Annotated in this window: 58 protein-coding genes and 1 pseudogene (1 of these 59 cut by a window edge); 47 read left to right on the plus strand and 12 right to left on the minus strand. The window is 34.4% G+C overall.

All coding sequences use genetic code 11. The annotated features are described in order from the left end of the window. Positions 1–355, minus strand: partial view of a hypothetical protein gene (locus ABH960_RS23700; RefSeq protein ID WP_404448773.1) — the 5' portion only. 59 nt of this gene lie to the left of the window's left edge; only the first 355 of its 414 coding nucleotides appear in the window; its start codon is at positions 353–355; the stop codon falls past the left edge of the window. Between the two features lie 82 nt (positions 356–437). On the opposite strand from ABH960_RS23700, the gene ABH960_RS23705 reads away from it, so the two are divergent. The 16 genes and pseudogenes from ABH960_RS23705 to ABH960_RS23780 all read left to right on the plus strand — a co-directional run bounded on the left by ABH960_RS23705 (position 438) and on the right by ABH960_RS23780 (position 11,059). After that, positions 438–770 (plus strand): DUF952 domain-containing protein, encoded by a 333-nt coding sequence (locus ABH960_RS23705; protein WP_404448775.1) that lies wholly within the window; start codon positions 438–440, stop codon positions 768–770. A gap of 184 nt (positions 771–954) precedes the next feature. Continuing rightward, the gene (locus ABH960_RS23710) at positions 955–1,302 is read left to right on the plus strand and encodes a PadR family transcriptional regulator (protein WP_016091534.1); all 348 of its coding nucleotides are present in this window, start codon (positions 955–957) and stop codon (positions 1,300–1,302) included. Further along, positions 1,289–2,296, plus strand: coding sequence for an HAAS signaling domain-containing protein (locus ABH960_RS23715; RefSeq protein WP_404448777.1), 1,008 nt, complete (start codon positions 1,289–1,291; stop codon positions 2,294–2,296). The genes ABH960_RS23710 and ABH960_RS23715 overlap by 14 nt, the downstream gene beginning before the upstream one ends. 61 nt (positions 2,297–2,357) lie before the next feature. Beyond that, the gene (locus ABH960_RS23720) at positions 2,358–2,870 is read left to right on the plus strand and encodes a GNAT family N-acetyltransferase (protein ID WP_002147366.1); all 513 of its coding nucleotides are present in this window, start codon (positions 2,358–2,360) and stop codon (positions 2,868–2,870) included. A gap of 179 nt (positions 2,871–3,049) precedes the next feature. Continuing rightward, positions 3,050–3,250: pseudogene (locus tag ABH960_RS23725) on the plus strand (serine hydrolase); the annotation flags it as partial. Further along, entirely contained in the window at positions 3,247–3,618 is a 372-nt protein-coding gene (locus ABH960_RS23730) for a hypothetical protein (protein WP_033734048.1), read from the plus strand. The pseudogene ABH960_RS23725 and the gene ABH960_RS23730, both read left to right, overlap by 4 nt. 34 nt (positions 3,619–3,652) lie before the next feature. Further along, positions 3,653–4,069, plus strand: coding sequence for a GNAT family N-acetyltransferase (locus tag ABH960_RS23735; protein WP_033734050.1), 417 nt, complete (start codon positions 3,653–3,655; stop codon positions 4,067–4,069). Between the two features lie 35 nt (positions 4,070–4,104). After that, positions 4,105–4,509, plus strand: a complete 405-nt coding sequence (locus ABH960_RS23740; protein ID WP_003189822.1) for a GNAT family N-acetyltransferase — start codon at positions 4,105–4,107, stop codon at positions 4,507–4,509. A 14-nt stretch (positions 4,510–4,523) separates the two neighbouring features. Continuing rightward, complete coding sequence (locus ABH960_RS23745) at positions 4,524–4,877, plus strand: MmcQ/YjbR family DNA-binding protein (protein ID WP_070143336.1); 354 nt, start codon at positions 4,524–4,526, stop codon at positions 4,875–4,877. A 21-nt stretch (positions 4,878–4,898) separates the two neighbouring features. Further along, positions 4,899–5,609, plus strand: coding sequence for a class I SAM-dependent methyltransferase (locus tag ABH960_RS23750; protein WP_033734052.1), 711 nt, complete (start codon positions 4,899–4,901; stop codon positions 5,607–5,609). Positions 5,610–5,690: 81 nt separating this feature from the next. Next, positions 5,691–6,077: a ribosomal maturation YjgA family protein gene (locus ABH960_RS23755; RefSeq protein WP_404448781.1), complete on the plus strand. Its 387-nt coding sequence runs from the start codon at positions 5,691–5,693 to the stop codon at positions 6,075–6,077. Between the two features lie 21 nt (positions 6,078–6,098). Continuing rightward, positions 6,099–6,617 carry a DNA topology modulation protein gene (locus ABH960_RS23760; RefSeq protein ID WP_404448783.1) on the plus strand — a complete coding sequence of 173 codons (519 nt, stop codon included), beginning with the start codon at positions 6,099–6,101 and terminating at the stop codon, positions 6,615–6,617. A 32-nt stretch (positions 6,618–6,649) separates the two neighbouring features. Further along, positions 6,650–7,327, plus strand: coding sequence for a formylglycine-generating enzyme family protein (locus ABH960_RS23765; protein ID WP_404448785.1), 678 nt, complete (start codon positions 6,650–6,652; stop codon positions 7,325–7,327). Between the two features lie 92 nt (positions 7,328–7,419). Then, on the plus strand, positions 7,420–8,616 hold the full coding sequence (locus ABH960_RS23770) for a macrolide family glycosyltransferase (protein ID WP_340952557.1): 1,197 nt from the start codon (positions 7,420–7,422) through the stop codon (positions 8,614–8,616). 76 nt (positions 8,617–8,692) lie between these two features. Further along, a complete protein-coding gene (locus ABH960_RS23775; RefSeq protein WP_340953931.1) occupies positions 8,693–9,253 on the plus strand; it encodes a phosphatase in 561 nt (186 codons plus the stop codon). A gap of 438 nt (positions 9,254–9,691) precedes the next feature. After that, positions 9,692–11,059 (plus strand): lytic polysaccharide monooxygenase, encoded by a 1,368-nt coding sequence (locus tag ABH960_RS23780; protein ID WP_340952556.1) that lies wholly within the window; start codon positions 9,692–9,694, stop codon positions 11,057–11,059. Between the two features lie 212 nt (positions 11,060–11,271). On the opposite strand, the gene ABH960_RS23785 is transcribed toward ABH960_RS23780, so the two are convergent. The 3 genes from ABH960_RS23785 to ABH960_RS23795 form a co-directional block, all read right to left on the minus strand. Continuing rightward, positions 11,272–11,706, minus strand: a complete 435-nt coding sequence (locus ABH960_RS23785) for a GNAT family N-acetyltransferase (protein WP_404448788.1) — start codon at positions 11,704–11,706, stop codon at positions 11,272–11,274. Positions 11,707–11,811: 105 nt separating this feature from the next. Next, a complete protein-coding gene (gene rpiA, locus ABH960_RS23790; protein ID WP_404448790.1) occupies positions 11,812–12,474 on the minus strand; it encodes a ribose 5-phosphate isomerase A in 663 nt (220 codons plus the stop codon). Between the two features lie 4 nt (positions 12,475–12,478). Then, entirely contained in the window at positions 12,479–12,799 is a 321-nt protein-coding gene (locus tag ABH960_RS23795) for a 2Fe-2S iron-sulfur cluster-binding protein (RefSeq protein ID WP_404448792.1), read from the minus strand. Between the two features lie 143 nt (positions 12,800–12,942). Between ABH960_RS23795 and ABH960_RS23800 the strand changes: the two genes are divergently transcribed. Then, complete coding sequence (locus tag ABH960_RS23800) at positions 12,943–13,629, plus strand: RNA polymerase subunit sigma-70 (RefSeq protein ID WP_340952548.1); 687 nt, start codon at positions 12,943–12,945, stop codon at positions 13,627–13,629. Between the two features lie 20 nt (positions 13,630–13,649). Further along, on the plus strand, positions 13,650–14,231 hold the full coding sequence (clpP, locus tag ABH960_RS23805) for an ATP-dependent Clp endopeptidase proteolytic subunit ClpP (protein WP_404448794.1): 582 nt from the start codon (positions 13,650–13,652) through the stop codon (positions 14,229–14,231). Positions 14,232–14,277: 46 nt separating this feature from the next. On the opposite strand, the gene ABH960_RS23810 is transcribed toward clpP, so the two are convergent. Next, entirely contained in the window at positions 14,278–15,135 is an 858-nt protein-coding gene (locus ABH960_RS23810) for a glycine betaine ABC transporter substrate-binding protein (RefSeq protein ID WP_215583671.1), read from the minus strand. A 173-nt stretch (positions 15,136–15,308) separates the two neighbouring features. Between ABH960_RS23810 and ABH960_RS23815 the strand changes: the two genes are divergently transcribed. After that, positions 15,309–16,514 (plus strand): quaternary amine ABC transporter ATP-binding protein, encoded by a 1,206-nt coding sequence (locus tag ABH960_RS23815; RefSeq protein WP_000370622.1) that lies wholly within the window; start codon positions 15,309–15,311, stop codon positions 16,512–16,514. After that, on the plus strand, positions 16,507–17,343 hold the full coding sequence (locus tag ABH960_RS23820) for an ABC transporter permease (protein ID WP_002127727.1): 837 nt from the start codon (positions 16,507–16,509) through the stop codon (positions 17,341–17,343). The genes ABH960_RS23815 and ABH960_RS23820 overlap by 8 nt, the downstream gene beginning before the upstream one ends. 47 nt (positions 17,344–17,390) lie before the next feature. Here the strand turns inward: ABH960_RS23820 and ABH960_RS23825 are convergent, their stop codons facing one another. After that, the gene (locus ABH960_RS23825) at positions 17,391–17,627 is read right to left on the minus strand and encodes a hypothetical protein (protein ID WP_404448797.1); all 237 of its coding nucleotides are present in this window, start codon (positions 17,625–17,627) and stop codon (positions 17,391–17,393) included. 215 nt (positions 17,628–17,842) lie between these two features. On the opposite strand from ABH960_RS23825, the gene ABH960_RS23830 reads away from it, so the two are divergent. From ABH960_RS23830 to ABH960_RS23850, 5 genes are all read left to right on the plus strand, one after another. Beyond that, positions 17,843–18,016: a glycine zipper domain-containing protein gene (locus ABH960_RS23830; protein WP_016095574.1), complete on the plus strand. Its 174-nt coding sequence runs from the start codon at positions 17,843–17,845 to the stop codon at positions 18,014–18,016. 104 nt (positions 18,017–18,120) lie between these two features. Further along, entirely contained in the window at positions 18,121–18,612 is a 492-nt protein-coding gene (locus ABH960_RS23835; protein WP_003189859.1) for an HIT family protein, read from the plus strand. Continuing rightward, on the plus strand, positions 18,590–19,432 hold the full coding sequence (locus ABH960_RS23840; RefSeq protein WP_404448799.1) for a PP2C family serine/threonine-protein phosphatase: 843 nt from the start codon (positions 18,590–18,592) through the stop codon (positions 19,430–19,432). The genes ABH960_RS23835 and ABH960_RS23840 overlap by 23 nt, the downstream gene beginning before the upstream one ends. 63 nt (positions 19,433–19,495) lie before the next feature. After that, entirely contained in the window at positions 19,496–19,813 is a 318-nt protein-coding gene (locus ABH960_RS23845; protein WP_082180372.1) for a DUF4181 domain-containing protein, read from the plus strand. Between the two features lie 165 nt (positions 19,814–19,978). Beyond that, a complete protein-coding gene (locus ABH960_RS23850; RefSeq protein WP_404448801.1) occupies positions 19,979–20,362 on the plus strand; it encodes a DUF4181 domain-containing protein in 384 nt (127 codons plus the stop codon). A 108-nt stretch (positions 20,363–20,470) separates the two neighbouring features. On the opposite strand, the gene ABH960_RS23855 is transcribed toward ABH960_RS23850, so the two are convergent. Together ABH960_RS23855 and ABH960_RS23860 are read right to left on the minus strand one after the other, a co-directional pair. Further along, positions 20,471–20,980: a GrpB family protein gene (locus tag ABH960_RS23855; protein WP_404448803.1), complete on the minus strand. Its 510-nt coding sequence runs from the start codon at positions 20,978–20,980 to the stop codon at positions 20,471–20,473. Between the two features lie 39 nt (positions 20,981–21,019). Further along, positions 21,020–21,865, minus strand: a complete 846-nt coding sequence (locus ABH960_RS23860; protein WP_404448805.1) for an oxidoreductase — start codon at positions 21,863–21,865, stop codon at positions 21,020–21,022. 135 nt (positions 21,866–22,000) lie between these two features. Here ABH960_RS23860 and ABH960_RS23865 point away from each other — a divergent pair, with 135 nt between their 5' ends. From ABH960_RS23865 to lpdA, 7 genes are all read left to right on the plus strand, one after another. After that, positions 22,001–22,960, plus strand: coding sequence for a helix-turn-helix domain-containing protein (locus tag ABH960_RS23865; protein WP_404448807.1), 960 nt, complete (start codon positions 22,001–22,003; stop codon positions 22,958–22,960). A 123-nt stretch (positions 22,961–23,083) separates the two neighbouring features. Then, complete coding sequence (locus tag ABH960_RS23870) at positions 23,084–24,280, plus strand: MFS transporter (RefSeq protein WP_404448809.1); 1,197 nt, start codon at positions 23,084–23,086, stop codon at positions 24,278–24,280. 41 nt (positions 24,281–24,321) lie between these two features. Next, positions 24,322–24,801 (plus strand): DinB family protein, encoded by a 480-nt coding sequence (locus ABH960_RS23875; protein ID WP_404448811.1) that lies wholly within the window; start codon positions 24,322–24,324, stop codon positions 24,799–24,801. Positions 24,802–24,970: 169 nt separating this feature from the next. After that, positions 24,971–25,969, plus strand: a complete 999-nt coding sequence (gene acoA / locus ABH960_RS23880) for an acetoin:2,6-dichlorophenolindophenol oxidoreductase subunit alpha (protein WP_000921285.1) — start codon at positions 24,971–24,973, stop codon at positions 25,967–25,969. 17 nt (positions 25,970–25,986) lie between these two features. Then, entirely contained in the window at positions 25,987–27,021 is a 1,035-nt protein-coding gene (acoB, locus tag ABH960_RS23885; protein WP_074608677.1) for an acetoin:2,6-dichlorophenolindophenol oxidoreductase subunit beta, read from the plus strand. A 27-nt stretch (positions 27,022–27,048) separates the two neighbouring features. Beyond that, positions 27,049–28,248, plus strand: a complete 1,200-nt coding sequence (locus ABH960_RS23890) for a dihydrolipoamide acetyltransferase family protein (protein WP_404448813.1) — start codon at positions 27,049–27,051, stop codon at positions 28,246–28,248. A 15-nt stretch (positions 28,249–28,263) separates the two neighbouring features. After that, positions 28,264–29,643, plus strand: a complete 1,380-nt coding sequence (gene lpdA / locus ABH960_RS23895) for a dihydrolipoyl dehydrogenase (RefSeq protein WP_404448815.1) — start codon at positions 28,264–28,266, stop codon at positions 29,641–29,643. A gap of 168 nt (positions 29,644–29,811) precedes the next feature. On the opposite strand, the gene ABH960_RS23900 is transcribed toward lpdA, so the two are convergent. Beyond that, on the minus strand, positions 29,812–30,405 hold the full coding sequence (locus tag ABH960_RS23900; protein WP_000914462.1) for a hypothetical protein: 594 nt from the start codon (positions 30,403–30,405) through the stop codon (positions 29,812–29,814). A gap of 220 nt (positions 30,406–30,625) precedes the next feature. Between ABH960_RS23900 and ABH960_RS23905 the strand changes: the two genes are divergently transcribed. Further along, positions 30,626–31,282 carry a DUF4085 family protein gene (locus tag ABH960_RS23905; protein WP_404448817.1) on the plus strand — a complete coding sequence of 219 codons (657 nt, stop codon included), beginning with the start codon at positions 30,626–30,628 and terminating at the stop codon, positions 31,280–31,282. A gap of 49 nt (positions 31,283–31,331) precedes the next feature. Here the strand turns inward: ABH960_RS23905 and ABH960_RS23910 are convergent, their stop codons facing one another. Further along, positions 31,332–31,823 carry a hypothetical protein gene (locus tag ABH960_RS23910; protein WP_060751402.1) on the minus strand — a complete coding sequence of 164 codons (492 nt, stop codon included), beginning with the start codon at positions 31,821–31,823 and terminating at the stop codon, positions 31,332–31,334. Between the two features lie 253 nt (positions 31,824–32,076). On the opposite strand from ABH960_RS23910, the gene ABH960_RS23915 reads away from it, so the two are divergent. The 6 genes from ABH960_RS23915 (at position 32,077) to ABH960_RS23940 (ending at position 36,554) form a co-directional block, all read left to right on the plus strand. After that, complete coding sequence (locus tag ABH960_RS23915) at positions 32,077–32,847, plus strand: DeoR/GlpR family DNA-binding transcription regulator (protein ID WP_404448820.1); 771 nt, start codon at positions 32,077–32,079, stop codon at positions 32,845–32,847. 12 nt (positions 32,848–32,859) lie between these two features. Continuing rightward, complete coding sequence (locus tag ABH960_RS23920) at positions 32,860–33,456, plus strand: GNAT family N-acetyltransferase (protein ID WP_113936324.1); 597 nt, start codon at positions 32,860–32,862, stop codon at positions 33,454–33,456. Next, positions 33,429–33,767 carry an NIPSNAP family protein gene (locus ABH960_RS23925; protein WP_002127705.1) on the plus strand — a complete coding sequence of 113 codons (339 nt, stop codon included), beginning with the start codon at positions 33,429–33,431 and terminating at the stop codon, positions 33,765–33,767. The genes ABH960_RS23920 and ABH960_RS23925 overlap by 28 nt, the downstream gene beginning before the upstream one ends. A 314-nt stretch (positions 33,768–34,081) precedes the next feature. Beyond that, positions 34,082–35,932, plus strand: a complete 1,851-nt coding sequence (locus tag ABH960_RS23930) for a sigma-54-dependent Fis family transcriptional regulator (RefSeq protein ID WP_113936325.1) — start codon at positions 34,082–34,084, stop codon at positions 35,930–35,932. Between the two features lie 115 nt (positions 35,933–36,047). Continuing rightward, positions 36,048–36,293 carry a DUF3977 family protein gene (locus ABH960_RS23935; RefSeq protein ID WP_000873838.1) on the plus strand — a complete coding sequence of 82 codons (246 nt, stop codon included), beginning with the start codon at positions 36,048–36,050 and terminating at the stop codon, positions 36,291–36,293. 21 nt (positions 36,294–36,314) lie between these two features. Then, the gene (locus ABH960_RS23940) at positions 36,315–36,554 is read left to right on the plus strand and encodes a DUF3953 domain-containing protein (RefSeq protein WP_002136675.1); all 240 of its coding nucleotides are present in this window, start codon (positions 36,315–36,317) and stop codon (positions 36,552–36,554) included. Positions 36,555–36,601: 47 nt separating this feature from the next. Here the strand turns inward: ABH960_RS23940 and ABH960_RS23945 are convergent, their stop codons facing one another. Beyond that, entirely contained in the window at positions 36,602–37,213 is a 612-nt protein-coding gene (locus ABH960_RS23945) for a TetR/AcrR family transcriptional regulator (protein ID WP_404448823.1), read from the minus strand. 159 nt (positions 37,214–37,372) lie between these two features. Between ABH960_RS23945 and kynU the strand changes: the two genes are divergently transcribed. The 5 genes from kynU (at position 37,373) to ABH960_RS23970 (ending at position 41,852) form a co-directional block, all read left to right on the plus strand. Beyond that, positions 37,373–38,659, plus strand: coding sequence for a kynureninase (gene kynU / locus ABH960_RS23950; RefSeq protein ID WP_404448825.1), 1,287 nt, complete (start codon positions 37,373–37,375; stop codon positions 38,657–38,659). 2 nt (positions 38,660–38,661) lie between these two features. Further along, positions 38,662–39,291, plus strand: a complete 630-nt coding sequence (gene kynB / locus ABH960_RS23955) for an arylformamidase (protein WP_377865478.1) — start codon at positions 38,662–38,664, stop codon at positions 39,289–39,291. A gap of 33 nt (positions 39,292–39,324) precedes the next feature. Next, a complete protein-coding gene (gene kynA / locus ABH960_RS23960) occupies positions 39,325–40,164 on the plus strand; it encodes a tryptophan 2,3-dioxygenase (RefSeq protein WP_000661975.1) in 840 nt (279 codons plus the stop codon). A gap of 126 nt (positions 40,165–40,290) precedes the next feature. Beyond that, positions 40,291–41,208 carry a serine hydrolase domain-containing protein gene (locus ABH960_RS23965; protein WP_404448828.1) on the plus strand — a complete coding sequence of 306 codons (918 nt, stop codon included), beginning with the start codon at positions 40,291–40,293 and terminating at the stop codon, positions 41,206–41,208. A 20-nt stretch (positions 41,209–41,228) separates the two neighbouring features. Next, positions 41,229–41,852 carry a Pr6Pr family membrane protein gene (locus tag ABH960_RS23970; protein WP_404448830.1) on the plus strand — a complete coding sequence of 208 codons (624 nt, stop codon included), beginning with the start codon at positions 41,229–41,231 and terminating at the stop codon, positions 41,850–41,852. Between the two features lie 66 nt (positions 41,853–41,918). On the opposite strand, the gene ABH960_RS23975 is transcribed toward ABH960_RS23970, so the two are convergent. Next, a complete protein-coding gene (locus tag ABH960_RS23975; protein WP_404448832.1) occupies positions 41,919–42,251 on the minus strand; it encodes a DUF3889 domain-containing protein in 333 nt (110 codons plus the stop codon). A 144-nt stretch (positions 42,252–42,395) separates the two neighbouring features. Between ABH960_RS23975 and sleB the strand changes: the two genes are divergently transcribed. The 3 genes from sleB to ABH960_RS23990 are packed head-to-tail and all read left to right on the plus strand — an operon-like array spanning position 42,396 to position 45,154. Further along, the gene (sleB, locus tag ABH960_RS23980; RefSeq protein WP_002013086.1) at positions 42,396–43,175 is read left to right on the plus strand and encodes a spore cortex-lytic enzyme; all 780 of its coding nucleotides are present in this window, start codon (positions 42,396–42,398) and stop codon (positions 43,173–43,175) included. A 15-nt stretch (positions 43,176–43,190) separates the two neighbouring features. Beyond that, on the plus strand, positions 43,191–44,531 hold the full coding sequence (gene ypeB, locus ABH960_RS23985) for a germination protein YpeB (protein WP_113936331.1): 1,341 nt from the start codon (positions 43,191–43,193) through the stop codon (positions 44,529–44,531). A 26-nt stretch (positions 44,532–44,557) separates the two neighbouring features. Further along, positions 44,558–45,154, plus strand: a complete 597-nt coding sequence (locus tag ABH960_RS23990) for a YhcN/YlaJ family sporulation lipoprotein (protein ID WP_002085166.1) — start codon at positions 44,558–44,560, stop codon at positions 45,152–45,154. Positions 45,155–45,264: the final 110 nt, after the last annotated feature.

Here is a 45,264-nt window from a genome sequence, read left to right on the forward strand (position 1 = left end):
ACGCAACTTGATTTGTAATTGAGTATAGAATAGAAGGCATTCCCATTCCAACAGCAACCTCTAATGCGTCTAGCAAAGGGAGGGTTTTCCCATCAATTTTTCTGTCCCATGATATGGCGTAGCAAGAATCATCGGCCCCATGTTTTTTTAACAGACGACCTATATCAATTGGACACGAATTAGGTTTAGGAATTTCAATCATATATTCTTCACGTAACGTAGTTCTGTAATTATGGCAAAGTCGACCTATCGCATCTTTACGTTTCTTAGTAGAAGAAAGCTCAAACATGATTCTACCTTGAAGTCGTTTAGTAAAAAATGATTTTACAATGATCTCTTCTAATTTTTTATCCATTATAAGTCTCCAATCTATTAATCATGTGTTGAAAATTTTAGTATTATTATATCATTACATATATTAAAAAAGGAGAGTAACTATGATTACAAAAGTAATAACAAAAAGAAATTGGAGAATCACGAAAAACATTGGAGAGATTAATGAAGCTTCACTTAAAGAAGAGGGATTTATTCATTGTTCATTATTAGACCAAGCTTTAAAAGTTGCTCAAAAACATTTCAATCATGAAAAAGATGTTTTATTACTTACAATAGATCCATCTCTTGTAAAAGCAGAAATAAAATATGAACTTGCTTCAAACGGTCAAGAATACCCGCATGTATATGGAGTAATTAATGTTGAGGCGATTGTAGAAGTTGTCCCATTTTCTAAAGAAAAAGGAGTGTTTATATTACCAGAGGTACATCGTTAAAAGTATTAATGGTATTTAAGTTTGTTAGTAAGCTGCAAGAAAATAAGAACACAAATTATATAGTTTGTGTTCTTATTTTCTGATTTTTATAAAAAAAAGATTGTTTTTGTCACAACTATACTGTACGATACATAGTATAAAACATATACTGTATGACATATAGTAATGCAAATGAGGTGGGTAAATGGATACTTTATTAAATTCATTAATTACTGAGCTAAGAAGAGGGACGTTGACATTAGCAGTTTTAAGCCAATTAAGAACACCGCAGTATGGTTATTCACTTGTCCAATTATTGGAGCAATCAGGAATCATGATAGATCAAAGTACTTTATATCCACTACTTCGCCGATTAGAAAAGCAGGAGCTAGTGACGAGTAGTTGGGATAAAACGGAGAGTAGACCTCGTAAGTATTATATTTTAAGTGAATATGGATTAGAGATATTTTTACAATTGAAAAAGGAGTGGATAAAGGATTCGAAAGAACTTTATAACTTATTAAAGGAGGAGGACGAGAATGAATTTAATTGAGGTTTATATTCAGGAGGTTGCGAAGAGATTACCTGAAAAAAATCGTGAAGATATTACACTAGAACTTCGGTCAACTATAGAGGATATGTTACCTGATGAATACAATGAGGAAGATGTAAAGAGTGTCCTTGAAAAATTGGGGAGCCCAGTTTCATTGGCTAATGGGTATTTGGATAGACCGATGCATTTAATTGGACCACGCTATTTTGATGTATATACGACGTTATTAAAAATGATTATACCAATTGCAGCTGTTATCGCACTCATTGCAATGATTGCAGAAAATTTTATAGGCTATACTGGTGATCAAGCAGTATTAAATGTTATTTTACAATTGATAGGTAAAGGCATTGGGGAAATTATCGAAGTAGGCCTCCATGTATTTTTCTGGTTGACACTTGTATTTGCTATTTTAGAAAGAACAGATAAAGACAAAGGTACCCAACCGTTGACGACAAGTTTAAAAAAATGGACTCCTGATGATTTGAAAAATATCTCGTATGTTCCAAAGAAAAAGTCAATCTCAAAGTTTGAAGTTTTTGGAGGTTTGATGTGGACAGCAATATGGGCGACATTTTATTTTTATGCAAATCACCTTGTTGGTGTATATGAAGGTACTGAAAATGGCCTGAAATTTGTAGTGCCAACGTTTAATCAAGATGTTTTACTTCAATACTGGCCAATCGTTGTGGTTATGATCGTTTTCGAAGTAGCTATATCTCTTTATAAGTTAGTACAGGGACAATGGACGACAAGATTGGCAATTGGAAATACAATTCTTCAAATAACCGGAACAATAGTATTCATTATAATTGTAGTAAATCCTCATTTATTTAACGAAGGATTCATTACGTATGTGGCAAATGTGTTTACGATTTCCCCAGAGGGATTTAAAACGTGGTTAGTTGGTGGTGGAATTATCATTTATACGTTGTCCGCTGCGATTAATATATTTGATGGTTTCCGAAAAGCTAGTATTCGTATGTGGAAATGAATCAGAAATTCCGATAATATGAAACCATTTAGAAGATAACCATTATGAAAGGAAGAAAACAATGATAAGGGAAGCAACAAAAAAAGATTTAGCATGTATTTTAGATATTTATAATGATGCGATAGTTTATACAACAGCTGTATATGCGTATAAACCTGTAACCCTTGAAAATAGAATAGATTGGTATGAACAAAAAAAGGCTGATGGCTATCCAATTTTCGTATACGAACTAGATAATAAAGTAGTAGGATTTGCGACATTCGGCCCATTTAGAGCGTGGCCTGCCTACAAATATTCAATTGAACATTCTGTGTATGTTGATAAGGAATATAGAAAAAATGGTATTGGGTCCTCTTTGATGGAAGAATTAATCACATTTGCAAAAGAAAGAGAATATATGACCTTAATTGCTGGAATTGATGCGGAAAATGAGAAAAGTATTGCCTTGCATCAAAATTATGGATTTGTTCATGCCGGAACAATACAAAAAGCTGGTTATAAGTTTAATAGATGGCTGGATTTAGCCTTTTATCAATTGGAGCTTAACGGGCCTGAGAATCCTATAGAAGAATAGAGATATTTATTACGGTACAAATAAATTTAAAAAGAAATTGTATATATTTCAAAAGATAGTATGAAGAAATCTCATGCTATCTTTTTATATTCACCAACATAATTAAACAAAAAAAGGTTTTTTACATTTTATATCGAATTTTCAGAGGTGATAAAACAATATAGAAATAGAGATGAATATATATGACAGGTGGATTGCCCACAGCTACAATAAATATTGGTATAATGGGAATGTTTAATGAACTCCCGTTTCTTTATGTAATTGGAGGAGAAGATTTACCCGAGCGAGTTCATAATATAGAGGTTGATGAAACTATTACAACAGCTTTGAAATACATATACAAAGAATATAGTGAAAGCATGCTAGGAGTGAGCGATTGAAACGAAACTTAAAGACTTCAACAATTATTATTCTAATTGTAACGATTATTGCTCTTGAAGTTGGAATTGCACTATACGATCACACTTTGTCATTAGATACAATTTACTTTGCAGCGATTCTTATTTGTATTGTATTGCTTTTTGGCACACGTGTTTCTGAAGAGAAAGAAAGTACATCGAAACAGAGACGAAGAAAAACGGCTCTTATATTTTGGCCATCTATTTTAATATTAATTACTAGTTTTGCAGTTATAAGTTATGTAAGAATAGGCTATGTCTCTGTACCTGGGATAATTGGTTTTTCGTGCTTTGTTACATATGGTGGATTTGTGTTCATTAGTATTTTAAAGAGACGAAATAAAAATTAAATGTAACTTACTAAGTTGAAAGGAAGCAATGTATATGAAACATATAGAGAACGGTACACGCACTGAAGGAGAATACATTAAAAATAAAGTAATTCAATATAATATGTCCATCTTAACAGATGAAGTAAAACAGCCGATGGAACAAGTAAGCTTTGTAGTGAAAGATGAGGAAGGGAAAATCTTTGGCGGCGTTACAGGAACGATGTATTTTTATCATCTTCATATCGATTTTTTATGGGTTGATGAATCGGTTCGTCATGATGGTTATGGAAGTCAACTGATACATAAAATCGAAGACATTGCGAAGGAAAAAGGATGTAGACTCATATTACTAGATTCATTTAGTTTCCAAGCACCAGAATTTTATAAAAAGCACGGCTACCGAGAGTATGGTGTCGTTGAAGATCACCCGAAAGGGCATAGTCAGCACTTTTTAGAAAAGAGATTATAATAATGTTATGTAAACTGTTTGACAGGAGAAAGAAAATGTACACGTATAAATTACAACATGAACAACCAATCTGTGCAGAGAAAATAAAGAAGCTTTATGATTCAGTCGGCTGGTGGCCGGAAAGAAAAGAAATTGATATTGAAAAAATGTTAAAGAATAGTATAGCAATTGGAGTATGGGAAGAAAATGAATTAATTGGATTTGCTAGAGTCGTTTCAGATGGTGTTTTTCGAGCGTACATAGAAGATGTTGTCGTACATGAAAGTGTAAGAAATAAAGGTATTGGAGAGAATATGCTTACAATATTACTGGAAGAGATATCTCATATTGATATTGTTAGTCTATTTTGCGGAGAGAAACTAATAAAGTTTTATGGTGAACAGCAATTTAAAGCGACGAAGCAAATTGTGATGCATCGTAATCAAATAGTGGAAGAATAAGAGGTGCCAGAAGAATGAATGCAACGAGAGAGTATTGTTTATCGAAAAGAAAAGCGACAGAAGATTCTCCGGATGGCTGGAGTGCAACATGTATGAGGCTCAATAATAAAATATTTGCGATAGTGAACCATGAAGAAGGTGAAAAAGCTGCAATTACATTAAAATGTGATCCAGAACTCGCATTAAGAATAAGAGAAGATTACCCAGAAACAATAATTCCTGGATATCATATGAACAAAAAGCATTGGAATACAGTGTACATACATAAAGATGTAGGACAAGAACAAATTAATAAGATGATAGATTGGTCGTATGATTTAGTACTGCAATCATTTTCAAAGAAAAAGCAGCAAGAGTTATTGGATTAATATGTATTAGGAGTGGATGTAATGAAAGACTCAATCAAAGATACGTATGATAAATTAGCGAGTACATATAAAGAAAATCTAGATTTGGCAAATCCATATAACAGTTATTATGAAAGACCAGCGATGATGGAGATTATTCCAAAGAAACTAGAAGGGAAGAGAATACTAGATGCTGGATGTGCAGCTGGATGGTATACTTCTCAATTCGTAGGAAGAGGAGCAAACGTTACAGCAATTGATGTAAGTTCTGAAATGGTAAAAGCCGCAAAGGAAAGTACAGGTGATAAAGCAACATTTCTTTGTCATGACCTTCAAGAAACATTACCATTTGAAGATAATTCTTTTGATATGATTGTAAGTTCGCTTACTCTTCATTACTTGCAAAATTGGAGTAATGTATTTCAAGAGTTTCATCGCGTCCTTAAACCAGGTGGTTTATTTGTGTATTCCGTTCATCACCCATTTATGGATTTTACAAAGTTTCCGTGTGAAGATTATTTTAAAACGCAATTGTTAGTAGATACTTGGCGGAAACCTAATATTACAATTGAAGTAAGTTTCTTTAGAAGGTCACTTCAAGATATTATAAATGAAACAACGAGTAATTTTGTATTAGAAGAGTTAGTCGAGCCGAAACCGATTGAAAAGATGAAGGAAGTAGATGAAAAATCATATTATTATTTAAACACTAACCCGCATTTCCTTATTATAAAAGCGAAGAATACAAAGTGAAACCGTATATAAATAGCTAGTAAAATGATTATATTTTACTAGCTATTTGCAGTTTTACATTATATATTAGGAGATTTTGAAATGAATACGAAACGAAATAGATTACTATATGCAATGTTTACTATAGTTGTTATTATTTTAGGCCTTAGTTCAAGAAAGTTTGCTTTTGCGTTACCTGATTTATTAAATGATTACTTAGGTGATGCTTTATGGGCGTTAATGATTTTCGTTGGATTCGGATTTTTGTTTCCTAAAATAGAAACGAAGAAATTAGCTTTTATTAGTTTGATATTTTGCTACGGGATTGAAATTAGTCAATTGTACCATGCGGAATGGATAGATAGCATTCGAGCAACGACTTTAGGTGGACTCGTATTAGGTTACGGATTTTTATGGAGTGATCTAGTTGCTTATACAATTGGTGTTGGGATTGGAATGTTTTGTGAGTTTATGCTACGGAAGAAATAAAAGATGTAAAAAGGGGTATTTATGAAAAAAATTATATTAATTGGTTCTGGTGGTTCAGGAAAATCCACATTAGCAAGGCAGTTAGGTAATAAGCTAAATATTAAGGTGCATCATCTTGATGCACTATTTTGGAAACCAAATTGGGAGGGTGTACCGAAAGAGGAGCAAAGAACGGTTCAAAATGAATTAGTTAAAGGGGAAAAGTGGATTATTGATGGGAATTATGGCGGGACAATGGACATAAGAATTAACGCAGCTGATACAATTATCTTTCTTGATATTCATAGAACAATTTGTGTTTATCGTGCTTTTAAAAGAATTGTGCAATATCGGAATAAAACAAGACCGGATATGGGGGCTGGATGTGAAGAAAGATTTGACTTGCAATTTTTCAAATGGATATGGGAATATCCTAAAACGAAACGACCTTCAATTTTAAAGAGGCTAAATCAATTGAGTAAGGATAAAGATGTTATTATTTTAAAATCTTCAAATGAAGTAAGACTATTTTTAGAGAAGCACGATACCATAAATAGTTAGATTATAAAAAGAAGTAACATGGGGGGATAGGATTGAATAGATTCATTGGCCCGGCTGACTCTAATATGGTGAAAATTCCAACAGGAAAAGTAGAATTAAGAGATGATCGAATAAAAAAAGAATGGCAAGTTCAAATAAAACCATTTCTTCTTGCAAAGTATGTTGTAACAGCGGAATTATATTACGCAATTACGAATCGTGCACTAAATGGTAATGAAAATGGTAATAAACCTGTTGTAAATATTTCATGGCATGATGCAATTGCTTTTTGTAATTTACTGTCTAAAATAGCAGGGTTTACAGAGTATTATTCTATACAAGATGATGGAAAAAAGGTTAGTTGTAACTTGCATTCAAATGGCTATCGATTACCGTCTGAGGCAGAGTGGCAATATGCATGTAAAGCAGGTACGACGGGATATACGTATGGGGAACTTCAGAAAATAGCGTGGTATAATGAAAATTCAAGTGGGCAAATTCATGACGTCGGTAAAAAAGAGCCGAATGCATGGGGACTTTATGATATGTTAGGGAACGTTTGGGAATGGTGCTATGATTTGTATGATGAAACAGTGTACGGGTCATACCGCATTTTTCGTGGTGGTAGTTGGGCTGAAGCAGCTAGAGGTTGCGGTGCCACTTGTCGCCGTCGTAGTCATCCTACGTTTCATATAGATGATCTCGGTTTTAGGCTTGCTAGGTCAATTTAGCAGGAAAATGATACATATAACACCGTAAAGAGTATGGAAAGTATCCATACTCTTTACAACATAGAAATTTTAAAATTTAAGGAGTGTTTTGAATGGCACGTGTTTTATTCATTAACGCTGGATCAGAAGGACATATAAATCCAACATTACATGTTGTAGAAGAACTGATTTCTCGCGGTGAAGAGGTAGTTTATTTTTCAATAGAGGCTTTCAGGGAGCGTATTGAGAAGACAGGTGCTACTGTACGAACGATTGATGATCAAAAATTTATACAAGCATTTCTTTCCGGTGGTCGGAATTATTTACAGGAAAGAATAAATGGTCTTTTACATACAGCAGATGTTATTATACCGAGTGTTCTAGAACAAATTGAAGGAGAACATTTTGATTATATTATTCATGATTCGATGTTTGGCTGTGGACGCTTAATTGCCCAAATTCTTAATCTTCCAGCCATAAATTCATGCACATCTTTTGCACAAGATGAAAAATCATTTAAACAAATGTTAGACCATCTTTCTAAAAATATCCCACTGGAATTTCAGGATAGAATACATAATGATTTTGAAAACTTAACTAATGGAATTACAGAAAAATATGGTGTTGATATAAACTCACCGTATGAAGTTTTCTGTAATCCAGCTTCACTTACTATTGTGTATACAATTAAGGAGTTCCAACCTTTTGGGGATACATTTAATGAAACATTCAAATTTGTGGGTCCATCTATCTCTACACAAGTGAAAAATGAAGGTTTTGATTACACTTCAATTGAAGAAAAAAGCCTGATTTACATTTCATTAGGTACTGTTTTTAATGAAGCGCTTGATTTTTATAAACTTTGTATGAAGGCGTTCGAGAATAGTAAGCATACAATTGTTATGTCTATTGGCAACAAAATGGAAATAAGTGATGTAGGTAATATCCCTAAAAACTTCATTGTGAAAAACTATGTACCACAAACTGAACTTCTCAAATATACGAAACTATTTATTACACACGGCGGTATGAACAGTACGCATGAAGGGATATATAACGGTGTTCCACTCGTTGTAATTCCGCAAAGTGCAGATCAGCCAGTAATCGCAAAGCAAGTGGAGAGTCTCGGGGCAGGAGTTAAATTGCAAATGCAAGGATTAACTGCGGATCAACTAAGTGAAAGTGTAGAAATAGTATTAAATAATCCGTCATGTAAAGAAGCTACTTTGAATTTGAAGGAGTCTCTCCGAAAATCAGGTGGGTATAAGCAAGCAGTTGATGAAATTTTTAAATTTACAGGCTGTTATTAAAACTATACATGTGAAAGGGTGTCTATATTAAATGATATAGACACTTTTATGTTATATGAAGCGAGGAATTGATGAAATGGAAAGAATGAAAATACTAGATGTAAATTTTGCTGACATGACAGCTACACCATTTTTTCAAGTGGAGGCGAAAAATAGAATTAGATTCGATATAGAATTATTTGAGGGTAATTTGAGAGGATTAAGAGGGATTTTGACTGAACTTTTTAAAAGTCCTGATGCAATTGATGTTTCATTTATTTCCGGTTACATAACATATGGTAAAAGTAAGAGAATAAATGAGAAAACAAAAATTGGAAGGTTCATGAAGATTAAGAATTGGGCAGAAACGAAAGTAGACGTTGATGATCTTGAAAGTACAATCATATTTACTACGATTAAAGGTGTACATGAAGATGAAGTATATAAGTATTGCAAGTATGTCGTTAATGGTGGTCAGCAAGCGTATATTTCTTTTTATAACGATACTTATTTATTGTATATAAGTACAGACGTTATTGACATTGTTTCACCAGATACAAGTTTAATAGAAAAGTTAAAACTTCAATACAGTGAAGAATATGATAAGTTTTATGAAACTATATTGACGGATTCGGAAATGTTTACAAGTGATAAGTAATTTCAAAGTATTGATAGAAAGATATATGGAAAATGGAGATGGCACGTTGTTTTAAAATAATGTGATCTCACATTGCCATGCGTTTTAAGTTAACGATGAAGGGTTTCAAGACGACTTGGTGCAATTCATCCATATATATACCTAAAATTTTTCATTACAAGTACTACAATTTCTATTGCTCACTTTTACTTTATAAATTTAGGATGTAGTTTTACGTGTTAGTAGTAATTTCACCGTTTCTGCACAACTTCTGCACACATTTAGGTGATTTCTATGTCATGATATATTCAGTAAGTGAAATATATCACAAGAAATGAAATGTTTCTTTACGACGGTGTATGCATATTTACGTATACACGAAATAAGGTTGACTCTTGTTATTCTTTTACATCAAAGCCCACATTACACTACGAAGTATAACAAGAAGGGGACAGGAACATGAATAATCGATTTTTAAAACAACTACAAAACTTGAAAATGAACAAAAAAAGTATAGGAGCTGTTGCATTAACAGCTGGAATTATCGGCACGACACTTATTCCTCAAAATGCATACGCGCACGGCTTTGTTGAAAAGCCTGGTAGCCGTTCCGCTTTATGTAGTCCAACTTATGGTGCTCTAAATGTAAACTGCGGAAGTGTTATGTATGAACCACAAAGTTTAGAAGCTCCAAAAGGATTCCCACAAGGTGGCCCAGTTGATGGGCAAATCGCTTCTGCAGGTGGCAAATTTGGCGGTATTTTAGATCAACAAGCAGCGGATCGTTGGTTTAAAAATACAATCACTGGTGGGGAAAATACATTTACTTGGAAGTATACAGCGCCTCACTTAACAAGCAAATGGCATTACTATATTACAAAAAAAGGATGGAATCCAAATAAAGCACTAACAAGAGCAGACTTTGAGCCGATTGGCACTGTACAACATGATGGTTCTGCAGCTTCAAATAATTTAACTCACAAAATCAATGTACCTACTGACCGTAGTGGATATCATGTGATTTTAGCAGTATGGGATGTAGCTGATACAGTAAATGCATTCTATAATGTAATTGATGTTAACCTCATCAACGATGTGAAACCAGACACAGAAGCTCCAAGTATTCCAAATGGACTTCAGACGCAAAAAGTAACAGCAAATAGTATAGAACTAACATGGAACACTTCTACGGATAATGTAGGGGTGAAAGGATATCAAGTTTTCCGTAACGGAGAGATGATTGACACTGTACTAGGCACTCATTTTATTAATAAACAATTAAAACCAAGTACAGAATACACTTATACTGTAAAAGCAATTGACGCGGCTGGCAATGTATCGAAAGAAAGTACAGCGCTTACAGTGAAAACGACAGTTGAGGCTCCTGATACAGAAGCACCAACACAACCAAAAGGATTACATAGCATGGGAACAACAGCGTCAAGTGTGGATCTAATGTGGAGTCCATCTGATGATAACGTTGGTGTAGACTATTACGATATTTATAGAGAAATAGAAGGAACAATGAAAAAAATTGCAACATCCAATACGACTTCTTATATGGATAAAAATTTACTCGCTAATACTACTTATAAATATGCAGTGAAAGCAGTGGATGTAGTTGGAAATGAATCCGTACAAAGTGATACGTTCACAATTACTACAAAAACTGAAAGCGCTTCATATGAAGCGTGGAATGCAAAGAAAGCATATAAAAAGGGAGATAGAGTTTTACACGAGGGAAAAGTGTATGAGGCAGTCCAGAATTATGAAGGACATGGGGATCCAAACTGGATTTTTGCTTTATCCTTATGGAAAACAGTGTAAGCTTTACCTTAAAATGAAATGAAAGATGATGGGCTTTGATACAAAAAAAGGAAGCTTGAGAATTAACTTTTCTGCTTATAAAAAAGACGACGTATTCAGCGTCGTCTTTTTGTATTAATCTAGAATATTCATCAAAGAGACTTTCAAACGAATACGCTACAGAAAGGTTACTATACGAATACATAATGTAGAATCATATAGTAACCTTTCTATTATGATAACACTTTCGTCATAAGAATATGTGGAATTCCATCTTCCATAAATAGGTCGGAAGAAGTTTGATAGCCTAATTTTTCATAAAACCCTTCAGCTTGTGTTTGACCGTGTAGTTTAACTTTATTTGCTTCTTTGTTACGAGCAATCTCTTCTAACTTTTGAATGATTACTTTGCCTAATCCGTATTTGCGATAGTCTTTTAAAATACAAATTCTTTCTAGTTTACCCATTCCGTCAACGAATCGTATACGGCCAGTTCCTACAGGAAGTTCATTATAATAAACTAATATATGTTTGCATGCCTCGCCAATTTGGTCATATGTATCGAATTCATCTTCAAGTGGGACACCTTGTTCTTTTACGAATACTTCTTTTCGAATGTGAAAGGCAGTTTCTAAATCTGTAAGTTCTGTTATAAGTTTGGATTGCAAATTGTTCAGCCCTTTCTAGTGTGATATGAATGTGTTTTCATAGTATATCATAATGTAATACTATAAAAGAAAAAACTGACTTGCAAAAGTCAGCCTTTAAAATGCTTAATATTCTTTTATACCGTTTTTTGTTCCGATGATCGCTTTGCTCGTCATATTGATAAATAATCCTGTTTCAACTACACCGGTAACCATCTTTAACTCTGTATGTGTATCATTTGGATTCAATATTTTGTTTGGAAAAATACAATCAATAATTAAATTGCCGTTATCAGTTATAAATGGTCCGCCATCTTTCATACGTAAACGTGTTTCGCATCCTAAAGATTGAATTCTCTTTTCAGTTTGCTTCCAAGAGAAGGGGATGATTTCAATAGGAAGTGGAAAGGTACCTAAATGTGAAACGAGTTTGGATTCATCTGCAATAATTATAAGCTTTTCAGAGGAGGTAGCGACAATTTTTTCGCGAAGTAATGCACCACCGCCACCTTTTATTAATTGTAAATCATTATTGATTTCATCTGCACCATCGATTGTAAGATCGAGTATGTCGATTTCATTTAAAGAGATTAAAGGAATAGCTAGTTGTTTAGCTAATACTTCAGTTTCTTTTGACGTTGGTACAGCTTGAATGGATAAACCTTCTTGCACACGTTCACCTAACTTTTGTATTGTCCAATATACAGTTGAACCCGTACCAAGTCCAACCTTCATTCCATCTTTTACAAAGCCAGCAGCATATTCACCGGCTAGCTGTTTTAAATTCATCCTTTTACTCCGCCGGACGTAGTCCAGCATCTAAACCGGAACTTTCAACTGTAAGTATTGGGCGCACAGTAATATCTTTATGTACACGCATTTGGCACGATAATCGTAAGTGGTCTTCAATTCCTTTTTCCGTAATAGCTTGTTTTTCATCATTTGTAGCTTCACAAAAATCACCTGCAATGACTTCAACTCTACAAGTTGTACATCTTGCTTTACCACCGCAACGATGAAGAATGTGTACACCGTTATCTTCAAGTGCTAATACTAATTTTGTCCCTTCTTCAACATCAAAAGTTCCGGTACCTTCAACTGTTAATTTTGGCAAATTGATTCCTCCTCATGTAAAATGCTATATAACATATTTATGACCCGTATTCATGAACATAAACATAAAATTAATTATAAGCCCCGTAACTTTTTTCTTTGTTCAATCGTTTAATAAGTAAGCGCTGAAAAGGAGTGGTTATTTTGTGCACAAAAGTAACTCCAGTTTTAAAGGATCATATCGATATGAATCATTCAAATATAAATTTTTTAATTGAACATTATGCAGAGGTAAAAAGATACTGTACGTTTTTGACAAAAAACAAATGGGATGGGGAAGACCTTGCCCAAGAAGCAATTTGCAAAGTTCTTCAAAAGTATAGTGAGAAGGAAATTTGTATAACGCTTCTGTATAAAATTGCTCGAAATCAATGGTTAGATCAAATGAAATCAAAATCCGTTCAAGAAAAGTTAGAACAGCAAAATACATTTGAAGAACCACATGGGAAAATTGCAGATTTGCATGAAATGGTAGGGAAAGTATTGTCTTCGTTAAATGTGCAACAATCTGTAATTTTATTATTGAAGGATGTTTTTCAGTATAGTATCGCGGATATTGCTAAAGTATGTTCGGTATCAGAAGGTGCAGTGAAAGCATCATTATTTAGGAGTAGAAATAGGCTGAAAACTGTAAGTGAAGAAGGCATTGAAATAGTGGAGTACACGGATGATATTGAAATCGTTGTAACTTCTATTCGTGAAGAAAGACCTGAATTGTTGACGAAACTGCTCCCAACAATAGACTTTACTAAGTTACCATCAATACAACCGGTGTTATTATTCAGTATGAAAAAACCTTCTTCTTACAGTTGTATGCTTAGTGCGGCATAAAATAGATGGAGGGATTTAATATGAATACAATTCCTTACGTAGTAGAACAAACGAAATTAGGAGAACGCTCCTATGATATATATTCAAGATTATTAAAAGACCGAATTATTATGATTGGTTCAGAAATTAACGATCAAGTTGCAAGCAGTGTAGTAGCACAATTATTATTTTTAGAAGCGGAAGATGCAGGAAAAGATATATTCCTGTATATCAATAGTCCAGGCGGTTCAACGACAGCGGGATTTGCAATATTAGATACGATGAACCTTATTAAACCAGATGTGCAAACACTTTGTATGGGCTTTGCGGCATCATTTGGTGCGCTTTTACTATTAGCTGGCGCAAAGGGAAAAAGATTTGCGCTACCTAACAGTGAAATCATGATTCATCAACCGCTCGGCGGTGTAAAAGGGCAAGCAACAGAGATTGAAATTACAGCAAAAAGAATATTAAAGTTAAAACATGATATTAACAAAATCATATCTGATCGAACAGGGCAACCAGTAGAAAAGGTAGCTCATGATACAGAAAGAGATTATTTTATGACGGCAGTAGAAGCGAAGGAATATGGAATTGTTGATGCAGTTATTGAGAAAAAATAACATGAAACAGGCTAGAGAATATGATAAATTCCCTAGCCTGTTTTTGTCATTCTTTTACCCATTCATCAACTAAAGCTTGATTTTTTTTAATCCATTTTCGCGCGGCTTCTTCCGGATCTTTCGTTTTATTTAGCATGACCATTAAAGTACCTAGTTGTTCATCGTTCATTTTCCATTGATCAAAGTATTTCACAATATCCGGATGATCTTTTTCGAAACCTTTGCGAACGGAGTAATAAATGTCATCTTTTTCACCATATACTTTCTTAGGATCTTTTAAATATTTTAAGTCAAATTCTGAAAAGCCCCAATGCGGATTCCAAAGCGTAACAGCGATTGGTTTCTTTTTCGTATATGCCTTCTTGAGTTCGCTCATCATCGCAGCTTCTGAAGATTGGACAAGTTTTAATTTTATATCATATGCCTTCATTGCTTTATTCGTTAAATTCATTAGGCTACTACCAGGTTCAATCCCAACAATTTTATTATCTAGCTCATCTTTATGTGCATTTAAATCTTCAATACTGTTAACGTTTTTCACATAAGAAGGGACGACTAAACCAAGCCCGGTACCTTCATACCATTTTGATTTTAAGACGAAGTCATCTTTGTAACGGGCATTTAATGGTTTATCCGTAACAGGAAGCCATACTTCTAGATTCGCATCAACATCACCACGTGCGACGCCAGTCCATATCGCAGCTTTTTCTAAATACATGAGTTCAACTTTATAGCCTTTTTCTTCTAATAAAACTTTCCACATATTTGCGGTTGCGATATTTTCTTTCCAACTTGTTACACCAAGTTTAATTTTTCCTTTCGAATTTGCATTTGTTGCATTACAAGAAGTGAAAATCATACTAATAAATAGTAACAGACTTATAATCCATATTTTTTTTCGCATTCAAAACCTCCTGTGAAGCTTTTGCTTTTCATAAATTAATCTATAAGTGAACCTTCTTATTATGAACGGAAACAAGAATTTTTAAAGAAATCTTATATATGTCATTTTTATGTAATATTTCTCTGTAAAATCGCAACACTATGTAAATAGATGGGTAGAAAAGGAGTAGTGACATGGATAATACAAAGGTACGTGTTGAAAATGTAACAAAAGTTTTTGGGAAACATCCGCAACGAGCGCTTACCTTATTAAAAGAAGGAAAAAGCAAATCGGAAATTTTAAAGGAGACAGGAATGAACGTTGGTGTGAAAAAGGCAACGTTTGAAGTATACACTGGAGAAATTTTCGTTATTATGGGTTTGTCTGGTAGTGGGAAATCTACATTGGTTCGAATGCTAAATCAATTAATTAAACCGACAGCGGGGCATATATACATAGATGGTGAAGATATCGCGACGATGGGAAAAGAAGAGTTGCGAAGAGTAAGAAGAACGAAGATGAGCATGGTGTTTCAAAAGTTCGCTTTATTTCCGCACCGTACAGTGATACAAAACGTTGCGTACGGGTTAGAAATTCAAGGAGTTCCAGTAGAGGAAAGAGAAAATAAGGCGTTAGAATCGCTACAGTTAGTAGGGCTAGATCATCATAAAGATAATTACCCAAGCCAACTTAGTGGTGGTATGCAGCAGCGTGTTGGAATCGCAAGGGCACTAACGAATAATCCAGATGTATTACTAATGGACGAGTCATTTAGTGCATTAGATCCACTAATTCGAAAAGAAATGCAAGATGAATTGTTAGAGTTACAAGATAAAATGGAAAAAACAATTATATTTATTACACATGATTTAGATGAAGCTCTTCGAATTGGTGATCGTATCGCATTAATGAAAGATGGAGAAATTGTCCAAATTGGAACACCGGAAGAAATTATGATGAGTCCTGCCAATGAATTTGTAGAGAAATTCGTGGCGGACGTGAATTTAGGAAAAGTAATTACGGCGGAATCTATATTGAAACGACCGGAGACTTTATTAATTGATCGTGGACCACGTGTAGCACTTCAAATTATGAGGAATGCAGGTGTTTCTACGGTATATGTTGTAAACAAAAAGTATGAATTTCTAGGTATATTAACTGCGGATGATGCAAGTAAAGCGGTACAAAAACAATGGCCAATTGCTGATTTATTACTTAACGATATCCCGCACGTGTATTTAGATACATTACTGGAAGAAACGTATGCAAAAATGGCGGAGATGAAATATCCATTACCGGTAATTGATGAAAAGAAAAGGTTAAGAGGAATTATTAAACGTGAAAGTGTCATTCAAGCTCTTGCAGGAAACATCGAGGAAGAGGTGAAAGACGATGAATAATATTCCGCGCATTCCATTAGGCGAATGGGTTGATTCATTTGTTGCAAGTTTATATGAGCACTTTGAAGGCTTGTTCCGAGGATTCTCCTATATTATCGGTGGATTCGTTGATTTACTCACTAATTTTTTAACAATAATACCAGCCATAGTGATGATTATCATCTTATGTTTCCTCATTTGGTACACAACGAGGAAATTATCTTTAGTCATTTTTACGCTCATCGGATTATTATTTATTTTAAATATTAACTACTGGGCACAAACGATGCAAACATTAGCGCTCGTACTTACGTCAGTTATTATTTCAATTATTATCGGAATTCCCATTGGCATTTTAGCATCTCAAAATGAACGTTTCTCAAAATTTTTAAAGCCGACATTAGATTTTATGCAAACAATGCCGGCATTCGTCTATCTCATTCCCGCGATAACATTTTTTGGAGTAGGCGTCGTACCAGGCATTATTGCTTCCGTTATTTTTGCTATGCCACCGACAATCAGATTTACAGACTTAGGAATTAGACAAGTTCCAGAAGATTTAATTGAAGCTGCGAATGCATTTGGCTCTACCGCATCACAAAAATTATTTAAAGTACAATTACCGCTCGCAACCGGAACGATCATGGCTGGCGTGAATCAAAGTATTATGCTTTCGTTATCAATGGTTGTAACAGCTTCACTTGTAGGAGCGCCAGGACTTGGCGTCGATGTGTATCGCTCTGTAACACAAGTAAATATCGGAATGGGATTTGAAGCTGGACTAGCTATCGTCGTGATTGCGATTATATTAGATCGAATTACGCAAGGGTTTTATACAAAAAGAAAATAATTCAAAAAACACACTTTATACTACAAAGTGTGTTTTTTGAATTCGAATTACATCCGAACAATAACAGAACCTCCAGCTGGTGCACAAACTTGGTTTTGCTGTTGTTCCATTGATTTAATTAAATGATTATTTTCTTCGATTAATGAGATTAATTTAGCTAATTGGCTTTCAAGGCTTGCGATGCGCTGCATCATGTATTGCGAATCATAATGCAGTGTATTCCTTACTGGATGGGGGGAGTAAGCATATTGTTGATTTATAATTGGATTCCAATGAGGATACATTTGAATCGTTCCTCCTTCAATAAATTACTGATCTTTCTTATAGTAAATGCCTATGTATATGTAATGGTGACTTGAAAATTCTTTCAAACGAAGAGGATTATGTAGGGGGAATGGAAAAGTAATAAAGTACATTTTTTGGAAATTTTTAAGCGGAATAGTAAATATATTAGGAAACAGCAACGTTCATGTAAATAGATATTATATAGGGAGAAATGATGAGAGGAGATGCAATTTTGTCTAAACATAAAAAAAGAAATGATGCTATGACAATTGGTGTCGCTATAGGTGTTGTAATCGGTGTAATTCCTGGTGTATTTACTGATAATATAGCAATCGGAATAGCGATTGGGATTGCAGTTGGAATGGGGATTACGCTTTTGAAGAAATAATGAGTTGTAAATTATTTTAATGTGAAAATTCTCATTTAAAGAGATTGAATTTTCGGAATATAAAACCTATTTCTCCTTTTTTTATGATATTATATATGCAAAGGATGGTGATGAATATGCCAATAAACAATCAAGCAGAACAAAACTGCTTCATTTGTGAAAAACATAAAGGGAATATTACAGTTCCGGGTGGAGCTATTTACGAAGATGAACTCGTTTACGTTGGACATGTCCATTGGGATGCAGAAGAAACATATCTTGGTTATGTAATGATAGATATAAAAAGACATGTACCTGGTCTCGCTGAATTAACTGAAAATGAGGCGAAAGCATTCGGACTTATAACAAGTAGAATAAGTAAAGCGTTAAAAGAAAGCGAAGGTGCAGAACATATTTACACTTTCGTTTCAGGAAATGGTGTACCGCATATGCATATGCACATTATACCGCGTTATCCAAATACACCAAAAGAGTTTTGGTCACCGACTGAAGTAGCAAATTGGACTGGTGCACCACATGGAGATTCAGAGAAAATTAAAAAACTATGCGAAAGAATACGAAAGTATATGGTAAATGAGTATGCATACAACAAATAATACACAATATTCATGGGTTGGAAGTAGAGAAATGTGTTTAGATGAAGTTTCGGTAAAGCAATATGGTGATATCGTACTTGGTAAATACGGCGGAAATATAAGTGCCGGAGCAAAAAAGAATGAAGACGGTGCGTTAGTTTGGTCAAATGATGATTGGGAATTTTCAGCTATTTTAGACGGGCATAATAGCGCAGAAAGTGTTGGTTTAGTAGTACATACAATCGAAAAAGAATATAAAAATATAAAGATAATGATGAATGAACCAATTGAAACAGTATTTCGATCAGTTGAAAATCATATACTTACAATTTTTCAATCTTCCTCATTTAAAGAAAACTGTAAAAGAGTAAAAGGTGAAACTGCTTGCTTAATATGCGTAAGAAAAGAAAATTACATATGGTGGCTTTCCATAGGTGATTGCTTAGTTTATGTATTTCATGATGAATTACATAAATTAGGACAATATACATTGAATCAACGCCACTTTTACGAATGGATTGGAAATGTAAACACATTTGATTTACCCGTTCCTTGCTATTCGTCAGGAATTCTTGAGCTACGTACTGGAAAGAATCGAATTGTAATGGTGACAGATGGGGTATTAGAATGCGGGGAAAGACACTATGAAACACCATTAAATCTATATAATGATATGAATAGAAATAATATAAAACTTGAAGAAAGTGTTCATCATGTATTAGAGCACGTTGATCATCAATTCGGACGAGATAGTGCGACAATTATTAGTTGGGATTATGAAAATGATGCATATGCTACGTATCCGAGTGATCAGCCGGAGAAAATTAAAGTTAAAAAATAAAAAGGAGAGGGTTTTCTGTCAGTTACAAAAATATCCTTATTAATTTTATGGGTGCTATCTTTATTGGTTTTTGAAAGAATAGCGAGAAGACAGTTAAATATACCGAAACAAAAAGGATGGAATAACCAATATGTGAATGATACACATAAATGGGGAAATAGAATTATTATTTCCTCTTATATAGTTGTTATTGCTATAAGCACTTTTCTTCCAAATCGTATATTTATGGGCTATGTACCTCTTTTGTTTTTTATTACGTTATATGGATTTCAATCATATATGGAGTGGAAGTATGATAAGGAATCGCGTGAGTTTTTGATTTCATTATTAGGAGTTGTAGCATTAATAATAACAGGGTTCATACTATATTTCTTTCTTTAATATAGTATGAATTTAAAGGAAGAGGGAGAGAAGAAATGAAAAACCCTTTCTTACGTGCAGAATCGATCATTTTTAATGAAGATCATTCAAGAATACTCGTTCAATAACCGTTAATATAGTCCACTTTATTTTAAACAATTCAATGAAGTAATAGGAGGAATGATATTGAGAACCTATACATTTTGGATTATAATTTTTGTTTTTTGTATAGCGGGTTACTTTTTGGATCGATTTTTAAGAAAAAAATTGAATATGCGAAAGAGCGGGTTTTGGGGATATAATAAATATGTAAATAGCTTACATAAAAAATTGGAAATTGGACTGCTTTTTGTTTATTTAATAATTAGTTTTATTTACATCTTTAAATTCGAAAGCACTAATATTTGGTTTATCATTTTCACTTATTTAGGGGTTACGTGGATCCTAAGGACATGGATGGAATGGAAGTATGATAGAGAATCGAAAGAATATATTTTTTCGATAATTGGATTATTTGCATTTATTTTTATGACTTCGATGCTATTTTACTTCGTTCCACCTGCTGCATAATAAAATGATTATTGATGGTACAAATAATGAGATAACTAATTAATAAGAAACCATTCATCTATACATGAATGGTTTCTTATTATGTGTACGAAGTTCGGTCTTCGCAATTTAATCATTTATTTTAGCCAATATGGATTTAATGAAATTTGTTTTATCCTCTGCATATTTATGCTTATCATTTGGATTAGCTTTTGAAAGTTGAATCTTTAACTGTTCATACTGCATACGAGAGGTTTTATTGTCTATTAAGTAATCTCTGAATTTTAATTGTTCCATTAAATATTTATTCCCTTGTTCATACATATGAATTTGATGAGTTCTTGGCTCACCTTTATTGAAATAATACCTTTCGGGTAATACATTTTTTCTATATTTATAATTTAATTGTTCTAGGTTTGTAATACATCTTAGACCACTTTTGAAACCTCTTAATTCAATCGCAATATCAATAATAGGTTTTGCGCTTAAATGTGGGATGGAAGTACTTCCAATATGGTGTATCGCTAAAATATATGTTCCAATTTGTTCCTCAATTAATTGTTTTTCTTTTGAAAACTCAAGTTCCCACTCTTCGGACCACGGAACTAAAAACACTTTACCATAGGGTAAACCTAGCATTTAATTAGCACCCCTTACATATTTTTTCAATAAATTTACTTACATTTTCTTGAAGATCCGCAAAACAAGAAACTCCCACAATCTCCAAGGAAGAATCTTCTTCGCAAAAATCATAAATTTTACACCTTTTCCAATTGGATATCGTAAATTAGTACGCTTTGCTTCAGCAATTTCTACGATTTTATTGGCAACATCTATCGGATTACCAAGTGTATCGTTGCCATTGTTTATGTGCTTTTGTATTTTATCCATATATTCTTTGTAAGGAGAGGTTGTATCAGATTGGTTTTCAGCTAATTGTTTACCAACTTCCCATATGTTTGTGTTATAAGAACCTGGTTCAATTAAAGCAACATCTACTCCGAACGGTTTTACTTCTAAGCGAAGGGATTCACTCCAGCCTTCTAATGCATACTTTGAAGAAACGTAAGGGGATAAACCAGGGAATCCTACTTGCCCGCTAATACTGCTTATATTAATGATTTTTCCGCTTTTCTGCTTTCTCATATATGGTAAGACAAGTTGCGTGATGGATATAGCTCCAAAAAGATTTGTTTCAAATTGTTTTCGGTATTCCTCCACTGGGATTTCTTCGATAAAGCCCCCATTTGCATATCCTGCATTATTTATGAGAATGTCTATTCTGTTTATTTCGTTTAAAAATAATTGGAAGTTATGTATAGAACCTTGATCTGTTACATCTAATTGTTGAACTTTTATATTTTGTTGTAAGTGGAGTTTAGTAGCTTGAGATATTAAGTCTACTTGTTTTTCAAGATTTCGCATTGTAGCAATGACAAAATAGTCTTTTTTCGCAAGTTCAAGTGTCGTTAAAAGTCCGAATCCACTTGATGCCCCTGTAATAATCGCGATTTTTTTATTCATTGTTCGCTCGCTTTCTTTTTCTTTTATCATAACGAGTTATGGGAATAAAATCTATTTATTGTATAAAGATATTTGTTATAATTGAAAATAATTATCAATTAAATTTTAGTTTTATATAAAAGGAGTGTGGATTTCATGAAGACTAACGGTTTTCATGATATTTTTCATAAATACTTTCATGGTTTACAAGTTGTAGAGGAAAAACATATGAATATGCCCAAAACAATAGGTATGGGTGAAATACGAAGATGGACTTCATTTTCAGGTATGGAAATTGTGTTATCAAATTATCAATTTCATAATAACCATCGCATTCAGTTTGCATCGGACGCAGCAATGGTGGAGCTTAATTTTTGTTTACAAGGGTTCGGAGAAGTGCAAGTTGGTCATTCTTCGTATGAATTAATGACTGGAAATAGCTATTTATATTTTATGAATGATTTTGATGTAGTATTTGAATATGAAAAAGAAACGCCTCTATATTCATTAGCGATTGGGATTCCTGTACAATTGTTTAATCATTTCATGATGAATAATGCTATTGAAAAAAGTCTTGATTTTCATTCTATATTAGGAAATCAATCTTTTAAAAAGTTTCAAAATCCAATTGATTCTATAACATCTAGTCTTATTAAGAGAATGATAGAGCATCCCCAAAAGGATCGTATTAATCAACTAGAAATAGAAAGTAAAGCGCTCGAATTGCTTTCTATACATTTTGGGAGAGTGTTGCTTAATGATGGTGACGCAAATAAAAGGAGTCAATTATCAAAAAAGGATTTGAATAAAATAAAACAAGCCGAAGAAATTTTACTTCAACGAATGGAATCACCCCCATCATTATTAGAATTGGCTAAAATAGTAGGATTAAATGATTATAAATTAAAAATTGGGTTTAAAGAATTATTTGGGACGTCCACATTTGCATATTTACGAGAAAAACGTATGGAACATGCGATAGATTTACTGCGTTCGGGAAATAGTAATGTGACCGAAACGGCATTTGCAGTTGGATACAATAATGTCAGTCATTTTTCAGAGTTATTTCGTAAAAAGTATGGAATGAATCCATCAGAACTTTTACGTATTTATTAACGTAAAACAGGAATAATCCGCTATACCGTAAATTCCTCCGTCATTTGGTAGTTGCTTTTTGTAATGGTCATTATAATTACAAACAACATCCAATTGGAAATAACTTTTTATGGAGGAATTTAAATGAAAGAGCGGAATGAAAGTCATTTTTGGCTATTTGTATTAACAGGGATGTTTCTTATTATAACAACGACTGGATTTGCTCGTATGGCATATGGAATTATATTGCCATTTATGCAGGAAGGACTCCGCTTGTCCACAGCTCAATCAGGTATGCTAGGAACGATACTCTTTTTAGGCTATTTATTAACAGTCGGAACATCTGGAATACTCACCATTCGTTTTGGAGCAAAATCAGTTTTATTAATAGGGAGTTGGCTCGTCGTTATAAGTTTAATAGGATTAGCATTTGTTTCCTCATTTTGGGTAGCTTCTATTTGTTTGTTATGTGCTGGGGCTGGTAGTGCCCTTGTATATACACCACTTATGTCAATGACAGTAGGATGGTTTCCAGACAAAAGAGGAATTGTAATGGGCCTGTTATTAAGTGGTGCTGGCATAGGTATGTTATTTAGTGGAATAATTGTTCCTTATGTAGTACGTACACTCCCAGAGTATAGTTGGCGTGGTGCGTGGTTTTTGTTTGGAGTTATTACATGTATCGTTGTATTCGTCGCTTCAATTGTTTTGAAAAACCCAGAGGTTACTAGAGCTGAGGAAAAAAGGATTAATAAATCGTTTTTATGGAAAACGAAAGCGCTATATATCATTGCATGGATGTATTTTATTGTTGGTGTTGTATATTTGATTCCAAATCTATATCAAACTAGTTTTATGATTGATAGTGGTATTTCGGCATCAATTTCGGGAACTGTTTATGCGATTGCTGGTATGTTTTCAATTGTAGGAGCTCCTGTCTGGGGAGTGATTTCGGATCGGATTGGTATACAGAAGACGTTATGTGTTGCACTTTTATTAGCTGTAATAGGTGATATGATTCCAATTATATCTGAAAGTATAACTGGCTTTATCATATCGGCAATTATTTGGGGTTCTAGCCTCGGAGGTATCCTTTTATTAATTCAAGTCGCGGCATCAAAGCAAGTATCTCTCAAATATGTTTCAATGGCAATTAGTTTTATATCCGTTTTCTATGCAGTTGGTCAAATGATCGGACCAGGACTTGCGGGGTGGATTATTGGGGTAATTGGTTATACAGCAGCGTATGGATTAGGTGCTTTCGGTTTCTTTATGTGCATATGTATGGGATTGAGACTAAAAAGAGGGGATCTTGCAAACTCAGCGTATATAGAGAAGTGAGTATTGTCTTGAAATGAATCTTTTTAACGGGGGGAAGTAAAGTGTTCCATGTTAAAGACGTATTAGCAGATCAGTTATTAGCAAATGCGAATGATCCCAGTTGGTATATTCCATTTTCAGATGCAGTTAAGGATTTATCTGAGAGAGAAGCTTTCTGGAAACCGAATGAAGAGTGTAATAGTATAGCTGAAATTGTACAACATTTACTTTATTGGAATACGACGTGGCAAACTAGGTACAAAGAATCAAATGTTAATGCCGTGCCCGCTATTGGTGATAATAACAAAAGTTTTATGCTATCTGATAATCAAACATTTGAAGAGTTAAGAGAAAAACTATTAGAGAAACTGTTACAATGGCAAAATCTTATAAATGAAGATAAGGTTGAAAGTGATGTAGTTGGATTTCCTGTATGTGCGAAGTGGTGGGAAGTATTAGCTAATGTAACGACTCATAACGCGTATCACATTGGTCAAATTATTTACATTCGGAAATTACAGAAGAGTTTTGATAATGAATAAGATAATAATTCTCAAATTAGGTGAACAAAAGTGGACAAAACGAGACAGATGTCTCATTTTGTCCACTTTTTTATTATGAAAGAAAAGAGAAAACCTATTAAATCAGGGATTAGAATTTGGCACAGTACTTGCAATATAAAAGATGAACAAGAAAATAGGAGGGCTGAACATGTTAAAAACAACTGAAAGTAAAGGGAATGAAATTACGAAAGAACAAGCTCGTTGGATGTATGAAAAAATGTTAGAGATTCGTAAGTTTGAAGACAAGGTGCATGAATTGTTCGCGCAAGGCGTTTTGCCAGGTTTCGTTCATCTATACGCTGGTGAAGAAGCGGTAGCAGTTGGTGTATGTGCCCACTTAACAGATAGTGACAGTATTACAAGTACGCATAGAGGTCACGGCCATTGTATCGCAAAAGGTTGTGATTTAAATGGCATGATGGCTGAACTTTTTGGGAAAGCGACAGGGTTATGTAAAGGTAAAGGTGGTTCAATGCATATTGCCGATTTAGATAAAGGAATGCTTGGTGCAAATGGGATTGTAGGCGGAGGTTTTCCACTTGCTTGCGGTTCAGCATTAACAGCTAAATATAAAGGAACGAAAGATGTGAGTGTTTGCTTCTTCGGCGACGGAGCAAATAATGAAGGGACATTTCACGAAGGGGTTAATTTAGCAGCGATTTGGAAGTTACCAGTTATTTTTATCGCAGAAAATAACGGCTACGGTGAAGCAACAACATTTGAATATGCGTCAAGTTGTGATTCCATTGCAGATCGAGCGAAAGCTTACAATATTCCAGGTGTTCAAGTGGATGGAAAAGATTTACTTGCAGTGTATAAAGCGGCGGAAGAAGCAGTAGAACGTGCGCGTAATGGCGGTGGCCCAACAATAATTGAATGTATGACATATCGTAATTACGGTCATTTCGAAGGTGAAGCGCAAACATATAAAACTTCAGAAGAAAAAGAAGAACATTTAAATGAAAAAGATGCGATTGTGAATTTCCGTAAGCATTTAATTCATGAAGCTTTATTAACGGAATCTGAACTTGTGGATATGGAAAAGGCAGTAGATGAAGCAGTGCAAAGATCGATTGAATTTAGTGAAAATAGTCCATATCCAGAGGATGAAGAATTATTAAAAGATGTATACGTTTCTTACAAATAAGAGGAGGGTGAAAAATAATGACTAGAACAGTAAGTATGTCAACTGCAATCAATGAAGCGATGAAAATATCAATGCGTCGTGATGAAAACGTAATTTTAATCGGAGAAGATGTTGCAGGCGGTGCACAAGTGGATCACTTGCAAGATGATGAAGCATGGGGCGGTGTACTCGGTGTTACGAAAGGACTTGTACAAGAATTTGGCCGAAATCGTATTTTAGATACTCCAATTTCAGAAGCGGGTTATATGGGAGCGGCGATGGCAGCTGCGGCAACAGGTTTACGTCCGATAGCTGAATTAATGTTTAATGATTTTATCGGAAGTTGTCTTGATCAAGTATTAAACCAAGGTGCAAAGTTCCGCTATATGTTCGGTGGTAAAGCGAAAGTGCCAGTTACAGTACGTACGATGCACGGTGCTGGATTTAGCGCAGCGGCACAGCATTCACAAAGTTTATATGCGTTATTTACGAGCATTCCAGGTATAAAAGTTGTCGTTCCTTCCACTCCTTATGACGCAAAAGGCTTATTATTAGCGGCAATTGAAGATGACGACCCAGTAATCTTCTTTGAAGATAAAACACTTTACAATATGAAAGGCGAAGTACCAGAAGGGTACTATACAATTCCTTTAGGAAAAGCAGATATTAAACGTGAAGGTTCTGATGTAACAATCGTTGCAATTGGAAAACAAGTTCATACAGCGCTCGCTGCTGCTGAGCAATTAGCGAAAAAAGGACTTGAAGTAGAAGTAATCGATCCGCGTTCTTTATCACCGCTGGATGAAGATACGATTTTAGCATCTGTTGAAAAAACGAATCGCCTGATTGTTATTGACGAAGCAAATCCAAGATGTAGTATCGCAACAGATATTGCGGCAATTGTAGCGGATAAAGGATTCGATTTGTTAGATGCACCTATTAAACGAATTACAGCACCACATACACCAGTTCCGTTTTCGCCACCACTTGAAAAGTTATATTTACCAACGCCGGAGAAAGTAATTGAAACTGTATCAGAAATGATCGGAGACCAATCTTTATTACATGTGTAATGAAACGATGAGAAGGGAGAGAGAAACATGGCTGTAGAAGTTGTAATGCCGAAGTTAGGTATGGCGATGAAAGAAGGTATTATTACGAGCTGGAATATTAAAGCAGGTGATAATGTAGAAAAAGGTGAACTAATTGCTAGTATTAACTCGGAAAAAATCGAAACTGAAATAGAAGCACCAGCTGATGGAACTGTTCTTGATATAGCTGTAAGTGAAGATGAGGGAGTGCCGCCAGGTACTGTAATTTGCTACATCGGTAAACCGAACGAAAAAGTAGAAGCTCATGAAAACATACATGTTGTAGAAGAAAAAGCATCTAATCCAGAACCTAAAAAGGTACAACATCCAGAACCATATGCGATAGATGTGACGAAGCAAAGAGTTAAAATATCTCCAGTAGCAAAGAAAATTGCAAAAACTGAAAATCTCGATATTAGATCATTAATTGGTACAGGACCTGGCGGAAGAATTACAAAGGTAGATGTATTAAAGGCGCTTGAAGAAAGAGTAGCAATTCCAGAAGTACTTGAACAAGAAGAAAGTAAAGTCATTCCTATTACTGGTATGCGAAAAGCAATTGCGAACCGTATGCATGCAAGCCTACAAAATAGTGCGCAATTAACATTAACGATGAAAGTAAATGTTACAGATTTAGTTGCTTTACATAAAGAAATAGCGGAAGTTGTACAAAAACGATACGATAACAAACTAACTATTACTGATTTCGTTTCTCGTGCTGTTGTATTAGCGCTTAGAGAGCATAAAGAAATGAACAGCGCGTATATAAATGATGCCATTCATCAATTTGAACATGTTCATTTAGGTATGGCGGTCGCGTTAGAAAAAGGATTAGTCGTTCCAGCTATTCGCTTTGCTAATAATCTATCTTTAGTAGAGTTATCTAAAGAGATTAAAAATGTGGCACAAAAGGCACGAGCAGGCAGTTTAAGTAGTGATGATATGCAAGGGACAACATTTACAATTAGTAATTTAGGTAGCTTCGGTATTGAATATTTTACGCCAGTATTAAATACACCTGAAACTGGTATTTTAGGTGTAGGTGCAATTGAACATGTTCCTGTATATAAAGGGAAAAAATTAAGAAAAGGAAGTATGTTACCTTTAAGTTTAACATTTGATCATCGTGTACTAGACGGTGCACCAGCAGCTGCATTTTTACGCACAATTAAACGTTATTTAGAAGAGCCTGTAACAATTCTTTTATAAAGAGAAGGTGAGAAAATGAGTAATTTAGTTGTTATTGGGGGCGGACCTGCTGGTTATGTAGCGGCAATTACCGCGGCTCAAAATGGAAAAGATGTCACTCTTATTGATGAAGCTGATCTTGGCGGGACTTGTTTAAATGTCGGTTGTATGCCTACGAAATCATTGTTAGAAAGTGCGGAAGTATACGATATTGTTAATCATGCGAATCGTTTTGGAGTATTAGTAGATAAGCAGAATATATCAATTGATTGGAAACAAATACAGACGAAAAAATCACAAATTGTTACGCAACTCGTACAAGGTATACAATATTTAATGAAGAAAAATAAAATAAAAGTTATACAAGGTAAAGCGAAATTTGAAACGGATCACCGTGTACGAGTTACACATGGTGATAAAGAAGATGTAGTAGTTGGAGACCAGTTTATTATAGCGGCAGGATCAGAACCAACTGAATTACCTTTTGCTCCATTTGATGGGAAGTGGATTTTAAATAGTAGTCATGCAATGTCCCTAGAAAATATACCAAAATCATTATTAATCGTTGGTGGTGGTGTAATAGGTTGCGAGTTTGCAAGCATTTATAGTCGTCTTGGAACAAAAGTTACGATTGTTGAAATGGCATCGCAATTATTACCTGGTGAAGATGAAGATATCGCACAAATTTTAAGGGAGAAACTAGAAAATGATGGCGTAAAAATATTTACAGGAGCGGCTTTAAAAGGATTAAATAATTATAAGAAGCAGACTTCATTTGAATATGAAGGAAGTATCCAAGAAGCCAACCCGGAATTCATTCTCGTTTCTGTAGGTCGAAAACCACGTGTACAAGAATTAGCTTTAGAAAAAGCAGGCATTCAATTTTCAAATAAAGGAATTTCTGTGAATGAACATATGCAAACAAACAGATCACATATTTACGCAGCGGGTGATGTGATTGGTGGAATACAGCTTGCTCACGTTGCCTTCCATGAAGGAACGACAGCGGCATTACACGCGAGCGGAGAAGATGTGAAAGTAAACTATCATGCTGTACCTCGCTGTATTTATACAGCTCCAGAAATTGCTAGTGTCGGTTTAACAGAAAAAGGAGCAAGAGAGCAATACGGTGACATCCTCATCGGAGAATTCGCATTTACAGCGAACGGAAAAGCGCTTATTATTGGAGAACAAACGGGGAAAGTAAAAGTTATTGTGGAACCTAAATATCAAGAAATTGTAGGGATTTCTATTATCGGTCCTCGTGCAACCGAACTAATCGGACAAGGAACGGTGATGATTCATACAGAAGTTACAGCTGATATAATGCGAGATTATATTGCAGCGCATCCCACTTTATCTGAAGCGATTCATGAGGCATTATTGCAGGCAGTAGGACATGCTGTACATGCTTGAAGGTAAAAAGACCAGTCTAATATGACTGGTCTTTTTAGTAAATAATATTTAAGTAGCAATATGTATAAAAAGATACTAGAAAAATCACTATACTCTCATGTTTTTTTAATCGATGAGAGTATAGTGATTTTGAAACTTCTTCACTTATTTAATTGAAATGCGCTGTTACTATTTAATTTCAATAGCTGAAGTTATATCGTTCCAATCTGCAGCTAAATTAGCAGTTTGACCATACCAATCAGAGTGTCTAAAGGAGACACCTTTTCCATATCCTTGAGTTGAAGAATGTTCCCATAGTGTTGTTGAATAACTTGCAGAAGGTGAAGCTGTACTTACAGAAGAAATTCTGTCGTTCCAGCTAGAAGGTAGGTTTTTAAAGCCACTGCTCCAATAAATATACTGTCCACCTTTATTTTGATGCTCATAAAAATCGGTACTACCAGCACCACTACCTAAAGGGTTAATTTGATTTTTAAGTGCCTTTTTATCCTTTTCAATAAAAGCATTCAATGTTTCTCTGCTAGTAAAGCCATAAGCTAACCAATCTCCATTTTCATTTTGCTTAGGTAGTACCATAGTAATTTGGATGTCTTTTTTTGATTGATCGCTTAATTTTGTGAATGAATTAACATTCTTTTCATCAACTTTTAAATAATCAAATGATTTAATTGTATTATCTTTTTCTGCAGCACTTACTACTCCTAATCCTCCAGTTAATGCAAAACCTGCTACTAATGTCCCTGCTACTAATTTCTTCAACATATAACCATCCCTTTTTGTTTAGATTTTTGTACAGGTAAAACTTGTACATGTAAAATGTATTCTAATTTCGAATTTTTGTAAATATTCTGAAGTTTTAGAAATAATAGGCGGAATATTTACAGTTTTGCATTTATTCTTTAGAAAAAATAGCTATTGGAATGATATAATAAATAGATATATTGCTTTTGTTGGATGTTAAAATGTTTTAGGAGGAAAGCCATTGCAGTATTTCAATAAAGATTGGTATAAAGAAATGCAAGTATCTGGATTTTTAATTTTCTCAGAAACATTAGAAGAATGGGAAGAGATTTTGCGAGAGAGCGAAAAGGTAGGAATGGATTATAAGAAAAGTTTGAGAGAAGACGTGGAAGAAAAGAAAGAAGATTTATTAAAGTTTCTACCTAAGTCACTACATCCATACATTCATGATAATACAATTAAGTCAGAATACCCATCAGAAAAGTTAAAGAAACTTATGCTTGATTGGACAGAAGATTATGAGAAAAGAATGAATGATTTAGAACAAGCTTATATAGATAATTATAATGCTATAAAAGAGAAGCTCGCGCAGAATGTCGTTCAACTACATGAATACTCACTACATGACAGTGTAGTCAAATCAGTAGAGAGAAGATCAAAAGATACGCTAATTATAACTTTAGATTGCAGTGGTACTTTCAGTGAATTTGACAAACTGGAAGTAACTTTTACAGGCGTAACGAAATGTTCTATTCCGGAAAATTTTGAAGGTGCTTGGTGGTTATATCATGAAATAGATCTTACTAATGAAGGTTTCGAATTGGGTGTTTTATTTGATTGCCCATTTGAAGAAGTGACGATTTGTGCAAAAGATATATTGTTTGAGAAAGGTAACTAGTAAACTTTATAACTTTACAAACAAAAAAACAGTCTTATATGACTGTTTTTTATTTAGATGCTAAATTATCAAGTTTCCAATATGTATCTGTTAACGGCGCAGCTTTGCTATCTATGTATAAATACATATTATTTAAATCTTTTGGAGAAGTTTTCATATTAAATACAATGTCGGTAGTTAAAGAAAACTCAGATGGAACCTTTTTAGCATTTTCATTTTGTATAAATTCACCTTCGTATTTTTCACCCGTTTTTTCATCTTTTATGAAATATTTTATTTCTGAAAGATCTATCGTTTGTCCGTCAGCACGAGCATTATTTATAGTAACGCGAGCTGTGAGACGCCACTCTTTGTCTATTTTATCGAATTTAGCATTTTCAACAGTTGCTCTATAGTATTCGTTTTTAAATATTTCCCCATAGTGCATTGCATTCTTTTCAAAAGCGCTCTTTTCTTGTTTTGGTGCAGTATTTCCACTACATCCTGCCATTATTCCTGTAAATAATAATGCTGTACAAGTTACTTTAATTATAGATTTCATAGTAATCCCTTTCTGTATTAAAAAGTAAAACATAGGAATAATTTTACATCAATAGGAAGATAAATGGAAGTATGTTTGTGGAATATGCAAATATACATTTATTTCGTTTTCAAGTTAATGGGATAAAAATAGAGAGAAAAACTGTATAAAGCTGAAGAAATAAGAATTGAAAATATTGTAAAACAGAAAAAACATGCATATAATTGAATGAGAAGGATTAAATTTCTGAATCTTCAATAACGGTGGTGGGAACATGTTTACTGAAGAGCGTAGAGAGAAAATTTTAGAGTTACTTAAGAAAGATGGAAGAGTAATCGCAAAGGATCTTGCGGAAAGTTTTGATATGTCTATTGATTCTATAAGAAGAGATTTGTCTATTATGGAGAAGGATGGTTTATTAAAAAGAACGCACGGAGGTGCAGTTGAACTTACGCGAGTGAGAAACTTAGTTGCCGAACCATCGAAACGTTATCGTGATGGTTCAATAGATGAAGATGCGATTGCGAAAGTTGCTGTATCCTACATACAAGAAGGAGATTCCGTTTTTATTGGCGGGGCTCCCATTCATTATGCCATGTTAAAGTATTTACCTGAAACATCATTTATAGTTATTACGAATGCTTTAGAAATTGCTAGTAAGTTACGAGAATATAAGAACATTGATACGTACTTAATTGGTGGAAAAGTGAAACCATCAGGAAATATGACAGATACACTGGCCTCTGAATTGATAAGTAGATTCTCTATTGATCTTTATTTCTCTACAGGTGGCGGTATTTCATTGAATGGTATAAGTACTGCGACACCGGAAGTTGCTTATTTTGGAAAAACAGTAAGTAAAATTGCTAGAAGAAATATTTGTTTAGCTCCTCATAATAAACTTGGAATAGACTGCTTTATAAAAGGAGAGTCACTGTTAGAAATTGACCTTATAATAACAGATGAAGGGGCTAGTAAAGAAACGATTCAACAATTTGAGAAACAAGGTAAAGAAATTGTAATAGCGTCAATAGACCTCATTTAAAAGGAGTTTGAAATGATTATAAAAGGACAAGAGTTTCATATAAATGGATTAACTTATATAGTTCGTTCTGCAGTTCAAACGGATGCTGAGCAGTTATCAGAAATTAGAGTTCAGATCGATGGCGAAACTGAAAATATGGATAGAGAAGCTGGAGAGGGGTTTATTGATAAGATAGGGTTCCAAAAAATAGTAAAAACAGATAGTGAAGAGATGAAGAATCTTTTTTTAGTTGCAGAAGTGCACAACCGAATCGTAGGATTTTCGAGATGTGAAGGATCAAATTTGAAGAGATTATCCCATAAAGTAGAGTTTGGTGTTTGTATTTTAAGAGAGTTTTGGGGATATGGAATGGGTAAGAGTCTATTGCAACAATCTATTCAGTGGGCTGATGAAAATGAAGTGAAAAAGATATCATTGCAAGTGTTAGAGACAAATGAAAAAGCCATCCAACTTTATAAAAAATTAGGTTTGGAGGTAGAAGGTATTCTAAAAAATGATAAAAAACTGTCGGATGGTAAGTATTATAATACGGTAGTAATGGGAAGGTTTACTGATACTTTTCATAAAAGAGTTGAAGAAGTATGTTTTACAGAAGGAAATACTATGTAGTAAAAAATGAATTCATAGAAATATTTAATGATCATTTCAATGATACTAATTTACCTAATCAAATAAAATATGGTTCTCGTTTAATAGGACGCTGGATGAAAGATAATAATGATGGTACGACTGAAGTATTTGCAATATGGGAATATGATAGTTATGAACAGTATAAAGAAATTGAATCAAAAATTAGAAGCGACAAGATACATGTTAAAAGAATACATGATTGGTATGAAAAACATGGCGGGAAAGAATATGTTTTACAGGAGTACATATTAGAGTTAAAAAATGAAGAGTTAGTATGTACTGTAAAGTGATAGAGGGGTGAGGAATAATGGGAATTAAAACAAAATTATATTTTAGTTTAGCATCCACCATTTTATTTGCAATAGCGGTGATAGTTTTCTTTATAAACGGCAATCCACAAAAGTGGTTTTGGTTATGTATTTTCTTTGCGTCCATTATACAAAATATAGTTCTACTAAAAAAGAATAAAGAAGTTCATTAAGATATTCAAATTATTAACATATTTGTGTCATCTTTCTAGTTGTATTGAAAACGCTTTTATTCAGTTTTATAATAAAAGTATGTTTTATAAATCTCCAAAACAATTAATAGGGGAGATGATACAATGTTAGCTTCACCGTTTTACTTACATACATGGAAAAAGTTTATGGATGAAGGAGTCCTTGATTCGAACCGTATAAACGAAAGAATTTCAGAGTCATGGCATCGATGTAAACAAGCAAATGTGAATCCTCATATGAATAAAGGTCAGAAAATTTTGTCTTCTGATATTTTTCAGGATCAAAAGAAAAAGAGTGAAATCTTCCTTGATATAGCAATACCTCAAATACAAAATATGAGAAAAACCATTGATGAACTGCAAATGATGGCATTATTAATTGATCCAGATGGTTATGTTCTATCATTAAGTGGAAATCAGCAAACGTTGAAACGAGCGAAACATATTAATTTTATTGAAGGTGTGAAATGGACGGAAGCAGCTGTTGGTACAAATGCGATAGGAACAGCGTTACAGATTGAAGAGGCTATTATGATAAGTGGTACAGAGCATTATTCTGTCGCATCTCATAGCTGGAGCTGTGCGGCCTCTCCGATTCATAATGATGACGGGAAATTAATTGGTGTTCTAGATTTCTCTTGTCCAATTGAGTTTTCACATCCATATATGCTCGGAATGGTAACTTCGATCGCGCATGCGATTGAACGTGAATGTAGTATTCGAGTACATCAAAATGAACTGCATTTAATCCATCGTTTTTTAGATGTAATTGACAGTGATGAACAAGTTGTTATTTGTAACCATCGTGATGTTATCGTTTCTGCGAGCAAGAGGGTTCGTGAACGAGTATGTAATTGGTCACGAATGAAACTTGAAGATTTAATGCACAATGGATTGAAACCTAAATTAGAGGTACCGGTATATAGTAATGATAGAATGATCGGGAAATGTATTTACTTAAAGGAAAATAAACAAGAAAATTTATTTTCTACTTACCCGTTTATAAACGGAATTACTTTCCCTGGAGTTATTGGGACAAGCAGCGTATTTCAACATACTTTAGAAGAAATTAAGCTTGTTTCACCAACTGACGCTAGTGTATATGTATGTGGTGAAACAGGTGTAGGGAAAGAATATGTAGCGAGAGCGATTCATGAAAATAGTCCAAGAAAAAATGGTCCTTTTATAGCTGTTAACTGCGGTTCATTACCGAAAGAATTAATGGAAAGTGAATTATTCGGTTATGCTGAAGGTGCGTTTACAGGTGCGCGGCGCCAAGGATATAAAGGGAAATTCGAACAAGCAGACGGAGGAACAATATTTTTAGATGAAATTGGTGAAGTGCCGCCAGAGATGCAAGTGGCATTATTGCGTGTTTTGCAAGAACGAACAGTAACCCCAATTGGTAGTTCAAAAGAGGTACCAGTAAATATTCGTATTATTACTGCGACACATAAAGATTTACTAAGATTAGTAGAAGAAGGGAAATTCCGTCAAGATTTATATTATCGTTTACATGTTTATCCGTTATATGTTCCGTCGTTAATAGAAAGAAAAGAGGATATTCCGTACTTCATACAACATTTTTGTGAACGAAAGGATTGGAATGTTGTATTTCCAAAGAGTATTTGTAATCAATTTTCACAGCATACATGGCCCGGAAATATTCGAGAATTATTAAATGTATTAGAACGCATATACATTTTGTCGCAAGGACGGGAAATATGCGAAAAACAAATCTCTTTTTTATTACAAACAATGATGGGAAATCAACATCAACTTGAATTGCAAGCAGAAAATAAAACGGAGCATACATTAAATTTCCGTGAAAAAATACAGCGTGATAGCATGATTGAAGCGCTAGAAAAGACGAACGGAAATGTTTCATTAGCTGCAAAACTATTAGCTGTGCCGCGCAGTACGTTTTATAAACGAATGCAAAAATTTAGGCTATAAAAGTAGATTTTTGTAATCTACTTTTTCTTTATGGGCTCACGTTCTGTCGGAATGTGCGCTTGCCAGGGAAATAATAGAATAATTAGAAAGAAGATTTCCTGAAGGGGGTTAGCATGTGAAGTATATTGAAATTGGAATCGGGAATAGGTGGTTCATTCGAACGGAAACCGAAAATAAAGATGGAACTGAATTCGAGGAACGAGGAATTATTAAACCAATTTATTTTGAGTCTTTATATGTACGGATTTGGTTTCGGAAAACGTGTTTTATTTTTGATACGAAAGAGGGCTTTAAGAAAGTAAGAAAAAGTAGAGCTGAGTATAAGTTTATTGTTGGGATGGTGAGTAGGTTAAAACAATAGAATCAAACAGGGGGTGTTTTTATGATTAGAATTATCACATTCATACTCGCTTTTATTATAATGGGCTATTCTATTTACAGTTGGAATGATGATTCGAAGCAAAGTATGCTCATTTTACAATTACTTTTAGGTTTTATGCTTGCCGGTATGGGGATACACAACGTTAAGAAGGATGAAAAAGAGAATAAGAATATGGGGATTCTGCTATTACTTACATCACTTTTTTGTATTATTGTATCGTTAATAAAATATTTTAAATAAACCGTTACTAAGCATATTGAGTAACGGTTTTTTGAGGTTATAATGTGCTATTTATATAACCCCGTCGTATACATTACCGTTAAAGTATGTACAATTTCTTCTAATTCTAGTTCTTTATCATTTTGCACGATTGTCCAAAGAAACGTTTCATTCATAGAGAACCAGCCGCATGCGACAATCTCTTTATTTAACTTAGTTCGTACTAATTCATTTTCCTGGGAATGAGTAATGTCTTGTATAATCCGTGTTACAAAGCGTTCGCGAATCTCATCCCATTTTTGACGTATTTCTTTTGAGGTTCTTATTGCTTCTTCAACAACTTGTAATATAGCTCTTTCTTCTTGTGCTAACTGTAAAAAAGCGCGCACTTGATTCTGAATCATATCTCGTGCTTCGGCCTTTGTTTGAGGTAAAAAAGAGCGATCAGCAATATCATAAAAGCGATTCATAACATCTTCCATCAAAACGATGAGGAGAGCATCTTTGTTTTTAAAATATACATATGCTGTTCCATAACCAGTTTCTGCATGTTTAATAATTTGCGTGATTGTAGTTTTCTGAAATCCGTTTTTTATAAAAATAGTATAACCGGATTGTAATAGTTTCTTTTTTGTTTCTAAGGAGCGGTATTTTCTTGTTGAAAGAGTAGAATTTTTCAAGGAATCACCTCTTTATACTGAAATATCTGAAAATATAATTGTATTGTAAAAGAAGTTCGTATATAAAGTCAACTGACATAATATCATTGACGTTATATCAATTCAAGTGATATATTTCAATTAGTTAGAATAAAAAGAAAATTAAAAGAAGGTGACACCATGTATAAAGAACCATTTCAACCAACTTATGAGTATGCGCTTGAATGTGATAAACATGATGAACTGAAAGATTTTCAATCTGAATTTTATAAAAAAGAAGGAACAATATATTTAGATGGTAACTCTTTAGGGTTGCTTTCAAAAAGAGCAGAGAAATCGTTACTTACATTGCTAGATTCATGGAAAGAGTATGGAATTGATGGATGGACTGAAGGAGAACATCCTTGGTTCTTCCTATCAGAAAAGCTAGGGGAATTGACTGCACCTCTTATTGGAGCTTTGTCAGAAGAGACGATTGTAACCGGCTCCACGACAACGAATATTCATCAAGTAATCGCAACTTTTTATGAACCAAAAGGGATTCGGACAAAGATTCTTGCGGATGAATTAACGTTCCCGTCAGATATATATGCGCTCCAAAGTCAAATTCGTTTAAAAGGATTAGATCCAGATGAGCACCTAATGAGAGTAAAGAGCAGAGATGGTAGAACATTAAATGAGGAAGATATCATTCATGCGATGACTGATGATATCGCTTTAATTTTATTGCCTTCTGTACTATATAGAAGCGGACAGATTCTTGATATGAAGCGATTAACAACTGAAGCCCATAAACGTGGTATTCATATTGGATTTGATTTATGTCATTCAATTGGATCTATTCCACATCATTTCAAAGAGTGGGATGTTGATTTCGCTATATGGTGTAATTATAAATATTTAAATGCAGGACCTGGTGGTGTTGGGGGCCTTTATGTAAATAAAAAGCACTTTAATAGAATTCCAGGATTGTCTGGGTGGTTTAGTTCTAGAAAAGATAAGCAGTTTGATATGGAACATTCATTAACTGCAGCTGATCATGCTGGGGCGTACCAAATAGGAACACCTCACGTATTGAGTACGGCACCATTAATTGGTTCTCTTGAAATTTTTAAAGAAGCTGGCATTGAGAGAGTACGTGAAAAATCATTACATATAACAAGATATATGCTCGATTTAATTCAATTAGAGTTAAAGGATATGGGATTTACAATCGGAAATCCGCTAGAGGATGAAAAACGAGGCGGGCATATTTATTTAGAACATGCTGAGGCGGCGCGTATATGTAAAGCGTTAAAAGCAAAAGGGGTTATTCCGGACTTTAGAGCTCCAAATGGAGTTAGACTTGCGCCAGTTGCTTTATACAATACGTATGAGGAAGTATGGAACTCTGTACAAATTTTAAAGAAAATTATGAAAGAGGAAGAATATAAGAACTTTGAAAATAAGCGAGAGGTTGTGGCATAAGCATGAAAACATCGCAGTGGATTGATATTTCACAACCGCTAAATAATGATATCGCGACGTGGCCAGGGGATACACCGTTCTCGTATGAAGTTTCATGGTCAAAAGAAGACAGTGGTTCAGTAAATGTTGGAAAGTTAACGATGAGTATTCATACAGGTACTCATATTGATGCACCTTTTCATTTTGATAATAAGGGGAAGAAAGTAATAGATTTAGATGTTCAAATTTATGTTGGCCCAGCGCGAATCATTGACGTTTCTAATCTTGAAAGCATCGGGAAAAAGGAATTAGAAAACTTTCATTTAGAAGGTGTAGAACGATTGTTATTACGTACATCTTCACATGGTAAAGCAAATGAATTCCCAGATGTAATCCCGCATTTACGCGCAGATATTGCAGCCTTTCTTTCTGAAAAGGGAATTCGTTTAATCGGGGTGGACGTACCATCTGTTGATCCTTTAGATGATAAAGAACTAGCAGCGCATCATCAATTATTTAAACATGGAATTCATATTTTAGAAAATGTCGTACTAGATCACGTAGTAGACGGCGATTACGAACTTATTGCATTACCACTTGCATTAACAGATGCGGATGGGAGTCCAGTTCGAGCTGTTATTAGACCAATATAAGTAGAAATGAACACAAAGGGGCGTTTGGCTAATATGAAAGAAAATGAAAAGGTAATTATGGAAAAAGGGATTCATACGGATTTTAAGGAGAATATGACGTACGGAGAGTATTTACAGCTAGATAGCTTATTATCTAGTCAACAAAGATTATCAGATCATCATGATGAAATGTTATTTATCGTCATCCATCAAGCGAGTGAGCTTTGGATGAAACTAATTTTACATGAATTGAATGCAGCGATTGAATCTATTAAACAAGATAAATTACCACCAGCCTTTAAAATGTTAGCACGTGTATCAAAAATTCAGTCGCAAATTATTCAATCTTGGGATATTCTTGCGACATTAACGCCATCAGAATATATTGAGTTCCGCGATTCACTTGGTCAGGCTTCAGGTTTTCAATCGTATCAATATCGAATGATTGAATATGCACTTGGTTATAAAACACCACATGCATTAAAAATTTATGAAAAGGACCCAGAATTACATGCTCGTCTTCATAAAGCACTTCATGCACCAAGTTTGTATGATGTGGCGATACAAGCCCTTGTTAAAGAAGGATTTCCAATTCATAAAGATGTGTTAAATCGTGATGTTACGCAGCCTTACGAAGAGGATGCAACTGTAGAAGCGGCTTGGATAGAAGTATATGCGGACGTGCAGAAATATTGGGATTTATATCAGCTTGCAGAGAAATTAATCGATATTGAAGACTGGCTACAACAATGGCGTTTCCGTCATATGAAAACGGTAGAACGAATTATTGGTCATAAAATGGGAACAGGTGGCTCTTCTGGCGTATCTTATTTAAAGCGAGTGCTTGATCAATGCTTCTTCCCAGAGCTTTGGAACGTTCGAACGAAATTATAAAAATAAACTTGTCAGCTATTAAATGCTGGCAAGTTTATTTTTTTGTTTTAATAACAAATATGATTTAATAGAGAGAACGAGATGAACTACAAATATTACATAACCGTTTAGATGGAGGAAGATTTCTTGAATTTCGAGCAAATACAAAATAAATTTGAAAAGAAAAAGGTTAATACATTTCTTGTTTATCAAAAGGGGGAATTAACGACTGAGTACTATAAAACGATAGACTGTGCAAATGACTTATTTAAAATTAATTCGATTACAAAAAGTATCGTATCTATATTAATTGGTATCGCAATTGATAAAGGATTTATAAATAATATACATACACCAATCACAACATGGATTCCAAATGTACCGGAGAATAAGAGGGAATTAACGCTGTATCATTTATTAACGATGACAACAGGAGAAGATTGGAAAGAGTTCGGAAATGGGGTTGTTTTCCCGAATGATTTTGTGGAATCAGACAATTGGGTGCAATACATTTTAGAAAAGCCGCTCATTGAAGAAATGGGTACGAAAATGAATTATAACTCAGGTTCTTCCCATTTACTTAGTTACATCATTCAAGAATCAACTGGAATGTCGACGGAGCAGTTTGCGAAAAAGTATTTATTTGAGCCGTTAAACATTACGGAGTATGAGTGGCAACAAGACCCGCAAGGTGTATATGTCGGGGGATTCGGTATGAAAATGAAATCTATAGATTTATTAAAGTTAGGAAAATTATGTTTGCAGAATGGATATTCGAAGGGAAATGAAATTATATCATCGAAATGGTTAGAGCAATCAAGTACAGCTCTATTTGAAACGTATGAACATGTCGGGGCATATGGATATCACTGGTGGGTGTTAAATAACGAAAGATTTCACATACCGTATTGTATGTATTTTGCTATGGGATACGGAGGGCAATACATTATTATCATTCCGCAGTTAGAGCTCGTAGCTGTTATTAGTAGTCACATGCCCAAACGTGGCCTCGTACCATTAAAGTTATTTATAGAGCATATAAAAGAGAATTCCAATCATAAATAAGAAGAGACAGGAGGTGTTTTATGAGAAGTGCAAAAATGATAGCGATATTAAGATTGTTTTTAAGTCTTTTAGCGTTTAGTGCACTTATTACTCAATTTGTTACAAGAGCACAAGTGAAACCGTTCAATCCAGTTAATTTTTTTAGTTACTTCACAATTGAAAGCAACATTTTAGTGGCGGTAATTCTTCTATTAAGTAGTTTAGGGACAACCCTATTTGGACGTTCGGAGCAGTTTGGAGTTCTTCGAGGTGCAGCTACAGTATACATACTGACTACAGGGCTTATTTATTTTTTGTTATTAAGGGGATTAGAAGAGTCACTTCAAACACCAATACCGTGGGTAAATACTGTGCTTCATTACATCATGCCATTAGCGATGATTTTAGACTGGGTTATAAATCCACCTACGAAGACCATTACATGGAAACAGGCTGCGAGTTGGCTTGTTTTCCCGCTTTTATATGTTGTCTATAGCTTAATACGAGGTCCATTCGTTAATTGGTACCCATATCCGTTTTTAGATCCGAGAATAGGGGGATATGGTAGAGTGTTTTTATATAGTATAGGGATAGCAGTTGTTATTGGAGGTATTTGTGGATTGGTGAAAATGTTAGGGAATCGATCTTTAAGTTTAAAACAATAACTTTCATTATTAAATATGTATGAATAAACCCCTCTGTTTTAAGTAAAACAGAGGGGTTTATTTGTTCTACCGATTTGTTTTGTGAAAGGACATCTTTAAAAATTTCTCTGTTTTCGTATCGAATTCTACATCAACAAAAACACCATATTCTTTTCCATCCTCACGCAGCCACAACTTGAATTTTTCAACTGTTATTTGAATTGTTTTTGGTTTTCTACCTATATGAAGGTAATCAATAATCTCTGCTTTCGGATATTGTTCTTTCGTTTTTTCAACGGCTAGTTTACCCCATTTTGCGTATGGCGGCTGTGCGTGAACAATAGATGGGTCGGTATGTATATTTGAACATGTTGTTATTAAAAAAAATATAAATGCTGTGCGTGCGAAGAACTGCCTCATAATAAGCTCCTTTTGTCTTTTTTTATATTATTTACATATTTCTTCAAGCATATAAGTTTGGATTTTTTTGTCTTCTTTACATAAAAGCGAGGGTTTTACAAAACATAACCATGAAATCATTTCCGTAATTAAGGAGGGAAATACATGCGTCAAAAAGCTGTTTTTAAGATAGCGATCTTGCTTGTCTTTATCGGGCTATCTTTAATGGTAAGTAGTATACAAACCAAAAATGTGGAAGCCTTTTCTAATCAAGTGATTCAAAGAGGGGCATCTGGAGAAGATGTCATTGAACTGCAAACTCGTTTGAAATATAACGGATTTTATACTGGGAAAGTTGATGGTGTTTTCGGATGGGGTACATATTGGGCGCTTCGAAACTTTCAGCAAAAATTCGGATTGCCAGTTGATGGTTTAGCGGGTGCTAAAACGAAGCAAATGCTTGTAAAGGCAACGAAGTATGATAAGTCGACCGCTAATAAAGATACTACAACTAATAAAGGGAACAGTGGTGGAGGTACACAGGAAAATAAGCCGCCAAAAAGTACAGGGACAAATGTTCCAAACGGTTATTCTCAAAATGACATTCAGTTAATGGCAAACGCTGTATACGGAGAATCCCGTGGTGAGCCGTATTTAGGACAAGTTGCAGTAGCTGCGGTTATTTTAAACCGTGTCACAAGTGCATCATTTCCAAATACTGTTTCAGGAGTAATCTTTGAGCCGAGAGCATTTACAGCAGTAGCAGATGGACAAATATATTTAACGCCAAATGAAAATGCGAAAAAAGCCGTATTAGATGCGATCAATGGATGGGACCCAACTGGGAATGCATTATATTATTTCAACCCGGATACTGCGACAAGTAAATGGATTTGGACTCGTCCACAAATTAAAAAAATTGGTAAGCATATTTTCTGTAAATAGAGCGGAGGTGGAAACATGTTACGAGGTATTATCATCGTATTGTTAACAGTAGGTGTAGTCGGAACAGGGTATTGGGGCTATAAAGAGCATCAAGAGAAAAATGCAGTATTAATTCGAGCGGAAAATAGTTATCAGCGTGCGTTTCATGATTTAGCATATGAAGTTGATTTATTACACGATAAAATTGGAACAACACTGGCGATGAATTCACGTTCCTCATTATCGCCAGCTTTAGTAGATGTATGGCGTTTAACATCAGAGGCTCGTTCTGATGTAGGACAATTACCTTTAACATTAATGCCATTTAATAAAACGGAAGAGTTCCTTGCGAATATCGGTGATTTTAGTTATCGTGCAGCGGTTCGTGATTTAGAAAAAGATCCGTTAAATGATCAAGAATATAAAACGTTACAAGGTTTATATTCAAATGCAGCAAATATACAAGATGAACTGAGAAAAGTGCAGCATCTTGTATTGAAAAATAATCTTCGCTGGATGGATGTAGAAATGGCTCTTGCGTCAAACCAAGATCCAGCAGATAACACAATTATCGATGGATTAAAGACGGTAGAAAAGAATGTAACATCATACTCGTCCACAAACTTTGGACCGACTTTTACAAGTGCACAAAAGAATAAAAAAGGCGGATTTGAGGCAAAAGGAAAGGCGATTTCGAAAGAGGAAGCGGAAAAAATCGCGAAATCATTTTTAAACTTAAAAGGGAATGAAAAAGTAGAAGTTGAGAAAAGTGGAAAAGGCGCAAAAGAATCATTCTACAGTGTGAAAATTCAAGATCCAGCAACGAACAATGAGTATTATATGGATATTACCGGAAAAGGTGGATATCCAATTTGGGTAATGAACAACCGAGAAATTAAAGAGCAAAAAATCAGTTTAAATGATGCAGGAAGTAAAGGATTGACGTTTTTAAAGGATCACAAGTTTACAAATATGGAGCTGTTTGATAGTTCTCAATATGATAATATCGGTGTGTTTACGTACGTTGTAAATGAAAATGGAGTGCGTATTTATCCAGAAGCAATCCAAATGAAAATTGCTTTAGATGATGGGTCGATTGTTGGTTTTTCCGCAAAGGAATATTTAGCATCACATCAAAAACGAACGATTCCGAGTGCGAAGCTAACCGCTGCTGAGGCGAGAAAGAAAATTAACCCCGATGTAAAAGTTATGGAAGAACGTAAAGCTGTAGTAGTAAATGACTTGCATAATGAAGTACTTTGTTATGAATATATTGGTACTTTAGGGAAAGATACGTACCAAATTTTCATTAACGCAAATAGCGGTGCAGAAGAAAAAGTGAAGAAGATGCAAGCTGTTGAGAAAATTTATGATTAAACATCAATGATAAAGTGGTGAAAATAATGAAAATCATTATATATATGTTAATGCTTTGTTTCGTTATTACTGGATGTAGCATTGGAAAAAAAGACAATCCTAATGAAAAGCCAGAACAAAAAAATGTGTCGATGAAAAATGTTACGTATACAAATAAATCAAATAAGCCAAATGAAAAAGCAGCTGATCATCTGGCATCTTTAGCTGCAAGTATACCTGGTGTAAACGATGCGACAGCAGTAGTAGTTGGGAAGTATGCTGTTGTAGGTATTGATGTGAAAGCGAAACTTGATCGAACTCGCGTTGAGTCAATTAAGTATTCTGTTGCAGAAAGTTTAAAGAATGACCCGAACGGTGCAAATGCAGTCGTTGTAGCAGATGTTGATACGTATGAAAGACTAAAACAAATAGGCAAGCAAATTAAAAAAGGTAAAACTGGTGAAGGCATACTTGATGAATTAGCAGCAATTGTTGGCCGAGTAATGCCGCAAGTTCCAAATGATATGATTGAAAATAGAGAAACGAATCCGATTAAAGATAATGATAAACAATTACCAAAAGATGAAGAACAAGAACTACGAAAAGAACAAGAAGATCAGTCAAATAACCATTTGAAAAAATAGTGAAAACCCCGTACTAAATGAAGTGAACCCGAATAGTGGTACATGAAAAAAACACCTCCTGAATTCGCATACTAAGTATGCAAATTCAATGGAGGTGTTTTTCGTTTGAA

The organism is Bacillus sp. RC252 (genome assembly GCF_044909215.1).
Lineage (GTDB): Bacteria > Bacillota > Bacilli > Bacillales > Bacillaceae_G > Bacillus_A > Bacillus_A mycoides.

What these genes read in the sequence shown, in the direction of transcription:
- ABH960_RS23830 (WP_016095574.1), top strand. Translation starts at nt 17,843, where the DNA reads ATGAGAGGAGATGCAATTTTGTCTAAACATAAAAAAAGAAATGATGCT.
- ABH960_RS23840 (WP_404448799.1), top strand. Translation starts at nt 18,590, where the DNA reads ATGAGTATGCATACAACAAATAATACACAATATTCATGGGTTGGAAGT.
- ABH960_RS23920 (WP_113936324.1), top strand. Translation starts at nt 32,860, where the DNA reads ATGATTATAAAAGGACAAGAGTTTCATATAAATGGATTAACTTATATA.
- ABH960_RS23940 (WP_002136675.1), top strand. Translation starts at nt 36,315, where the DNA reads ATGATTAGAATTATCACATTCATACTCGCTTTTATTATAATGGGCTAT.
- ABH960_RS23740 (WP_003189822.1), top strand. Translation starts at nt 4,105, where the DNA reads ATGTACACGTATAAATTACAACATGAACAACCAATCTGTGCAGAGAAA.
- ypeB (WP_113936331.1), top strand. Translation starts at nt 43,191, where the DNA reads ATGTTACGAGGTATTATCATCGTATTGTTAACAGTAGGTGTAGTCGGA.
- ABH960_RS23710 (WP_016091534.1), top strand. Translation starts at nt 955, where the DNA reads ATGGATACTTTATTAAATTCATTAATTACTGAGCTAAGAAGAGGGACG.
- ABH960_RS23755 (WP_404448781.1), top strand. Translation starts at nt 5,691, where the DNA reads ATGAATACGAAACGAAATAGATTACTATATGCAATGTTTACTATAGTT.
- ABH960_RS23715 (WP_404448777.1), top strand. Translation starts at nt 1,289, where the DNA reads ATGAATTTAATTGAGGTTTATATTCAGGAGGTTGCGAAGAGATTACCT.
- ABH960_RS23770 (WP_340952557.1), top strand. Translation starts at nt 7,420, where the DNA reads ATGGCACGTGTTTTATTCATTAACGCTGGATCAGAAGGACATATAAAT.
- ABH960_RS23915 (WP_404448820.1), top strand. Translation starts at nt 32,077, where the DNA reads ATGTTTACTGAAGAGCGTAGAGAGAAAATTTTAGAGTTACTTAAGAAA.
- ABH960_RS23970 (WP_404448830.1), top strand. Translation starts at nt 41,229, where the DNA reads ATGAGAAGTGCAAAAATGATAGCGATATTAAGATTGTTTTTAAGTCTT.
- ABH960_RS23890 (WP_404448813.1), top strand. Translation starts at nt 27,049, where the DNA reads ATGGCTGTAGAAGTTGTAATGCCGAAGTTAGGTATGGCGATGAAAGAA.
- ABH960_RS23835 (WP_003189859.1), top strand. Translation starts at nt 18,121, where the DNA reads ATGGTGATGAATATGCCAATAAACAATCAAGCAGAACAAAACTGCTTC.
- lpdA (WP_404448815.1), top strand. Translation starts at nt 28,264, where the DNA reads ATGAGTAATTTAGTTGTTATTGGGGGCGGACCTGCTGGTTATGTAGCG.
- ABH960_RS23810 (WP_215583671.1), bottom strand. Translation starts at nt 15,135, where the DNA reads ATGCGAAAAAAAATATGGATTATAAGTCTGTTACTATTTATTAGTATG.
- acoA (WP_000921285.1), top strand. Translation starts at nt 24,971, where the DNA reads ATGTTAAAAACAACTGAAAGTAAAGGGAATGAAATTACGAAAGAACAA.
- ABH960_RS23705 (WP_404448775.1), top strand. Translation starts at nt 438, where the DNA reads ATGATTACAAAAGTAATAACAAAAAGAAATTGGAGAATCACGAAAAAC.
- kynB (WP_377865478.1), top strand. Translation starts at nt 38,662, where the DNA reads ATGAAAACATCGCAGTGGATTGATATTTCACAACCGCTAAATAATGAT.
- ABH960_RS23820 (WP_002127727.1), top strand. Translation starts at nt 16,507, where the DNA reads ATGAATAATATTCCGCGCATTCCATTAGGCGAATGGGTTGATTCATTT.
- ABH960_RS23735 (WP_033734050.1), top strand. Translation starts at nt 3,653, where the DNA reads ATGAAACATATAGAGAACGGTACACGCACTGAAGGAGAATACATTAAA.
- ABH960_RS23870 (WP_404448809.1), top strand. Translation starts at nt 23,084, where the DNA reads ATGAAAGAGCGGAATGAAAGTCATTTTTGGCTATTTGTATTAACAGGG.
- ABH960_RS23780 (WP_340952556.1), top strand. Translation starts at nt 9,692, where the DNA reads ATGAATAATCGATTTTTAAAACAACTACAAAACTTGAAAATGAACAAA.
- ABH960_RS23760 (WP_404448783.1), top strand. Translation starts at nt 6,099, where the DNA reads ATGAAAAAAATTATATTAATTGGTTCTGGTGGTTCAGGAAAATCCACA.
- ABH960_RS23925 (WP_002127705.1), top strand. Translation starts at nt 33,429, where the DNA reads ATGTTTTACAGAAGGAAATACTATGTAGTAAAAAATGAATTCATAGAA.
- ABH960_RS23930 (WP_113936325.1), top strand. Translation starts at nt 34,082, where the DNA reads ATGTTAGCTTCACCGTTTTACTTACATACATGGAAAAAGTTTATGGAT.
- acoB (WP_074608677.1), top strand. Translation starts at nt 25,987, where the DNA reads ATGACTAGAACAGTAAGTATGTCAACTGCAATCAATGAAGCGATGAAA.
- ABH960_RS23720 (WP_002147366.1), top strand. Translation starts at nt 2,358, where the DNA reads ATGATAAGGGAAGCAACAAAAAAAGATTTAGCATGTATTTTAGATATT.
- rpiA (WP_404448790.1), bottom strand. Translation starts at nt 12,474, where the DNA reads ATGAATTTAAAACAGCTAGCCGGTGAATATGCTGCTGGCTTTGTAAAA.
- ABH960_RS23860 (WP_404448805.1), bottom strand. Translation starts at nt 21,865, where the DNA reads ATGAATAAAAAAATCGCGATTATTACAGGGGCATCAAGTGGATTCGGA.
- ABH960_RS23775 (WP_340953931.1), top strand. Translation starts at nt 8,693, where the DNA reads ATGGAAAGAATGAAAATACTAGATGTAAATTTTGCTGACATGACAGCT.
- ABH960_RS23865 (WP_404448807.1), top strand. Translation starts at nt 22,001, where the DNA reads ATGAAGACTAACGGTTTTCATGATATTTTTCATAAATACTTTCATGGT.
- ABH960_RS23825 (WP_404448797.1), bottom strand. Translation starts at nt 17,627, where the DNA reads ATGTATCCTCATTGGAATCCAATTATAAATCAACAATATGCTTACTCC.
- kynU (WP_404448825.1), top strand. Translation starts at nt 37,373, where the DNA reads ATGTATAAAGAACCATTTCAACCAACTTATGAGTATGCGCTTGAATGT.
- ABH960_RS23910 (WP_060751402.1), bottom strand. Translation starts at nt 31,823, where the DNA reads ATGAAATCTATAATTAAAGTAACTTGTACAGCATTATTATTTACAGGA.
- ABH960_RS23975 (WP_404448832.1), bottom strand. Translation starts at nt 42,251, where the DNA reads ATGAGGCAGTTCTTCGCACGCACAGCATTTATATTTTTTTTAATAACA.
- ABH960_RS23990 (WP_002085166.1), top strand. Translation starts at nt 44,558, where the DNA reads ATGAAAATCATTATATATATGTTAATGCTTTGTTTCGTTATTACTGGA.
- kynA (WP_000661975.1), top strand. Translation starts at nt 39,325, where the DNA reads ATGAAAGAAAATGAAAAGGTAATTATGGAAAAAGGGATTCATACGGAT.
- ABH960_RS23745 (WP_070143336.1), top strand. Translation starts at nt 4,524, where the DNA reads ATGAATGCAACGAGAGAGTATTGTTTATCGAAAAGAAAAGCGACAGAA.
- ABH960_RS23750 (WP_033734052.1), top strand. Translation starts at nt 4,899, where the DNA reads ATGAAAGACTCAATCAAAGATACGTATGATAAATTAGCGAGTACATAT.
- ABH960_RS23815 (WP_000370622.1), top strand. Translation starts at nt 15,309, where the DNA reads ATGGATAATACAAAGGTACGTGTTGAAAATGTAACAAAAGTTTTTGGG.
- sleB (WP_002013086.1), top strand. Translation starts at nt 42,396, where the DNA reads ATGCGTCAAAAAGCTGTTTTTAAGATAGCGATCTTGCTTGTCTTTATC.
- ABH960_RS23900 (WP_000914462.1), bottom strand. Translation starts at nt 30,405, where the DNA reads ATGTTGAAGAAATTAGTAGCAGGGACATTAGTAGCAGGTTTTGCATTA.
- ABH960_RS23855 (WP_404448803.1), bottom strand. Translation starts at nt 20,980, where the DNA reads ATGCTAGGTTTACCCTATGGTAAAGTGTTTTTAGTTCCGTGGTCCGAA.
- clpP (WP_404448794.1), top strand. Translation starts at nt 13,650, where the DNA reads ATGAATACAATTCCTTACGTAGTAGAACAAACGAAATTAGGAGAACGC.